The following is a 57,671-nucleotide window of genomic DNA, read 5'->3' as shown; positions in this document are numbered from 1 at the left end:
GGAACGGAATAACGGTTTGACTTATAACGGATTGTGTTGTCCTTACTTACACTTCTTGTTATACTTTGATTATTGGTACTTTCATATGAAAGTAATGAAGAGACTGGCTGTAAGTGTTGCTTTTCGAGGAGAAACACTTCTGCTGGTCTTTTTTTCGTTGTTTGATGAACCTGATGGTTCCCAGTTCGCTGGAGCCATTGTAATGCCCGATGATTCCAATCCCCTATGTCGCTAAACACTCGACTGTCTGCGAAATTACCTTTTATGTACTTCACCACATTTTCAATCATGCCCTTAGATTCCGGGTCAGCTCTTCTGCATAGGTGAATTTTAAACTTACGTTCATTCACATAACTTTGAAACTCAGCTGTTAAAAGCAGCTGGCCTGCATTCTCGCTGACTGTGATTAGATGATCCTGATCATATACGATTTCTTCGGTGCGTCCTCCATAAAATTGAAAAGCATTTTCATGACACCGGATTGCGTCTCTAGTAGTGAAAGGACGTGTCTGCCACTCCATGTATTTGTACCTTGAATGAGCCATGACAAACGCAATGAAGTACAGCTTAATCTCTTTGTTGTCAGTAGTCTTCTGCTTTGTTTCACCCCAATCTACCTGAAGTTGTTTGCCCATCGGTTGTTCGGGAACAGCTTCGTATTGACGAACAATTACTTTCTTCTCAATCTGATAAATTTCCCTGACTTCTTTTACATAAGATCTCACCGTACTTCCCCCGACTATCAGATCGGGGTATCTTTCAAGGAGCCAATCATGAATTTGTGCACCGCTCAGGTGCGGGTATTCTTCTAACCAAGCAAGTATCCAGTCTTTATGGCTATCTAATTTCTTTTGCCTCCCATGTGGGCGTTCAGTGTAAGCTTTTGCTTCCTCCAATGTCATATCTAAATATTTATAGACAGTTGGCCTTGAAATCTTAAGCTCCTTGGCTATTTGTGCTACTTTAAATTTCCGTTTGTGTAATTCCTGAATCTTTACATACAACACTAATTTCTCCTCCAAAATCCTAACCTCCAGTAAAATAACATCACAAACTATTTTACTAAAGTTTTAGGGTGATAGAGCAAAAGTGTAAAATCTAATCAAGCGAAAACTGTCAACTTTATTCTAGCGTTTACAACGGTAGTATTGTCCTTCGATTAACTGAGATTCACACAGAAATAACTTATTTAAACAAACCCATTATTGAAGAAGGAATTTTATTTAAAAATATCTCTGGTCGTTATGCAATTAGTGAAGAATTTAGTTTTACCTGTGGCAGCTTAATTGAGGTATTAATTAATGATGACTGGGACAAAAAGAAAAAGTGGGTTCTAACCAGATTAGAACACACTAATGGAGACTATTATTTGTACGATTATAAAAACATCAAATTGCGGGGCTTGCCAGCAAGGCGAAGAGGATAAGGACATAATTTAATATGAAATAATGCACTGATAATTTTTCACCTCTGACTTTCCCTCTTTTAGTTGCTATCATAAATGACATTTTACATAAAGAAGCGTAATAATTATGTTACGCTTCTTTATTGATATATAATTATTACTTGCTTAAAAAGTTTAAATTAATTGGTCCAATCATCCCATTATTTTCTTGAATAATTTTCTCAAATTCTTTTTTCGTTTCATAATCAATTTCTTCCTCAGTCTCATTTTTATCCGGTACAGCGACCTCATAATTCTTAGCAATGAGACTATTGTTATCTGTATTTTGATTTTGTGAAAGTATTGAGATGATATTCAAAAGTTGTTCCTTATCTATAAATTCAATTTCTCTCTCTTTTATTTCTTTTTGAATAAGTAGTCTCAGTGCTTTCTTTACGTTCTTTGTTATTTTATTCCTCTCAAGATATTCAATGATATCTTTATCTTCTTCCTTATGTAGTGTAAAAGTATGTACCTTACGATCACTCAAGATTATTCCTCCCCTGTATATTTCTTGTTTTCTATTCTATGTTATTTCTACTTAATACATTTAATCCGAATCGTAAATAACCAATTGCATTACTTTCTTGTGCATTATTTAAGAATCTAAAACGATCACGTAAAGAATTATGGGAGTATGTTTCATTAATAACAGCTAATAAATATTTTTCAAGACCAATAGATCCGCCACCACAGATGATTATTTCATTATAAGATCTGTCCTCCAACTCTTTTGAAAGGTGCTCAATTACCTTTTTAGCATAATTGTTAAGTTCTTTATTCCTGTCTTTTTCAACATCTACTGTAATGTTATTAAAAGTTATTTTTCCTGTCTTCTGAAGTTGACCTTCAATGCCAAGAATAAGTGGATTTGTGGCTTTAAAATCTTCATCCTTTTCAGCAGACTTTTTAATCTTTGCCCAAACAGATTTCATTCCAGGAATTTGTGCTTTTTCACCAACTACTAACCGTTGTACCTGGCAATAATCCGTTGTTCCGTGACCAATATCAATATACATAAGGTTTTTTTCACTAGCTTCGACAGCAAACTTAGGGTTTGCCGCTCCTCTTTCATTAAGTAACTCAGAATAATATGTACTATCACATTGTCCAATAATCGCAACTTCACTAATAGTGAAATTCCTTCCATTTATGCAATGTGTACCTATTAATTGTTTTTTTATCGATTCCGACTGTATTTGATAATTTAATATTGAGCCACTTTTGAAGGGTTCGATCACATAAAAAATGAGCCACATGATTTCCAATTTTGATAACCTCTCTTATGATTGAAAGTGACCAAACTATCACTTTTAGAGAGAGGCACAAAGGATGATCGATATGGCTCAATTTTATAATATCAAATTCTTACATGAGGTAGAAGGACTATCACAAAGACAAATAGCTAAAAAGCTTGGTATTTCAAGGAATACAGTAAGTAAGTATTTAAAAGAACAGGAAGCTCCAACAACCATACAACGCCAAAGAATCTATGGTGGTACTAAAGATTATTCTGAAGAAACAAAACGGGTATTACCAATAATTGACCAATGGTTAGAGGATGACCTCAACCGATGGGGTAAGCAGAAACATACGGCTACCAATATATATAACAGATTAGTTAATGAATATGACTTTGAAGGTTCGGAATCTAATATACGAAAAATAGTAAGGAAACGCAGAAAAAAGCTTCAGGAAGTCTTCATTCCTCTTGATTTTCAACTCGGCCACCAATTCCAATTCGACTGGGGAGAGGCGGACATCATTCTACAGGGTCGAAAGAAACGTATTTACCTCTTTTGCATTCAGCTTTCCGCAAGTCGTGTAAGGTTTGTGAGAGCTTATCTTCATGAAAAACAGGAAGCTTTCCTTGATGGATTTGTTCATGCGTTTGAATTTTTTGGAGGAGTTCCAACTGAAGGTCTATTTGATAATTTAAAAACAGCTGTGGTAAAAATCCTTCAAGGTAGAGACCGATTGGAACAGGAATCATTTCTTGCCTTACAAACACATTATCTATTCAAATCTGAGTTCTGCAATGTCAGATCTGGAAATGAAAAAGGACGTGTAGAGGGATTGGTAGGCTATGTAAGAAGAAATGCCTTTGTACCTGAGCCGGAGGTTCAGACACTAGATGAATTGAATGATTATTTACAAGATTGGTGTTTTAACGAGGCAGAACGCAAAACCGTTCCTTATACCAAAGAAACAATCGCTGATATGTGGGCTAAAGAAAAGGAATATCTTCACCCACTTCCTGAACAACGGTTTGAAGCCTGTAAGCTAGTCTCTTGTCAGGTAAACAAGACTTCACTAATCTCAATCGAAACCAATCAGTATTCTGTCCCATGTGGTTATGTCGGCCAAGCTGTATGGGCAAAAATTTTTGTCGACCGAGTGATCGTTGTGGCTCAAAACCAAGTGATCGCAGAACATTTACGTTCAAATGAACGAAATCAAATGATTACTGTATTGGACCATTATCTAGAAGCGTTGATAAAAAAGCCTCGTGCGATACGTGATGCACATGCTTTCCAAGCTTCTGACATTCCAGCTGTGTTCAGGCGTTTTCATCGGAAGATGAGAGAACAAGAAGGAGCCATTGGAGATCGAAAGTTCATACGACTTCTCCTCCTTCATCGTGAAATTGGAATGGAAAAGTTAACACAGGCCTTGAGTGAGGCTGAGGAAGCACAAGTTTTTCGTTATGAAGTTGTGCATGAAATCATCCAAAGGCTAACGAATAACCATTTGAAGTCTCACGAGCTCTCTAAAGAGAAGACACCTACAAATCTGCTAGACTATAAAGTTAAAAAGTCAAATGTAGCTCAATATGAACAACTAACTGGAGGTCAGACAAAATGAATGCAGAAATCATGCTAGATCATATTGTAAAGCAACTTAGAATGCCGACAATCGGAAGACAGTATCGCTCTCTCGCTAGAGAAGCGGAGGAAAGAAACCTAAGTTATGAAGAATACCTATTGGCATTACTAGAAACAGAATTAGAAACAAGAGAAGAAAATCAGAGACAGAGGAGACTTAAGCAAGCTGCGTTCCCTGTCCAGAAAACATTAGATACCTATGATTTCAGCTTAATGCCAAGCTTGAATCGAAACCGCTTTATCACCATGGCTAAGGGTGAATTCGTAGACAAAAAGGAAAATCTAATATTTTTGGGGAATAGTGGTACTGGTAAAACTCACTTGGCAATCGCTCTTGGGGTAGAAATGATTCAAAATGGTTATAAAACTAAGTTTATTACAGCATCGGCGTTAGTAGAAGAATTACTTATGGCCAACGAGGAGCATAAGCTTGGGGCATTTGAGAAGAAGTGGCTCAAATTTGATTTGATCATTGTTGATGAGTTAGGGTATGTCCCCTTCTCCAAAATTGGAGCAGAGTTATTGTTCCAATTCTTTTCAAGTCGTTATGAACGCGCGAGCGTTATTGTTACAACTAATCTAGAATTCTCGGAATGGACAAACATATTTGGCGACGATAAAATGACCGCTGCATTACTTGATCGCCTTACGCACCGATCGCACATCCACCTACTTAACGGAGAATCCTATAGATTCCGTCAAAGTATGCAACATCGGGAAGTTGTCGAAGGGTAACAACGGCGGGCGAGGTGTTTGGGTGTCTTGCCCCTCTCCGGGGCAAGGCACCCAAACACCCAACTACTCCCAAATATGGGAGTTAACAGACACTAAGTGGCTCACTTTTAAAGTGATCGCTCTGGCTCAATATAATATTGACAAAAACACCGACACGGATTTATTCCCATAATGTTTTGTAGGAACTCCAGTCGTCACATATAATAGCTCCCGATTATTTGTCGCCTGTGAAATTTGCCGATATATAGAGATTAGACACTCAATCTTATATTCTATCTTCTTATATCTAGATGGATCATCCATACTAGATGACCCTTGATTCAAAGATTGTAGTGGCAACCCTACTCTGTAATAAAGTTTTTCTCCATTAATCTCTACTTCATATACATCTTCATATTTTTTACCATTAAACGGACTGAACGCCTGATCCTCTTCAACAGAGGTTAAAGTATTCAAGTAAACATCAGGCTTACTCCATTGAATTGAACTAACACTTTTAACATAAGAATTTCCTGATTCAAAACCAATAAAAATAGTCATTAAAAAATCTCCCCTTTTTAAATCAAAATTTATAGTTTTTATAGTAAGAAAACTATATTTGTAATGACTATTTCTTTTATTAGTGTAAAATTTTAAGAACCCTTTGATTATTTTGAAGTTATTTTATAGATTTTATAGTTTTTAAATAATTATTAGATTAACAGACCGTTTGTTTATAACAATAGTATTAATAAAGAAAACCCGCCAATTTTAAACAGGCGAGTTTTCTTTATTATGTTTTTTATTCCTTCTTCAAACTAAATGACTTTTATTTAATTAACTATTATCGCTTTTTTTACTTATTATACTTCCTTTGTTGCATTGCAAAGGACGTTTGGGGAAGCTTAATCTCTGACTCAAAATCTCTTTCTCCATACTGTATTTCATTTATTATTGGTTCTATTCCTAATAGTTTCTCATAATCAGATAACATTGACTTGTAAACCTCTTCATATAGTGATAGATTTCCTACACATTGTTCATACAAACTAATTAACCACTTACCTTGATATTTCTTAAAATATGGAACACCTACTGGATTAAATTTTGTTAAGAACTCCTGAAGTTCTTTTTTATCCCATATCTCCTTAATGTTTTCTATTTGGGCATGTAATAATGATTCAGGCATGTGTAAAGCCCAATTACGACTAACATTGACTGTTGAAAGGTTACTTTCCATCTCTTCTGATAATGTACCCAAATCATTTTTAACTTCAATATTCCTTTTTAAGAGCATTTTTCTAAATTTATAATAAGAAATTGAATCCGTTTGAAGATCCCCTACAATGTTTAATAATCTATGCTCAACATTACCAATCTTGTCATTAAACTCCTCATAGATTTCTGTATCAAAAAGGGCATTAGGTTTATTACGAAGATTTAGTTCATCTATTTTATGGTTAAGTTCATCGGAATACTTGTTCAATCTTTTCAGTAATTTGTGACTTTGAACAATTATCATCCTCAAATAAACGATATAATCACTCCTACTATCAATGACAAACTTTTTATAATTAGTTTTATTACTCATTAATTACACCTACTATCTCCTATATTATCGAGCAATTCTTAATACATTCTTTTTACTTAGTATTGTATGAATTAATTGTACATAGCCCCAATCGCAAAATAATTAAAGCTTTTTAAATGACACCGTAAAAAAATAAATGTCAGCATGATAATCGTACCCGAATATCTTGACTTGAATTACACTTGATTCACTAAGAACTTAAAGATTAGGTTCTTCTTAGTACTACAGAGCTAATATTTATTGTCCCTATGTTTAAAATTCCCTTTCTTCAATTTCCCCATCACTAGTGTTAATTGATAAAAACTTATTTGAAGAATTATACAGATCAGATTGTCGGCTAATTAAAAACCGCCCCTCATATGTATCAAATAATCGAATATAGCACCAGATATTGTTATTTTCATCATTATACAATGCCCCTAAATGAAAATACCCCAGATAACCATCCTCAAAAATACTTTCTTGGCAAGGTAAAGATATTGGATAAATTGCACCATTGATTTCTTGTATATCAAAGTCAATTTCAGGATTGTTGAGAGAATTACGAATTAAAATTGCATTCTGATCATCTAAATACCTATCGCCCAACCAATACCATCCTAATTCATAAGCTATTTTTAAGAGCCCCTTTTCTATCTTAAACTTATCCAATTCTGCCTCGTTAAATTTAACTTTTATTTTACCAAAATCAATATCGACAGTCTTCAATCCTTCGTATATTTCCTCCTCACTGATTGGGTAATACTTCTTTCTTTTTGCATATAGATTTACCATTTCTACTATTTTTTCTTTATCCTCTTGTTTGGCTATAAAATTGTGTAATACTGTTTCTTTATTGATTACACTGTCCTCATTAACTGCAAATTCTATTCTCTTTTCTTTAACTACTAACACAGTTTTGTTATCGACAGTACTAAAGTAAATAGGTAAGTCTGGAAAATCTTCGTAGTAGATTGAAACAGCTTTAGTAGTAGGATTAGGTATCTTTCCATTTCTATCTTTTATTCCGAGTATATGTCTCTTTGCTAAGATTGCTGGGTGATCAGTAATGTGGTAATCATTAAAATTCCCTAGTTTTGAATTACAGTCCTTACAAACCCTATGTATCTTTAACTTGCGGCTTCCAATTGCATATGGATATATATGCTCTTCTGATCCCTCTTTCACTTCTGTACAAATAATACAGTTCATTGTCTCTCCTCCAATTATTAAATTTATAGGATAATCTTACCAGTTAAAGTCAACCGAAACCATAGGTTAATTTTATCCTTCACCTGTTGACTAACTCCCTTTGGTTTTAATTCTTCATAAATCATATAATTAGTAAAAAGACTATATTCAACATTTTCATGCTTCATTTGTCCTTCTATAAAAATTTTTCCAAAAAAATATTAGTATCCTCTTGTTTTTCTTAAATAAATAGAATTTAATTCATACACCTTGACCAACTAAGGAAACCTTAAAGAATGGGGATATAAAAATGACTTTTAATAAAACAGAAAAAAATTTGAAGTTAATAAACGGTGATGTCTTTAAAGAAATTAAAATGATTCCTAGTAATTCAATTCATTTAATTTGTACTGATCCACCGTACTTTATATCTAGGAAGACTAACTTTAAAAATGGTGGCGGTGCCCAACAAAAATACGGTTCCATTTCAATGGAATTCGGGGAATGGGATTTAGATGCGAACAAGTTTGATTGGTTTTCCCTTTTAAAAGAATTTAAACGAGTCCTAGTTCCAGGTGGTACAATGGTGATATTTTACGATATTTTCAAAATTAGCGATATATCATCTGAAGCAAAAAAACTAAAATTAGACCAGCCTAGAATTGGATTCTGGGATAAAACAAATCCCGTTCCTATTAATGCTAAAGTAAATTATCTATCAAATTCCCGTGAATTTTTCATTTCCTATACTAAAGGGACCAAAAGGACGTTTAATAGCTACTATGATAAAGCTTCTTATGAAGCACCTATAGTTAATGGAAAGGTCAGAATTCACCCTTGCCAAAAACCAATTTCAATTCTTAAAAAAATTATTGCAACTCATACCAATGAGGGGGAAACAGTCTTGGATTGTTTTATGGGTTCAGGATCAACTGGTCAAGCAGCAATAAATCTTAATCGGAATTTTATTGGTTTTGAATTAGATAATACCCATTTCAATAAAGCTTCTAATCTTTTATATAACGCTAATGCAAGCTGAATTCATAAAAAGAGTTTTTATCTATTTGTTTATATATTTTGTAGAGCTGACTATACAAATCTGTATAGTCATTTTTCCCGCAATTAGAATCGGGTTAGCACTACAAACATTATATAATCACCTTTTAATTTATAGAGGTAAAAAATAAATAAAGTAAGAGAAAAATAGAAAATTCCTTTATAATCCCCTCTGTTTTTATAAAAAGAAAGTGACTTTCTATTAAATAACTTATAAAAAACTAAAAATAACAGTAATTATTCTTAAAAATTCATTAAAAGCCTTGAAAAAGGAAAAAGAAAGAAAATATAATTCGAAGGAATTTAAAAGGAACATTCAGATGAAAGGATTTATACCCTATGAATAATAAAAAATCTATTATCATTGACCCGTCAAAATATTATGAAAGTATCATCTTTAAAGAGAGAGATTCAAAAAAGATACTTGCTAATGATTTTATTAATGAACTTATAGATCTTGCTCTTAATTTCCACTACCAGAAGTTACAATCCGGAGAGGAGTACAAAAATGCAGAATGACAATGAAATTGCGGTAGCATACCTACGTGTGAGTACTGAAGATCAAACTCTAAACTTTTCCCTAGAATATCAAGAGGAACACATTAGATCTTATTGTAAGGTAAATAACATTGAATTGAAGAAAGTATATAATGAAGGTTACGGTTCAGGAACTAGTGTAGAAGATAGAGAAGTATTTTGTACTATGATGGCTGATTGTTTACAGAGCAAGGAAATAGATTATGTAATTGTATTAGCAGATCACCGATTTGCACGTAATCATGCTGACTCTGTTAACCTTGTTGACCGATTAATTAAAAGTGGGACACATCTTATATGTGTTGCAGATAGGATAAATACATCTAACAGATCTGATTATGACTACTTTAAAAATAAATCAATCTATTCTGAACGACATCGTGAAGAGATTCTTTTTAATTGCATATATGGAATGAGACAAAGAGCAAAGAATGGATTGCATAATGGTGGTAGAATTACTGGCTATGTTACAACCTCTGAAGGGTTGAAAATTGATCCGGATAGTTCAAAAATTATAAAGTTAATTTTTGATAAGTGTGTTAATGATCAGTGGGGATTTCGTAAAATAGCACAATATTTAAATAAACATCATTATAAAACAATCAATGGTAACGAATTCGATATAAATGCAGTAAAAACTATTCTAACAAACCCTACCTATATAGGATATATAAGATTTGAAGAACAATTACATATAGGTACACATGAATCAATTATCGATAAAGAAACCTGGGATAAAGCTCAACAGATGCTAAAAATAAGAAGTTATTTACCCGAGAAAGTTCATCATGGTTCTTACTTTCTGACCGGTTTTCTTAAATGTCCAAAATGTAATGCTTCAATGGTACACCATGTAAGTAGTTGTGGAAAATACAGATACTATAAATGCCTTAATAATAAAAATGGAAAAAGTTGCAAAGCAAATTCAATAAAAAAAGCTTATGCCGAGGAGTACATCTTATCACTCCTCCCCTCAATTATCGGTTCTCCTAAAATCTACAATCTATTACAAGAAAAAATGAAAAATAGAATATCTAATGATTATCAGGAGATTAGTAAAACATTAAATCGGTTACATAAAGATATATCAATAATTGATAATAAAATTAATAAAACCTATGAACTTTATTACAAAACAAACAATAATTCTCATTTAATCCAAATTGAGAGACTCCGTACACAACATGAGGCATTGTCTGAACGTTTAAATTACACAGAAGAACGATACAATAGTTTAAAACATACTGATTCAGTAAAAATAGTTGATAATTTTATTTCAAACTTTGAATCTATTTTCCTGGCCATTGATGATATTGATAAGAGACGATTTCTTAAAACCCTATTTCAAGAAATACATATTAATAGTGGTGATAGAATTAGTATGAGGACAATTAAGAGTATAATTTATAATTTAGATATTAACGAAATTCCGAAATTAATTACAGCATAATATAATGCAAAAAAAGAACATTTTTAACAGGTTTGTTTTAAGTGAAAAAGGTTATTCCCAACATCTATTACATATAAAAATTCAGCCCTTTTACTCTTTAAATTGAATTAGATCAAAGGGCGAGTTTTTATTTGTTCAATCATTAAAACCCATTGGTGTCCTTTAACCTTGCTTACCATCTATATTTTCTTTTTCTTTTGGAAATCAATATATCGTTCAAGGGCTAGGACATAGTGATTTTTTGACTTTGGATATTTTTTCTCAACAGCTGCTTTTAAAGAAGAAGTCATCTCCCTTTCTCCCTTATATATACCACTATTGACAATTCCTTTAAAACGACCGTCATAATCCTTAGCTGAACCTTCACTCAAACCATATTCCTTCATTAAAAAATCCTTATATTCCATTTTTCCTTTCCATTCCTTTCTCTAGTAAACAAGCAATATTTAAAAATTAATTATTAGGAATTTCTATTATTTCACCAGTAGCTCTTAAAATTAATAAATCTATAAAATTCTTGAATGAATTATCATTAAAATTGTATGCAGCTATATCTTCTTCATATAGTCTAATATCTACTGTGTCAAACACAGAATCATCCCAACTAGCTCTATGCACTTTTAAGCATGTAAAATTAGTCCTTTTTTTTCGTGGAAAAACCTCAGTAAATCCCATTGATTTCATAATAAACTCATCAGAAAATTCACCTTTTGGAAGATCGAGTCTAATACTCATATGGTTTTTATCCAAGTCATCGTTAATTTTTCCAATCCTAAACTTTCCCTCCCCAATAGGTTTATAAGTAACTCGATTTAAAGTATTAATAAAGTCGCATTTTCCTACACTTCCTGTATCTTTCAAGCCACGACTTCTATAATTTGATAATAAGTCCCTAAATTCCTTTGACTTACTTTTAATTTGTTTATGAAAAGCCATAAAGCTACCTCCTTTGTTTTTGTATAATTACAAAATTCTACATTCTTATATGATTTCCTTCTTGTACAATTTGTTCTAAACTACGCTAATAAATATTAATAAACTATCAGCTAGTTCAGTAGGAAAATCCCCCTTCCAAAATGCTACATCAAATGGTGTTATTATTAACAGTTAAATAGGTCTTTTTCAAGGAAATACCTATCTATGTAAATTAACATTCTTTCCCTTTTTTATTTTTTCATATTAAAATACTTAGGAAGGGAGGATTTATATGAATGAAATTAGACGTGTAGCTATTTACTGTCGTGTGTCAACCGAAGAACAAGCAAATGAAGGTTATAGTATTGCTGCTCAATTGGATACTCTACGCCAGTATGCCAAACTCTATGGGTGGGAAATTGCTAGAGAATATGTTGATGAAGGAATCAGTGGGAAGAATATAAAGGGTCGCCCTGCTATGCAACAACTTATTGTTGATGTTGAAGCTGACAAATTCGAAGCTGTACTCGTATGGAAGATTTCTCGACTATCTCGAAATATGTTAGATACCCTAATACTCTTAGACAAGTTTGAAGATTTCGGAGTAAAATTTATTTCCTATTCAGAAAACTTCGATACCGGTAGTCCTATTGGTCGTTTAGTTGTGCAATTAATGGCCTCAATTGCTGAAATGGAGAGGAATACACTATCTGAAAATGTTAAATTAGGTATGAAACAGAGAGCGTTAGAAGGATCTTGGAACGGCGGTGTAGTCTTTGGCTATGATAACATCGAAAAGGAACTTATTATCAATAAGGATGAAGCTGAAGTAGTACAATTAATTTTTCAACTGTATGCCAATGGAAAAGGGTTAAAGGCAATTACAAATCAATTAAATAAAGCAGGATATCGAACCAAACGGAATCGTCACTTTTCTATTAACGGTGTTGCAACTATATTAGATAATGTTGTTTATATCGGTAAAATCAGCTGGCTAAAAGTTGAAAATTGGGATACCAAGCGTAGAAAGGGTAAAAATTCTAATCCAATTCTAGTAGATGGCCAACACGAAGCCATTATTTCAAATGAATTATGGAGTGTAGTACAAGCAAGAAGAATGAGCAAATCGTTTAAACAACGTCAATCAAATGAACCATTTTTACTAAGTAGTCTTTTACGTTGTCCTGACTGTGGACAAGGTATGGTTCCTTCTATAACAACATATACACGAAAAGATGGTACCAAACGTAAACATCGTTACTATGTATGTGGTAGTTTTCATAATAAAGGGACTTCTGCCTGTAAAGCTAATTCAATTAAAGCTTATGAAGCAGAAAATGATGTGGTTAATAAAATTGAAAGATTTCTAAGTAATAAAAATATGTTTTTAAAATCAATACAGGAAATAAACTTTCAATCTGTTGAATCCCTTAATAAGCATCATAAAGATTTAGAACAGATTGAAGTAAGACTATCTGAAATACAAAAGGTACAAGAACGATATATAGAGGCTTTTGAAAGCAATACCTTACCTATCACAATTCTACAGGAACGCTTACAAAGAGTTGCTAATGAAAAGGTAGATTTGGAAAAAAGAAAAAATGATCTTACTGTAATTTTAACCTCTTCAGAATCAAAGATTATTCAACCTGAGTTAATTCAGATACTCTTAGAACAATTTCTCTCTAAGTATCAACAGGCATCTAGGGAGGCTAAAAAGCATTTGCTTCAACTACTGCTCTCTAAGATTGAAATCAAACATCTTAGTGGTCATTCAAGATCAGTAAATAAAGTCGTGCTTGAATTTGACTTTACAGAGGTCAATATATCTAAGACCTTTAATCTTATTCACACATTGTATCGAGAAACGGATAGTGCTGATTATATACAGCCAGTACCCGCTTCCGATAATAAAATTCCACCATATTTACAACAATTTTTGCCTCTATTTATGGTACGGTTCTCCCCGATTAATCCGAAATGCCCGGTAAATCTGCTCGACAAGAATCAGCCTCATGAGCTGATGGGGGAAGGTCATGCGGGAGAAGGACAGGGCTTCGTCGGCGCGCTGCATGACTTCTTGGCTCAGTCCGAGGGAGCCGCCGATAATGAAGGCGATTTTACTCTTGCCGTAGGTGGCCAGTTTGTCGATGGTGCCGGCCAGTTCTTCAGAGGATTTGAGCTTGCCTTCAATAGCCAGAGCGATGACATGGGCGTCGGGGCTAATTTTAGACAGGATTCGCTCGCCTTCTTTGTCTTTAATCTGGATCATTTCGACATCGCTCAGTGTTTCGGGGGCTTTTTCGTCGGGCAGCTCGATGATTTCGACCTTGGCATAGGCAGACAGCCGTTTGAGATATTCCTCGATTCCCTGCTTCAGGTATTTTTCCTTCAATTTGCCGACCGTGACTATTGTAATGTTCATGATTTCTCCTCTCGGTAGTTGCTCCGCCTGATTTTAGTTTCTTAGTATAGCTTTTATTTCCGTTATATTTCAATATCCCTTCAACGCAGATAAGAAAATGCTTTTTCAGCATACAAAAAAGCGGATGAAACCCTTCTGTTTTATCCACAACGCAGCCTATATGTAAGTTTTAAAATAAGGAGAAACTCTATGTCATTTGTTGGATAAAATTTTATCCTCATTTTACAAACAGTTTACAAACAAGTTATACACAGGGTTTATCCACATATCCACATTTACTATCCACATCTTGTATGGGAATATTAGTTCCCTACAATATATATAGCGTCATTTCGACAATATTCACACCTTGTTGATAACTCATTATCGTCAGAAATGCTGTTGAGTGTCGGGTAGGTTTCATACTCATGGACGACCTCATCCATTGCCATTTCTACATGTTCCTGACAGCAGTATATTTTTTTCATCGTTCTTACTCCTTTACCACATTATTTTATCCACAAATCCATTTTTCCTATTATTTTCACTTTTATCCACAAGTAATCGTACCAAATTTTCACTAAAGCGCAAGTATCCTGTCGAATGACAGAAAAAAAGCAGGAAAGCGGCTGCCTTCCTGCTCGTTTATTCTTGTTTTTCTTACAATCCTTCACTGTTTGACAGCGTAAGTTCTGCCGTCTCTTTCTTGCCGTTTCGGTAATACGTAATCTTTACTTTATCGCCGACGTCTTTTTCATTGTACAGATACTTCCGCAGTCCGGCCATATCTTTAATCTCTTCATCGTCCATGCCAACAATGACATCGAATTCCTTCAGGCCTGCCCTGTCAGCAGGTGAACCGGTTTGAACACCTGTTATGGCAACACCTGTTTTCACATCCTTCGGTAGCTTCAATGTGTTTTCTTGGTGGTATTGAGAGATTTCTTCTACTGAAGCAAGGTTCACACCGAGATACGGACGTTTCACTTCCCCGTGTTCTTCAATATCGGTGATGATTGGAATCACCGAATCGATTGGAATGGAAAGCCCGATTCCTTCAACGGCGCTTTCGGCGATCTTCATGGAGTTGATGCCGATAACCTGGCCTGCCATATTAACAAGGGCCCCGCCGCTGTTCCCAGGGTTAATGGCTGCGTCAGTCTGGATGACTTCCGCATTCCAGTCCGTCTGTCCGTCTTCATTGATATCCACTTCAATCGAACGCTCTAAGCCGGAAATGACTCCTTGTGTAACAGAGCCGGAGAATTGCTGGCCGAGCGGATTTCCGATTGCGATGACCGGCTCACCCGGTGTCAGGGATCCCGATTTGCCAAACTCTGCGACGGTCTTCACTTTGTCCCCGTCTACTTCTACAACAGCCAAGTCTGTCCATGGATCCGCACCGACTAATTTAGCAGGAATTTTAGTTCCGTCATTCAATGTGACTTCCAGTTCATTGGCATTCTCGATGACATGGTTATTCGTGACAATTAAGGCTTTGCCGTTTGCCTTTTTGTAGACCACTCCAGACCCGGATCCGGCTTCGGCGGATCCGCTGCCTTCTCCATTAGCTCCGGCGCTCCCCCAAAAGTTGGTTTCTTGAATATTGGTGATGCCCACTACCGCATCGCCGGCCTTTTTGACAGCATCCGTAACGGCCGTAGAGACATTAAGAGAAACCTGCTGCTTTGTGGCAGATTGCTCGCTTTGGGTGGAAAGGCTGCCTGTTGATCCTTGATTGTCATCGTCATTCAATGCAGGAAATACGATGCCTGTCACCAAGGCTCCCCCCAGGATGGCCCCTCCCAACCCGGATAAAAAATAGCCGCTTTTGCGCGTTTTTTTTTGCGAACTCCGGTTTTCAAAACCCTCATCATAATATCCCAAGACTGCTCAACCCTCTCTTTTTATGATCAATTTACCTACTGTGAGGTTTATACCCTTAATTATACTCCTCCAACTATAATTTACTAAAAAAATGAATTGCATTCTTTTTTTCCTGGATTTGCTAATGTTCCCTAAAAAAAAGGCCATAAAAAAAGAGGGGGAAGCTCCCTCGACATGTATCGGTTCATCACTTACTGGGCCGGGAGCATTTTATAAAAGCACAAGCTCCGTCGGCTTCTTCGGATCTGTATCGTAAAGAGCGAATTGCTCTCCGACAGCTGCTCCTTTGGCTTTCAGTGTCTGTTCCACCGACATCCTCGCCAAATCCTTCATATTGTTATCGAGGCTCAAATGGGCCAGGTAAATTCGCTTCGTACGGTCTCCTGTCACCTCATGCATCGCAAGGGCAGCATCTTCATTAGAAACGTGTCCGACATCGCTCAAAATCCGCCTTTTAACGCTCCATGGGTACCTTCCCATCCGCAGCATGCCGACATCATGGTTGCTTTCAAAAATATAGGCATCCGCATTCGAGATAATCCCTTTCATGCGATCGCTGACATAGCCTGTGTCTGTAATTTGGACAAGCTTTTTGCCTTCATGGTGAAACACATAGAACATCGGCTCCGCCGCATCATGGGAGACCCCGAATGATTCAATATCCAGGCCTCCGAATGATTTGACTTCTTCCATCCCGAACGTGAACTTTTGCTCGGTTGGGATTTCGCCGATGGAGCGCTCCATGGCCTGCCAGGTTTTTTCATTCGCATAAATCGGCAGCTTGTACTTTCTGGCGACGACGCCAAGTCCCTTAATATGATCACTGTGTTCATGGGTCACAAGGATTCCCGACAGGCTGGACATATCCTTGCCGATTTCCTTGAATAATCCGTCCATTGCCTTCCCGCTCAAACCTGCATCGACAAGAAAGGCGTGCTCGTCCGTCTCGACATATAAGGCATTTCCCGTACTCCCGCTTGCGAGAACACTAAAATGCATGGTCATGTATACTCACTCCAGTATTTTTTCTTCTGTATTCAACTCAATGACTTCCCCGTCGAACGCATTCACGAACAGGTCATCCTTGCCCTCTACAGCCACTCTCCAGGCCGGAACAAACAGATGAGACTGAGACGGTGTCTGCAGCGAATTATAAAAGCCTAATTCCACCTTCGTGATATTGCTCTTCGGCATCAGGTCCCCTTCCCTGTACAAGACCTCGATGGCCTTGATCGGAAGGACCAGTTCCTTCTGCTTATTATATTTTTCAATATTCTCGAGGTAGGTCTGTTCATACGAGTCTATTTCGCCTTTGCTATTCAAAAACAGCGTGATTTTCCCTTTGCTGTTATTATAGAACATTTTTTTATCATACACCTGATAAAACGTAATGGTCTTGAGGGTCTCGTCATATTTATAGAATTTATACTCATCGCCGGCCATCATCTGCTCCTTCACGAGCGTTTCCAGCTCTGAGGACTGGATGTTCTGGCTGATGGTCAAAGGTTTTTTGAAGGTTCCGGACAATGTTGTGCCGTCCATCACCTTCAATTCCTGATTATCCATTTTCGGCAATTCTTTTTCTTTGAAGGTTTTGCTTTTTGCCATCAAAAACTGCTCCTGCACCTTTTGCTTCGGAAGCGGAACATATTTGATGTCTTCTTCCTTCAGCAGTTCCTCAATCGATGTTTCTGTAATCAGCTGGAACCGATTTTCATTGATTTTATCCAGGAGCTGATAGAGCAGAAAGACATTCAATATGAAAAACACCAGTATGAAAATGGATTTCGTCCTATTCCAATCCATCTTGATCGCCTCCCGGTGTTTCAAATGGAACTTGCAGCCAAGTATCTCCGGTTCGGTAATACCAAGCCGGCTCCAGGATCACAAGCTTCTTCGGATCCATGGAAGAATTTGATAGGCGGTAGCCGATCGTCACATCTTTCAGGTTGTTAAAGTCGACATTCCTTGCTTTCTCCAGCTGATCGAGGACATCCTGGCCGCTCGGCAGGGTCTTCTCCACCACATCCGGCACAACAACATCCAGGGTGAAATACGGACGTTTATATTGATAGATATCATCCTTGCCCCAGACCTGTTCAATCTCTGTCATTCCCTGCTCGTTGAAGACAGGATAGCCGTCCATATAGAGCCTGAACCTGACACTTTGCTCATTCACATCCATATTGGTAAAACGGTAATTTCCATTTTTCCATCCGGCATGATCATTCACAAAGTTAATGCTTTTCTCCAAAAGTTCACTATTGCTTCCGAATAATTTGCTTCGTTGGGCGGGGTTGATGAAATCAATCATGAAATTCTGCCTGTTCACTGACATCAGCCTGCTTCCGTCCGTAAACTCCTGTCCGTTATTGACAACTTCGCTCCGGACAAATTTAGGGTTAAACAGAGCCGATTTGAAGTTATTGATGCTGATGAAATCCACATAGTATCTGTAGGTATTCACCTTGACAGGGTTCGCCGGCAGATACACCAGGTTGTCATCGTTGGCTTCATGGACGAAGTATGGCGGGTAGCTCGTTGCTTTATCGAAGAAATCATGCTGGAATTCTTCCAGATTTCTTGTCGCAACTGAGGCTTCCATAATCGCACCGTCCTCCTTAGAGACAAAGTACAGCTTACTGTTGGCCCCCCGAATGTCTTTCTCTTTAATAAAGATCCGGTCAAAAGAGAAGCTCGGCACTTCTTTGTCCTCGATGGTCAGGATATTTTTATAAGACTGAAACGGCACTTCTGCCGCATAATTGATTTCCGCCGTGTCCTCATCATCCATAAAACTTTTCATCTGAGCCGCTGTCATATCCGAATGGCTGACTTGCAGATTATATAACGACCATTTTCTCAGCCTTTGTTCAAATAGCTGAACCCTGTCCCGGTCGTAGGTAAGATAGATGCCGCCGCCGCGGGATATACGGATGCGGTCGGGCTTCACAACATCCTCAACCGTTTGTTTATCACTCGGCAGCTTAATGTATCCAGAGGAATCGATTTGTTCATACTTAGGCGTAAAGGTCCATATTTCCCATGTCAAAAAGGCACTGATGCCAATCAGAATCACTAAAATAATGCTTTTTGCATTTTCTACATTCATGCCCACTCATCCTCTTCCTCCTGCTCATATGGAAGGGTGAAAAATACGGTCGTTCCTTTGCCTTCCGTACTCTCGGCCCAAATCTTTCCGCCATGAGCAACTACCATTTCCTTCGCGATGGCCAGCCCCAGGCCGGTACCGCCCAGTTTCCTTGTCCTCGCTTTATCTACACGGTAAAAACGTTCGAAGATCTTATCAATCAGATTGTGCGGGATTCCCATTCCCTCATCCGAAATACTGATGACAATGAAGCCTTCAGACGGACGGACACGGAATGTGACCTGGCCCCCTTCAGGAGAATATTTCAAGGAATTAGAAATCACATTATAAAGAACCTGAGTGATTTTATCCTCATCCACATCCACATAATAGTTCTCCTCTGGAATATCCCGTTTGAACGTGATGTCCTCATTCTTTGTCATTTCAAAACGGTCGATAATATGGTGAAAAAACTTATTAAAATTCACCCAGCCCGTTGTCAAAAGGTAATCTTTGCTGTCCATCTTTGATAATTGAAGCAAATCATTCACCAGACGGATCATTCGCTCGGTTTCATTTTGGGTCACACTTAAGAAAGCAGGAGCGATCTCTTCATCCTTCCAGGCGCCGTCCGCTAATGCTTCCAAGTAGCTTCTCATCGTTGTGAGCGGCGTCCTCAATTCGTGTGAAACATTGGCAACGAACTCCCTGCGGTCCGCTTCAATCTTCTCCTGCTCCGTAATATCATGCAGAACCGTAATAAGACCATTAACAAACCCTGTCTCCTTCTGGATGACAGAAAAATTGGCACGGAGGACGAAGGCTTCATTTTTTTTGCTGTAATCGAGGATGACAGATTCCCGCTCCTCCAGCAAATCATCAAATGAGTACTCATCCTCCAGGCCGAGCACTTGAATGATGGGCTGATTCAATACCGTTTCACGTGAAACGTTCAGAAGCTTGGCTGCCGGCTCATTGATCAAGTTGACGCGTCCTCTGCGGTCTGTCGAGATGACGCCGTCTGTCATATTTGTCAGGACAGATGAAAGCTTTCTTCGCTCCCCTTCCGTGCTGGATTGGGATTCCTGAAGCTTTTTCGTCAGGTTGTTGAAGGTGACAGCTAGCTGCCCGATTTCATCATCGCCATATACCCGAACCTTTCGGGAAAAATTCCCCTTGGCCATGGCAAGCGCCTGTTTTCGCATATCTGACATCGGTCTTGTAATCGTTCTGGCCAGCAATATTCCTAAGATAGCGGTAATCCCTAAGGCAATCGCCGTGCCGGTAATGAAAATGCTGTTGATCTCATCCATCTGTTCAAAAACATTCTCCATATCAGCGATCAAATAGATTGCCCCGAGTACCTCACCGTTCGGATCGATCGGCATCGAGAGAATCCACATCCGTTTACCCGTAGACTGATCACGGTAAATGTCGGAATCCTTCAGGCCATAGGCAAGTGTCCGCTTAACCAGGCCCTCTGTCGTCTTTTGGCCGACAATTCCCTGATTGCCGGGATCGGAAGTTCCAATGACCCGCTTGCTTCGCATTTCAATCACTCGGACTTCCGAAATGTTGCTTGATTGCTTATCTTTATCTTCTAGGATCGTTGAAATGGCTTCTGTAAGAGTCGGATCATCCTCCGTCCGCTCCTTCATCATTTCTTCCCCTATACTGTAGCTCAGAAGGTTGACATGGCCTTCGATGGATTCCTGGAAATTTTCACGCAGGTTATTTTCCAATTCCTTCACAAAGTACACACCGATGATCTGCATAGCCACGAAAATCAGCAGTACATAAATCAACACAAACTTAAAATGTATCGAACGAAAAAAACCGACCTTTTTCATGGACCTTACTCCTGTTCAGGGTTACGAAGGTAATAACCTACTCCTCTTCGCGTTACAATCCAGCCAGGATGGCTTGGATTATCCTCAATTTTCTCGCGCAGCCTTCTGACTGTTACATCCACTGTTCTGACGTCACCAAAGTAATCATAGCCCCAAACAGTCTGAAGCAAGTGCTCGCGCGTCATCACCTGGCCGATATGCTTTGCCAGATAGTGAAGCAATTCGAATTCACGGTGGGTTAATTCAATCGTCTCCCCGCGCTTTGACACCACATAGGCATCTGGATGGATCACGAGTGAACCAACTGCGATTTCTTTTGGCTCATCGACATTTTCCTGAACAGGGGCAACCTGCTGCCTTCTCAAGTTGGCCTTTACCCTTGCAATTATTTCCCGGGTACTAAAAGGCTTTGTTACATAATCATCCGCTCCAAGCTCCAGGCCCAGCACTTTATCAATCTCGGAATCTTTTGCCGTCAGCATGATAATCGGTGTTTCATATTTTTTGCGGACTTCCCGGCATACTTCCATCCCGTCCCGCTGAGGCAGCATAATATCCAGCAGGATTAAATCCGGCTGCAGATCTTCTACCATTTTCAGTGCTTCATTGCCGTCATAGGCACAAAAGACATCATAGCCCTCTTTCTTTAAATTAAACTGCAGAATATCTGCAATTGGCTTTTCATCATCAACGACCAAAACCTTCTTATCCATCAATTCTATCCCCTTCCAAACTGCTTTTTTCATCTATAAATAACTGCTTCCCAGTGAAGCAGCAAAGCTTGGCTTCCTTTTATTCAGGTGCTTTAAATCTCCAGTTTCTCACTATTCTACTTTATCATTTTCTCCGCTTTAAATCACCTTTTACCTATCATTGCTAGAATCCCGCTATCGCCGTTCCTATTAAAAAAGAAGCCTTCGAAAATAGTATTCGAAGACTTCCTTCTTTATTTGGCTATATAATCTAAAGGATTGGCAAGTGTGCCGTTTTTATAGACTTCAAAATGCAGGTGAATTCCGGTTGAATGGCCGGTCGTGCCCATTTGGCCGATGACCGTGCCCTTCTCAACTTTTTGCCCCTGCTTCACAGCGATGGAGTTCAAATGAGCATAAACCGTTTTATACCCATTATGATGGTCAATCATGACTTTATTGCCATAGCCTCCGGCAGCACCGGCAAACTCAATAGTCCCATGGTCAGCTGCCTTGATGGTTTTGGTTGTCGGCCTTGCGATGTCGATCCCTTTATGGAGCTTGCCCCATCTCTGTCCCTGCTTGCTGGATATATATCCGCCATCCGCCGGCCAGATGAAGGATCCGCTGCCCTGAGAAGGGATGACCTTCGTGCCTTCTTTAATCTTTTCTTTCACGGGCTTCTTCGTAACTTCCTTGCTTTCCATTGTTTCCAATGAAATCTCACCATTCGTTTCAATCACCGAGTAGGCGGATTGCTCTGTGCCCGTCTCACCTTGCTGCTCAATGGATGTTTCGCCCTTCAGCATCTCTTTATCTTTGATAACTTCCTTTTTGTACGGAATCTCTTTCTCTTTCAGCTTAACTTTTTCCACAATAACACTGACATAAGGCGTCGTTTTCATGACATGTACCTTATCGCCTTTCTGAAGCTCTTTCTTTTCCAACTTAGGGTTGAGCTCTTTTGCTTCTTTCAGGCTCATCTCATAGGCTTCCGCAATTGCTTCCAGATTTTCACCCTTTTTAGCAATATGGACGGACGGTTCACGCTGTCCTTCTTCAATGAACTTCACTGCGTCTTTGACAGCTAAAACATCCTCAGGATCAGCCGAGATCTCTTCCATCCCGACTGGGACAGAATAATGGATATCGACAATTCGGCTGCCTGGCTCAGTCAGCGGCTCTTTCTTGTCCTTTTGATCCGCATCCTGGAATTTTTCAAATGCTTCTAATTCATTATCCGTCATAAATTGAAGCTTGATTTCTTTCATGACTTCTTCTGCGTCTTCTTTAGACGCGACCGTAACAACCGGTTTTCCATCAAGCATAATGTCATAAGCAGAAGCTTTTACCTCAAGGGAATCCTTAAGCTTTTCTATCGTCTTCTCATCTTCTGTTTTCGAATGAAAAACGATTTCTTCTACTTGGCTGACCTGTTCATCCTCCGTAAAGGTAAGATTCGGATAGTCTTCTTTGGCTGCTTCCAGTTTCTCATGAAGCGCCTTCTTCATTTCTTCCTCATCCTGCACACTTCCGATAAACTGGTCTTTTATATAGATATGGTTGACCTTCATCACCTCTGCAGCCGAAACCTTGCCTGTAAACAAGCTCCCTGCTGCCAGGATCAAAACGCCCAACTTTAAAAAGTAACGTTCTTTCCTTTTAAACATTTCATTAATCCTCCAGATTGATCGTTCACGGCTTTCATGTTTTGAACTCATCGTGACGAAATTTCCCTTCATCACTCTAACATACTAAGAAACCGAATCCGGACCCGATACAGGATTGTAATATAACTGTATAAAAGCTGCCAGCCAGTGCCAATGAAGCATTTACACCTAATGGAAATATTAACAGACTATCATTCTCTGAATCCCCATATGAACAGCACTCTGGCTTACGGAAAACATTACATCTTCTTTTCTTTCAATTCAGAAAGATTACGGAATGGTAACAACAAAACTTCCTCAAACACAAACAAAAAACGCCCCTAAGGACGTTTAAAGGATGGCTCAGGACGGAATCGAACCGCCGACACAAGGATTTTCAGTCCTTTGCTCTACCGACTGAGCTACTGAGCCACATATAAAGTTTTATCTTTTAAAAATATATATGAACAACCAATTGGTTATAATTTTAAAGAATAAAATGGCGGTCCCGACGGGAATCGAACCCGCGATCTCCTGCGTGACAGGCAGGCATGTTAACCGCTACACCACGGGACCAAAAAATAAAATATAAAAATGACCCCTACGGGATTCGAACCCGTGTTACCGCCGTGAAAGGGCGGTGTCTTAACCGCTTGACCAAGGGGCCATATCAATGGTGAGCCATGCAGGATTCGAACCTGCGACCCTCTGATTAAAAGTCAGATGCTCTACCAACTGAGCTAATGGCTCTCTATACTACTGTTTCTGTTATCTGTTTGCCATCCTTTTGTGACGACGCTTTTGATAATATCATATATTATCTTATTAAGGCAATACTATTTTTGAAAAAATATTTATTTTTCTTATTGTATCCGATTCTAGTCTCTATCAAACCCTTTTGTCTTTAAAAAATCCTCTTTGTTTGTATACAAAAAAAGACCAGAAAAACGGAAACCGTCTCTCTGGTCTCTTTTAAAGCAGTTCTTTCTCTTATCCTTCCATGCGCCAAGGGCTTCTGACCACGTTTGTTTGCGTACGGTCTGGACCGACTGAAAAAGTCGTCAGCGGCACACCGACAAGCTGAGATACCCGTTCTACATAGTGGCGGGCATTTGCCGGAAGCTCATCCAGTGATCTGCAGCCTGTAATGTCTTCAGACCAGCCTGGAAGCTCTTCATAGACAGGCTCACATTCTGCAATCATTTTCAGATTAGCCGGGAATTCCTGAATTACTTCTCCGCGATATTTGTACGCCACACAGATTTTCACTGTTTCAATTCCTGTTAAAACATCGATTGAGTTCAGGGATAAATCTGTAATTCCGCTTACACGGCGGGCATGGCGGACAACAACAGAGTCAAACCAGCCGACACGGCGGGGTCTTCCAGTTGTTGTACCGTACTCACGGCCGACCTCACGGATTTGATGGCCGATTTCGTCATTTAGCTCGGTTGGGAACGGACCGTCGCCGACACGGCTTGTATACGCCTTACAAACACCAACAACATGGTTGATTTTAGTAGGGCCTACACCAGAACCGATCGTTACGCCGCCCGCTACTGGGTTTGAAGAAGTAACAAACGGATACGTACCTTGGTCAATATCCAGCATAACTCCCTGTGCTCCTTCAAATAGAACACGCTTGCCTTCATCCAGTGCATCGTTCAGAACAACAGATGTATCACAGACGTACTGCTTGACCTGCTGGCCGTACTCATAATATTCATTAAGGATATCCTCAATTTTGAATCCTTCTGTTTCATAGAATCGCTCAAACATGCGGTTCTTTTCTTCAAGGTTCTGTGCAAGCTTCTCTTCGAAGATCTCACGGTCCAATAGATCAGCCATGCGGATACCGATACGCGCCGCTTTATCCATGTAAGCAGGACCGATTCCTTTTTTCGTTGTTCCGATTTTATTCGCACCCTTGCGTTCCTCTTCCACTCCATCCAATTTGATGTGGTAAGGAAGAATGACGTGCGCACGATTGGAAATACGCAGGTTGTCTGTTGTGATTCCGCGCTCATGCAAGTAAGCAAGCTCCTCAACAAGTGCTTTTGGATCCACAACCATTCCGTTTCCAATAACACAAATCTTGTCGCTAAAGAAAATTCCTGATGGAATTAAGTGAAGTTTATATGTCTCTCCGTTGAATTTAATTGTATGTCCAGCGTTATTTCCGCCTTGATATCTAGCAATTGCTTCTGCATTTTGAGAGAGGAAATCCGTGATTTTTCCTTTTCCTTCATCTCCCCATTGTGTACCTACTACTACTACTGATGACATAATTTGCACCTCCAAAGGTTGAACCGTATGTATGGTCAAGAAAATAGCCGGTTCTTATCAAACAACCCTATTCTATCAAGAAAGAGGAAGACAAGTCAATACAAAATCCGAACATTTAAGAATTAATCTTTTGTATTTGTTCGTATATTTATCGTTGCAGTCAACGAATAAACCTGCCCGTGTAAGTGTTTATCCCTATCCTGCCCTTTTCGAAAGAAAAAAACAGACAGATCCTCATTTCACCGGTTTATTGCCATCGTTCATTGATAAAAATAAAAAAGTACCGAGACAGTTCTCGATACTTTTTTAAGTCAGGCACCCGGCGGCATTCCCGAGTCGTCAAAACGCCGTTCAAGATTGACGAACTTATTATATTCTTTTACAAACGCGAGCGAGACCGTTCCTACCGGGCCGTTACGCTGCTTGGCAATAATGATTTCAATAATGTTCTTGTTTTCTGTTTCTTTATCATAGTAATCATCACGATATAAGAAGGCTACAATATCCGCATCCTGCTCGATACTTCCAGATTCTCGGATATCGGACATCATCGGCCGTTTGTCCTGTCGCTGCTCTACTCCCCGGGAAAGCTGGGAAAGAGCGATGACCGGCACTTCAAGTTCACGGGCAAGTGCCTTTAAAGAACGAGAGATTTCCGATACTTCCTGCTGACGGTTCTCTCCGGAACGGCCATTTCCCTGAATCAGCTGCAAGTAATCGATCAAGATCATTCCCAACCCATGCTCCTGCTTAAGACGACGGCATTTAGAGCGGATATCCCCAATACGCACGCCGGGGGTATCATCAATATAAATCCCGGCATTCGATAAGCTTCCCATAGCCATTGTCAGCTTGCGCCAGTCTTCATCGGTCAATGCACCTGTCCTGAGGTTCTGGGCGTTGATATTGCCCTCCGCACAAAGCATACGCATAACGAGCTGCTCAGAGCCCATCTCTAGACTGAAGATGGCTACGTTCTCTTCTGTTTTCGTCGCTACGTTCTGAGCAATATTTAAAGCAAAGGCGGTCTTACCGACAGAAGGACGGGCCGCTACGATAATCAGGTCGTTGCGCTGAAAACCGGCCGTCATCCGGTCCAGCTCTGCAAATCCGGTTGGAATTCCAGTTACATCGCCTTTCCGGTTCGTCAGCTCCTCAATATTATCGTAGGCACGGACTAAGACATCTTTAATATTTTGAAAGGCGCCGGTGTTCTTTCGCTGGGCCACTTCCATTATATTCTTTTCGGCTTCCCCGAGCAGGTCCTCGACCTCATCTTCCCTGCTGTACCCTTCCTGAGCAATATTCGTTGCTGTCCGGATCAAACGGCGAAGGAGGGATTTCTCTTCGACAATACGGGCATAATACTCCACATTGGCTGCCGTAGGGACCGATCCGGCGAGTTCGCTCAAATACGTAACGCCGCCCACTTCTTCCAGATTCTTCGTTGCAGCCAGGTCTTCCGTCACCGTTATCAGATCGACAGCCTTTCCCTCATCATTCAGCTTCAGCATTACGTTGAAGATTTTCTGATGAGAACTGCGGTAAAAGTCTTCCGGTATCAGGATTTCCGATGTGACGGTCAGTGAGGATGGTTCGAGGAAGATTGCTCCGAGAACTGCCTGCTCCGCCTCAATATTTTGGGGCGGAATCCGGTCTTGAAACACTTCATTCATATATAATATCCTCCTATCTAAGAGGTACAAGTATTCTCTGAAAATCACAAACAAGGGACACTTTTACAAAGAAAAAAAGTGATAGGACGTGCCGTCCGATCACATTTTTTCATCTGACTCTATTCTATCAAGTTTTCTTAAATAAAAGAACCTACTAAAATTTAGTTAATCTCTGCTACATGAACAGTCAGCGTAGCTGTAACTTCAGGATGAAGCTTCACAGGCAGCTTCGTATGGCCTAAAGAACGGATTCCTTCAGAAAGTTCCATTTTCCGTTTGTCGATTTTAATGCTGTGCTTCTTTTGAAGCTGTTCAGCAATTTGCTTGGTTGTGATAGAACCAAATAAACGTCCGCCTTCACCGGCTTTTGCAGACAGCTCTACAGTGATTTTCTCCAGTTGGTCTTTCAGCTCTTTCGCATGCTGCAATTCTTCTTGCGCAAGGACGTTTTCTTTTTTCTTTTGGGCTTCCAGGCTTTTCACATTCGCATTATTGGCCTCAACTGCCAGTCCTTGCTTCAGAAGGAAGTTATGTGCGTAACCGTCCGCCACATTTTTCACTTCCCCTTTTTTCCCTTTGCCTTTTACATCTTTCAGGAATATGACTTTCATTCTTTTTGTCCTCCTTCTAAATATTCATCGATCACTGCTTTCAGCTTTTCCTCCGCTTCATCTAGCGTACAGGTCTGCTGTGTAGCGGCATTGGTTAAATGTCCGCCTCCATCCATCATTTCCATGATGACCTGGACATTGACATCTCCTAATGAGCGGGCACTGATGCCCACCATGTCTTCAGAGCGTTTTGCCAGGACAAAGGAAGCAGCCACGCCCTCCATCGTCAGCAGCGTATCAGCTGCCTGGGCAATGACGACTTGATTATAAATTTCATCGTCTGTTGACTTTGAAATGGCAATGCCTTCTTTATAAAAAGAGACCTGTTCGATTAGTTTTGACCTCTTCAGATACGTATCGACGTCTTCCTTCAGGAATTTTTGGACGAGAACCGTATCGGCCCCATGCGCCCGTAAGTAAGAGGCGGCATCAAAAGTCCGGGATCCTGTCCGGAGTGTGAAGCTTTTTGTATCTACAATAATACCTGCAAGCAAGGCTGTAGACTCCAGCATATCAATTTTACTGCGTTTCGGCTGATATTCAAGTAATTCGGTCACCAGTTCTGCTGTAGACGAAGCATACGGCTCCATATAGACGAGCAGAGCATTAGAGATGAAATCCTCCCCGCGGCGGTGATGGTCAATGACCACGACCTTATCCATCCGGTTAAGGAGCCTCTCATCGATCACCATGGCAGGTTTGTGCGTATCGACCACCACAAGCAGCGACTCATCGGTAATCATCTCGTGGGCATCTTCAGGCGTAATGAAGCGCGAATATAATTCAGGCTTCAGTTTAATCGCATCCATCAGACGCCGGACACTGTTGTCCATCTCGTTCGCATTCAAAATGATATAGCCTTCCCGTTCATTCATCTGAGCGACCTTCAGAATCCCAATAGCTGCCCCAATGGCATCCATATCAGGGTTTTTATGCCCCATAACAATAACCTTGTCACTGTCCAGCACAATATCCTTCAATGCATGGGAAATGACCCGGGCACGGACTCTTGTCCGTTTTTCCATTGGATTTGTTTTGCCGCCGTAGAATTTCACCTTTCCATGCGCCTGCTTGATGGCCACCTGATCGCCGCCGCGGCCAAGGGCTAAATCCAGGCTGGACTGGGCCAGCGCCCCAAGTTCAGGCAGCGAGGATACGCCTGAGCCGACACCAATACTTAAGGTTAATGGCACATTTTGCTTTGTCGTCGATTCCCTGATTTCATCAAGAATGGTGAACTTCCCTTTTTCGAGCTGGAGCAGGATGCTCTCATTAAAGACCGCGATAAAGCGGTCGGATGAAATTCTCTTCAGGAAAACGCCGTACTCGCGCGCCCACTTATCAAGAAGCGAGGTCACCAGGCTGTTCAGGCTGCTTTGACGCTGATCATCCATCCCCTGTGTCAGATCGTCATAATTATCGAGCAGGATAATGCCGATTGCAGTCCGTTCATCTTCATACAGCTTTTCAATTTCCACCTGCTCCGTCACATCAAAGAAATAGAGCAGGCGTTCTTCACGCTTATGCACGATGCGAAACTTGCGGTCGTATAAGGTGACCGTCTCGGTGTCCACTTCCTGTTTAATGAACGGGACAATCGACTCAGCGACATCATACAGCGACCTTCCGGCCAGTGAATCCTCATTGAAGCAGGAAGCCAGAAAGGGGTTCGTCCACTCAATATAATAATCATCATTAATCAGCATGATCCCGATTGGCATCTCAAGCAGAGCCTCTTCTCCTACCTTTTTCAGCCGGTAGGAAAGCGTGGAGATATATTCCTCGGTTTCCCGAAGCTTTTTTGCTTCAAGCCTGAATGAGGCATAAGCAAGACCGGTCAGGATCAATAACCCGACAAGAAACAAAATCCAATTATAATAAGCAATAACTCCTAAAAAAAGCAAAGCGGCAATAATCAGCCCGTATAAAGGGGCTAAATTCGTCCACTCTTTAAATTTAAATGGCATAATGTCAGCTCCTAAAAGCATCTGTTTAACAACCCTTACTTTTCCCCCTTGATTCTTTCACGAAACGGAAACCCTAAGTCAATTATACCTAATAACCTGATAAAGAAGCTGAAAAAAGGTATAAGCAGAGTGACCGCTAAAATGATATAAGGGACAGGCTTAGCCCAGCCCTTCACATGCGCGAAGAAGAATACAAAAGAATATCCTTGAATGATAATAAAAAATTGCAGGATATATAGAAGATTGAGCACAGCAGAATATCCAAAATGACTGCTTTCTTCCGTAATGAAAAGGGAGAAAAGCATAGTAATTAAATAATACCATAAAATGCTTTTGGGCAATCTCAAATTTCTAAAAGGAGGCCATTCGACCATTCGGCTGCTAAACCTTTTAATAAAAGGCTGAGCGGCAAGAATCATGAGAAAAACAATTCCCATGGATGAGATGACAAGCATAGTCGGCAGCAATGTATTGATGAGCTCCGGCAATTCCTTCAGCTGTGCGAGCTGTGCTTCGGAACCTTCGAGTCCCATCCCTTGAATCATGCTGGATGACTGATCAAATGATTTTTTCATTACCGAAGTAAATTCCTGAATAAAATTGACTCCGAAGATAACAGATGACCCAGCCAGCATGACAATGAGACTGCCGAGAAAAACAAGAACACTCGTTATGTACATGGAAAGCATGGATCTGCCCTGCTTTAGAAAGTGGCCGACAGTCAGGCCGACCAGTCCTGCAGTCAGCGGGAGTATAACTGAAAAGAGGGATCCCAGAATAACCGATAAAACACAGGCAATAAACAGAAAGCCGAAGCACCAGGACAGTTCCTGCTTCACTGCAAATAAGATAAAGGGAATGGGAACAAAGAAGAAAACAATCCCTCCCAAAAGAGGCAAATAAAGCGTCATCAAAAACAATATACAATAAATAGCTAAAAGGACACCGCCTTCCGCTACTTTCCTGCCATTATTCAAACATTCACAACCTTTCTTTTCCAAGCTAACTAAGGGATAAAATATTCCTATCTTTCTCTATTGTAGCGGGGAATGCCTTCTATTTTCAAATATCAGGTTCAGCCTGCTCTTTTTGAATAGCTTCTCCTAAATAAAAAAAAGCACACTAAGGAAAAATCCTTAATGTGCTTTTTACCTGTCATTATTCACCAGCTACATATGGTAGCAATGCCATAGTACGTGAGCGCTTGATAGCAATCGTTAATTTACGTTGATATTTAGCACTTGTGCCAGTTACACGACGAGGTAAGATTTTACCGCGTTCTGAAATGAATTTTTTAAGCAAATCAACATCTTTGTAATCGATATGTGTAATTCCGTTTGCTGTGAAATAACAAACTTTCCGACGTTTTGCACGTCCGCCTTTACGTCCACCTGCCATTGTCAATTTCCCTCCTTATTAAATCAATGATTTAAACGTACCGAACGTTTAAAATGGTAGATCATCATCTGAAATGTCGATTGTTTTTCCGTCATTTGCAAATGGATCATCATCTACACGAGTGTAGTTATTGTTATTGCTCCGTTGATTCTGATTCGAATTTTGTCCGAACGGGGTTTCAAAGTTGTTATTATTGTTGTTATAACTTCTTTGTCCGCCGCCGTAAGAACCGCCTTCATTCCTGTCGCCAGACGAACTGTTTCGCGGCTCAAGGAATTGAACACTTTCTGCCAGAATCTCTGTCACATATACGCGTTTGCCGTCTTGTCCTTCATAATTACGTGTTTGGACACGTCCATCCACGCCGGCCAGGCTGCCTTTTTTCAGGTAGTTGGCCACATTTTCTGCAGGTTTACGCCAAACAACACAATTAATGAAATCCGCTTCCCGCTCACCCTGCTGATTCGAAAAAGGCCGATTCACTGCAAGAGTAAAAGTGGAAACCGGGACTCCATTTGGTGTATATCGCAATTCAGGATCTTTTGTTAAGCGTCCTACTAAAACTACGCGATTCATCATCAGAATCAACCCCTAGGTTCCCTTCCCGTTTCATGAGAAACAGGCCGGAAGATTTATATTTACGATTGAATTATGCTTCGATTTTAGTTGCCATGTGGCGGATAATGTCTTCGTTGATCTTAGCAAGACGATCGAATTCTTGGATCGCAGCTGCTTCAGATTCAACTTTAAGAAGCATGTAGTAACCATCGCGGAAATCATTGATTTCGTATGCAAGACGGCGTTTACCCCATTCTTTAGCTTCTAAAGATTCCGCACCATTGTCAGTAAGGATTGTGTTGAAACGTTCAACTAAAGCTTTTTTAGCTTCTTCCTCAATGTTTGGACGGATGATGTACATAATTTCGTACTTTTTCATCACTGTCACCTCCTTTTGGTCTAAGCGGCCCGATTGGGCAAGGAGCAATTTTTTTATAATTACTCACAAGAAAAGATTATATCACAGGTTTACACGCTTGGCAATGTTTGCTCCTAAATGCATCGGGCAAGCCATGGAGCTCCTTCTTTCAACGTGAATGCAGAAAAAAGACACCGAAAGGGAGAAATCCCCGATGTCTTTTTCCGGCAGCCTGAAGCGGTCTTACTGTCCGCTGAGCTGCTTTTATTCTTCTTTATACATTAAATCGGAAATGGATGACATCCCCGTCCTGTACAACATACTCTTTCCCTTCAAGACGTACTTTTCCTGCTTCTTTTGCCGCATTATGGCTTCCGGCAGCCAGCAGGTCATCATAGGAAACAATTTCTGCGCGGATAAAGCCGCGTTCAAAGTCTGTATGAATGATTCCTGCACACTGAGGAGCTTTCATGCCTTTTCGGAATGTCCAAGCGCGGACTTCCTGGACACCGGCTGTAAAGTACGTAGCCAGGCCAAGCAAATTGTAAGAAGCGCGGATCAGCTGGTCAAGGCCCGATTCTTCAATTCCAAGCTCTTCAAGGAACATTTCTTTTTCTTCGCCTTCAAGCTCAGCAATTTCCTCTTCAATCTTGGCACAGATCACAATTACCTCTGCCTTTTCCTTTGCAGCATATTCACGGACTTGCTGCACATACTCGTTGCTGTCCGCATTCGCTACTTCATCTTCACTGACATTCGCTACATAAAGGATCGGCTTGGCGGTCAGAAGATGCATACCCTTGACCACTTTCATCTGCTCATCCGAGAATTCCACGGATCTGGCCGGCTTTTCTGCTTCCAGGGCCTCTTTTAACGCCGTAAGGATTTCATGCTCAACCATCGCATCCTTATCTTTTTGCTTAGCCATTTTGCCGACACGGTCAATACGCTTATCCACTGATTCTAAATCAGCAAGGATCAATTCCAGGTTAATAACCTCAATGTCATCAATCGGATTCACTTTTCCGGAAACATGGGTAATATTATCGTCCGCAAAGCAGCGAACCACCTGACAGATGGCATCAACCTGACGGATATGAGACAGGAATTTATTTCCAAGTCCTTCTCCTTTACTTGCCCCTTTTACAATACCGGCAATATCTGTAAATTCAAAAGCGGTCGGAACTGTTTTTTTCGGCTGAACTAGTTCCGTAAGCTTTTGCAAACGATGATCCGGTACTTCGACAATCCCGACATTCGGGTCAATTGTACAAAAAGGATAGTTTGCCGATTCCGCCCCAGCCTGTGTAATTGCATTAAATAAAGTGGATTTACCTACGTTCGGCAAGCCCACAATCCCTGCTGTTAATGCCATTTATCTTCACTCCTCAAATATTCGAACTTAATGAACCTTTTCCAATTATAGATTTCAGGCTATTAAAAGACAAGTAAATCCTTACGCGTCATGCTGCTCCAGTACCTTTTTCATTTTCTTGGCGAATTCCCGGCGCGGCAGCATAACACTGTGGCCGCATCCTTCACATTTAATGCGGATATCCATTCCCAGACGGATGATTTTCCACTTATTTACTCCGCAGGGATGAGCCTTTTTCATTTCCACGATATCATATAATCCATATTCTTTTTCTTCCATCTGAACAAAACCTCCCTCTTTATGCCCCGCTGACAGCTTTGGAAGTCGCCTGGATTCCAGCACGGTCTAAAATAATTTTTAATTCTTTCTGCAAAAGACGGTCAATTTCCCGGCTCATTCTCGGTTTTGTCTCAGCCGCTATCCGAAGAATAATCTCATCCGCATTTACCTCCTGGATTCCAAGCACTTTCGGTGAATGCACCAGCCCTTCAATTCGCTCTTCCATCCCTTCAAGTTCTTCATTCAAAACTTTTTCTGCCTGATCTACACTGCCATCATTCGGAATGGATAAATCAATCAGTGCCATGCTGTTCAAAATGGAATAATTCGTTACTTGGGCAATCGTTCCGTTAGGGAGAATATGTATCTCACCCGTATCACATTTAATTTTTGTCGTTCTGAGTCCTATTTCAATGACTTCCCCTTCATAGGTCGCAATTTTGACATAATCCCCGACAGAAAACTGATCCTCGAACACAATGAAAAACCCGGTGATAATATCCTTAACAAGACTCTGGGCTCCAAAACCGATGGCAAGCCCAATGACTCCTGCTCCAGCAAGGAGGGCTTTGACCTCTATTCCGCAAACCTCGAGAATCGTGATCAAGGCAATAAAATAAACGACATAAGTCAAAATGTTCTCTAACAGCCTTACTAGTGTGGCTTCCCTGCGTTCTGAAACCCGGATAGGACTTTTTAAACGAACAAGGAAAAATTTCGATATCATTTTCTTTCCTAAACTGATGATCAAACGAGAGATCAGCAGAATTAAAATAATTTTAATAATCCCTTCGCCAAGCGCCAGCCACATTCCCTCATTAAGAAGCCTCTCACTGTACCCGTTCAGATTTTCATTTCCAAAATCCAATTATCTCACCAACCTATCAACAAGTTTTCTCCTAAAGTTCATTTTAACAACAAATAGAGGTTTTTGTACAAAAAAACAAGGGGTATATAGGTAAAAACACTAGAAAATATTTACCAGTTGATACTGCATTCCGATACGGATTTAAACAGATAGATTGTCTTTCCCCTTCGCCCCCTCATTTTTGTCGTATTATAAGCAACTTTGTCTAACGTTAACAAGGATTCGTTATGTATATTTCTACCAGTTTTTCCGTATACTGATTATAAAATCTAGCAAAGGAGTGGAACCGATGAATCTAAACTTTCAAAATACCAATAGACCGAATCGGATCCTTCATGAGGAAATGGATGCTTCCGATAAAATTTCCCAGGAAATAATCCGTTTGCTTCCCTCAGGAAAGTTTCGGCCCATTGTCATCGTTTGTATAGGTACTGATCGTTCTACAGGAGACTCTCTCGGTCCACTTGTAGGCACTCTATTAAAAGAAAAGGATCCTATCCCGTCCTTCTTTGTATATGGTACACTGGATGACCCGATTCACGCCGTCAATCTTGAAGAAAAACTGGCACAGATTAAGACGATGCACGGAGATCCCTTTATTGTTGGGGTAGATGCCTGTCTTGGAAAACTAAAAAGCGTGGGCGTTGTACAGATCGGCGATGGCCCTGTCAAACCGGGAGCAGGCGTCAATAAGGAACTGCCTGATGTCGGGGATGCCCATATTACGGGAATTGTGAATGTATGCGGCTTTATGGAATTCATGGTCCTACAGAATACCCGTCTCAGCCTGGTCATGAAGATGGCTAAAACGATATCCGAGGGAATCTATCATGCCGGCCTGCAGCTGAAGCCAAAGCCAAACATCTCTCCGTTCAAATGGACGTTTGAAAAAGAAAAAACGTTATAAAGTGATAGAAGAAGCCGCCTCCATTTGGAAGCGGCTTTTATTCTTTTTATGCTTACATGCTTAAGGCCAATAATACACAATGGACGTGATCAAGGCAGTAACAGCAATGCCAGGGAGCAGGTTAGCCACCCTGATTTTTGTGATTCCAAGGATATTCAAGCCAATAGCCATGATCATCACCCCGCCCGCAGCTGTCATCTCTAAAATAAAACTATCCATTAAGCCGCCAGGCACCCATTTATTGATTTGAGTCGCAAACAGAGCAATAGCTCCTTCATAAATCATGACCGGGACAGCCGAGAAAATGACTCCGATTCCTAATGTACTCGATAAAACAAGGGCAGTAAACCCATCTATAATAGCTTTGGTCAAAAGAATCTGATGGTCATTCCGAATGCCGCTGTCCAAGGCTCCGAGAACTGACATCGCACCAATGCAAAAAATCAGTGTTCCTGTTACGAATCCCTGGGCAATGGAGGATCCCTCCGTCGGCTTCATCCTTCTTTCAATGGACTTGCCTGCAGCATTCAGCAGCTTCTCTAAATCAATCCACTCACCGATAGCTGCCCCGCCGACAAGACTCAAAATAACAATGAGAAAATTACCGCTTTTAAAGCCCATTTGCAGGCCGAGGACAATGACAGCCAGTCCTATCCCGCAGAGAACAGTTTCCTTCATTCTCGACGGAATGTTCTGGAGAAACCTTCCGAGTATAGCGCCCCCCGCTATGCACAATCCATTCACTAACGTCCCTAACAATACCATTTTTCATTCACCTTATTCAGGAAGAAACATGTTCTTGATCGATGATCTCCAAGATCCTTTCTAAATCTTCATTTGAGAAAAATTCAATTTCAATTTTGCCCTTTTTCTTTGTTTGTTTTATCGTTACCGTCGTACCCAGTCTTTCACGCAGGCTCGTTTCGCGCTGACGGATAAAAACGTCCTTCTTTCCGGCTGAAGGTTTCGTTTCACGTGGAACACCTTCGTTTAGCTTTTGAATGTATTGCTCGAGCTGACGCACATTCATCCCTTCTTTGATCATCTTCTCGGCCACTGCGGAAAGCTGATTCTTCTTTTTGAGACCCAGAAGCGTTCTTCCATGACCCATGGAAATCTTCCCTGCTGAGATATACTCCTGAATCTCATCCGGCAGGGAAAGAAGGCGGATATGATTGGCTATATGCGGTCTGCTTTTTCCAAGCCTTTTGGCAAGCTCTTCCTGTGTCAAATTCAGCTTTTCCAGCAGGGTCTGGTAGGCGAGGCCCTCTTCAATCGGATTCAGGTCTTCACGCTGCAGGTTCTCAAGGATGGCAAACTCCATCATTTGCTGTTCCTTCAGCTTTCTGGCTACAGCCGGAATCTTATCTAATCCCGCTTCTTTAGCTGCCCGGTACCTTCTTTCGCCGACTACGATTTCATAGCCTTTAATGCTTTTCCGAACAATGATCGGCTGCAGAATTCCATGCTTCAGAATCGAGTTTTTCAGTTCTTCTATAGCAGCCGGGTCAAAAACCTTTCGCGGCTGATACGGGTTGGGACGCAGTTCCTCCAGCTTGATTTCCAAGATGGCTTCATCCTCTGTATTCGTAAAAATGGCGTGGATTCCTTTTCCAAGTCCTTTAGCCATTAGCAATCACTTCCTTTGCCAATTCTAGATATAATTCCGCACCCCTTGACCTTTGATCATACATGATAATAGGCTCTCCATGGCTTGGCGCCTCACTCAGCCGGACATTGCGGGGAATGATGCTTTTATACACCTTATCCTGAAAATACTTCTTCACTTCGTCCATAACCTGATTGCCAAGATTGGTTCGCGCATCGAGCATGGTCAGCAGCACCCCTTCAATTCTGAGGTCATGGTTCAGATGTTTCTGAACGAGCCGAACGGTATTCAAAAGCTGACTCAATCCTTCCAGGGCATAGTACTCACATTGAACCGGAATCAAAACAGCATGGGAAGCCGTCAGCGCATTGAGCGTAAGAAGCCCGAGTGAAGGAGGACAGTCAATAAGAACGTAATCAAAGTGATCCTGAATCTCCGCAAGCGCCCTTTTCAGCCTCACTTCACGTGAAATAGTCGGAACAAGCTCAATTTCTGCCCCGGCAAGCTGAATGGTCGCCGGGATGACAAAAAAATTCGGAACCTTGGTTTCTTTTATGACAGACTTCGCCTCAACATCGTCAACAAGCACATCATAAATACATTGTTCTACATCCGCTTTTTCAATCCCTGCGCCGCTTGTAGAATTGCCTTGCGGATCAATATCTACTAATAAAACCTTTTTCCCCAAATGCGCCAGACAAGCTCCGAGATTTACGGATGTCGTTGTTTTTCCCACGCCGCCCTTTTGATTGGCAATGGCCAGGATCTTTCCCATGAAGTCACCTACTTTCTCCATTATGAGACTAAAGCCGCGGATACGTATCAGGCGGCTGGAGCCTCGCTTTATCTATATGTACCTGATCAAGACAGAAAACTAGCAGATTATTAAAAACTATTTTATCACGAAAGCGAGAAGAAATAATGAGTTTTCCAAAAAAGCAGCCGCTGAACTCATCCTCTGCCCGTCCTGCAGACGGATCAGGCTAAACCGCACTCACTTTCTATTAAGTCTCCAAAAAAAGAGTCAAAAAAAGCCTGGCATCGACGTGACTACCAAGCTGGATAAATAGGCATATTATGATTTCTTTTTCGGTATTTTAATCGTGAATTGATAGTATTCCTCAAATTCCTCTTCTTCGGAATCCAGATTAATGCCATTATCGGAAACCATTGTGAGCGATTGTCGAATGGTGTTGACCGCTATTCGCATATCTTTACTAAAAGCCTTTCTTCTTGGCTTTGGCTTCCGATCTGCAGTCGTAAGCATCTTCACAACTCGTTCTTCCGTCTGCTTCACATTCAGGTTCTTCTCTATGACTTCCGCAAGCAGACTGACCTGCTTCTCCGGATTTTTCAAAGGAATGAGTGAGCGGGCATGCCGTTCAGTAATCTGCTTTGCCAGAAGAGCATCCTGCACCTCCTGGGGAAGCTTGAGAAGCCGGAGCTTATTCGCCACAGTAGACTGGCCGATTCCTAACCGCTGAGCCAGTGCCTCCTGTGTCAGACTGTGCAGTTCCAAAAGCTTGCCATACGCAATGGCTTCCTCAATTGGTGTTAGCTCTTCACGCTGAAGGTTTTCAATCAAGGCGACTGAAGCCGTTTCAGTGTCATTGAAATTCTTTATAATAACCGGAGCTGTATCCCAGCCAAGCTTTTGCATGGCCCTGAATCGCCGCTCCCCAGCAATAATCTCATACTTTCCCTGCTCATACTCTCTTACGACAATTGGCTGAATAATTCCGTGCGTATGAATGGTTTGAGCGAGCTCTGCGATTTTTTCATCATTAAAAACGGTTCGGGGCTGATACCGATTGGGAACAATATCAGAAATGGCTATCTTCCTGATTTCTTCATTTTCGCTTGGGGACTCTTCCATTTCGATTTCCTCTTGCTCTTTTTCGCCAAACCCAAAAAACCGCGAAAAAGGATGCTTCATCACCATACACCACCTTTTAAAACTCCCAAATTACATATTCCATATCCAACGGATAAGTCCTGCTGATACGTCAGGCATGAATAAATTAAGTGCAAATATTATTTCCCTACTTCAATAGTAAGACATTATAAGTGGTTCTGCTAGGAAAATTTCCGATTGCGGCTCATTCAACCGGTGCTTTATTGGGCATTCCCGGCTTCCGCGGGTATTTCTTTGGCGTTCCTTTCACTTTGCGCACTTTCACAATGGTCCGTTCGCTCTGTTCCTCAGGCAGCAGGAAGCGATGCACTTCCTCTAATTTCCCGCCCATGGCTGTAATGGCCTTTTTGCCTGTTTCCAGTTCTTCATCTGCACTTGCAGCCTTCATGGCAAGGAATGTTCCGCCTTCTTTTACAAGCGGAAGACAAAGCTCACTTAACACGGACATCCGGGCAACCGCCCGGGCCATGACAGTATCATAGACTTCCCTGTGTTCAGGATTCTTTCCAAAGGTTTCGGCACGGTCATGATAAAACGAAACACCGCTGAGCTGCAGCTCGTCTGCCAAATGATTCAGGAAGGAAATCCGCTTATTTAATGAATCGACGATTGAAACCTGAATCTCCGGAAAACAAATTTTTAACGGAAGACTCGGGAAACCTGCGCCAGCTCCTACATCACAAAGGCTGAGCGGCTGATTGAAATCAAAATAGAAAGCTGCACTGATTGAATCATAAAAATGCTTCAGATACACTTCTTCCTTTTCTGTGATTGCTGTCAGGTTCATCTTTTCATTCCATTCAACCAGCAGTCTGTAATAGGTTTCAAATTGGCCAAGCTGCTTCTCGGAGAGGCTGATTCCTTTCTCCTGAAGCGCTTGTTGAAATTGTTCAATGTTCATATCTTCAATCCTTTTCGAGTAATTCCTTTACTGAGAAACACGGGCGATTTTTCCCTGTTCAAGGTAGACAAGTAAAATGGAGACATCTGCAGGATTGACACCTGAGATCCGTGAGGCTTGAGCAACTGAAAGAGGGCGGACCTGTTTCAGCTTTTGGCGCGCTTCCGTCGCAATGCCTGTGATCGCCTCATAGTCGATATCCTCAGGGATTTTTTTATTTTCCATTTTCTTAAGCCGCTCAACTTGCTGAAGGGATTTCTCAATATACCCTTCATATTTAATTTGGATCTCTACCTGCTCAGTGATTTCCTCATCAAGTTCTGTTTCGCTTGGCGCAAGCAGCTGGATATGGGAATAATCCATTTCAGGCCGTTTTAAGAGGTCGGACGCACGGATTCCATCCTTTAATTCACTTCCGCCATTCGCCACGATTAATTCCTGAACCTGTTTTGTCGGTTTAATGAAGATGGATTTCAGTCTTGCTTTTTCTGCTTCCACCGCTTCTCTTTTCGCCTTAAACCGTTCATATCGTTCCTCGCTGATCATTCCAATCCGGTAGCCAATATCGGTCAGGCGTAAATCAGCATTATCATGGCGAAGAAGAAGGCGATATTCCGCACGTGATGTCAATAATCGATAAGGCTCATTCGTCCCCTTCGTTACCAAATCATCAATCAGGACACCGATATAGGCATCAGAACGGCTAAGAATCACTTCTTCCTTGCCAACTGCCTTTAAACCAGCATTCATACCGGCCATTAACCCTTGTCCGGCCGCTTCCTCATAGCCTGAAGTTCCATTAATTTGTCCGGCTGTATAGAGGTTTTTCACTTTCTTTGTTTCCAGTGTCGGCCAAAGCTGTGTCGGAACGATGGCATCATATTCAATCGCATAGCCGGCACGCATCATTTCAACTTTTTCAAGTCCTGGTATCGAAGCCAGCATTTTACGCTGAACATCTTCCGGAAGGCTGGTTGATAATCCCTGAACATATACTTCCTGAGTGTTTCTTCCTTCTGGCTCAAGGAAAATCTGATGGCGCGGTTTATCACTAAAGCGGACCACTTTATCTTCAATGGACGGACAATATCGGGGACCTGTCCCTTTGATCATCCCAGAGTACATCGGGGAGCGGTGAAGATTCGCATCAATAATCTGATGGGTTTCTTCACTTGTATACGTCAGCCAGCATGGAAGCTGATCGGTAATGAATTTGGTTGTTTCATAAGAGAAGGCACGCGGAACATCGTCCCCAGGCTGAATCTCCGTTTTGCTGTAATCAATGGATGAACTGTTCACCCTTGGCGGTGTTCCCGTTTTAAACCGCACTAAGTCAAACCCAAGCTCTTCCAAGTGCTCTGAAAGACGTATGGAGGGCTGCTGATTATTCGGGCCGCTTGAATATTTCAATTCGCCGAGAATAATTTCGCCCCTCAGGAACGTACCTGTCGTAATGACGACGGTTTTCGCCCTGTAAACGGCACCGGTCTGTGTGATGACTCCGGTACAGACGTCATCCTCTATAATCAGTCTTTCAACCATTCCCTGCCTTAATGTCAAGTTGGGCTGGTTCTCAATCGTTTTCTTCATTTCCTGCTGATACAGGAATTTATCGGCCTGGGCTCGAAGCGCCCTTACTGCCGGGCCTTTCGCTGTGTTAAGCATCCGCATCTGAATATGCGTCTTGTCAATATTTCTTCCCATTTCGCCGCCAAGCGCATCAATCTCCCGAACAACAATCCCTTTTGCCGGTCCCCCGACGGACGGGTTGCACGGCATGAAGGCAACCATATCCAGATTAATGGTCAGCATTAATGTTTTCGCACCGACTCTGGCAGCCGCAAGGCCCGCCTCACTTCCTGCATGACCGGCTCCTATGACAATGACATCATAGCTTCCTGCTTCATATTGCATTGCTGTTTCCTCCTAAATGTTTTCAATATCCGAAGACCTTCCTGCCCGTCTCAAGTTAATAGGAAGCGGGCGTTCATCAGCCTATCAGCAATCGTTTATTTCCCAAGACAAAATTGAGAGAATAACTGATTAATCAAGTTATCCTGTACGCTCTCGCCGATGATTTCCCCAAGCTGTTCCCATGCCTTCGTAAAGTCAATTTGGACCAAATCTACAGGCGTCCCCATCTCAATGGCCTCCAGAGCATCCTCTATAGATTGAAGCGCCTGCCCCAACAGGGCAATATGTCTTGCATTTGATACATAGGTTAAATCCCCTGCTTCAAGAGAACCTGCAAAGAACAAAGCTGCAATGGCTTCTTCCAGCTCATCGACGCCCTGTTCTTCCAGTAAGGAAGTAGTCACAACCTTATGTCGGCCGGCAATCTCATACACCCTGTTCAAATCGATTTTCCTTGGAAGATCAGTCTTATTGACAATGACAATCACATCCATGCCTGCCACCGCTTCAAACAGTTTTTCATCCTCCGGTGTAAGCTCTTCCGAGTAATTTAAGACCAATAAAATCAAATCCGCTTCCTTCAGGACAGCTCTTGAACGCTCTACACCTATCCGTTCTACAATATCCTCTGTCTCACGAATGCCAGCCGTATCGACCAGCTTCAGCGGTACGCCTCTGACATTGACATATTCCTCGATGATATCCCGCGTTGTCCCTGCTACATCCGTTACGATAGCTTTGTTTTCCTGTACTAAGCTGTTCAATAAGGAAGATTTTCCAACGTTCGGACGGCCGATGATGACGGTTGATAAACCATCTCTCAGAATTTTTCCCTGCTGGGAAGTCCGGAGCAGCTTTTCGATTTCCTTCTTCACATAGCTTCCCTTTTCCAAAAATAAACGATGAGTCATTTCTTCGACATCATCATATTCCGGGTAATCTATATTAACCTCGACTTGTGCGAGCGTTTCTAATATTTCCTGTCTCAGCTTCCGAATCAGTTTCGAAAGCCGGCCTTCCATCTGGCCTAAGGCGACATTCATGGCTTTATCCGTTTTGGCACGGATCAAATCCATGACCGCTTCAGCCTGAGATAAATCAATTCTGCCATTCAAAAAAGCCCGTTTTGTAAATTCGCCTGGCTCTGCTAAGCGCGCTCCCTGGGAAAGAACCAGCTGAAGCACCCGGTTGACTGAAACAATTCCGCCGTGACAGTTAATTTCCACAACATCTTCCCTTGTGAAAGTTTTCGGACCTTTCATAATAGAAACCATTACTTCCTCGACGACCTCGCCTGTTTTCGGCTGTATTAGATGTCCATAATGAATCGTATGGGAGTGAGCTTGTGAAAGTTTCTTTTCGGACGGTCCCTGAAAAATCCTGTCGGCTATTTCTATGGCATGATCACCGCTTATGCGGACGATAGCAATCGCCCCTTCCCCCATTGGAGTCGATATGGCGGTGATTGTATCAAATTCCATGTTTTCACCTCTTATTTCTATTTCCTGCTTTATCTATAAAGTGTTCCTTATTTATAAATCCCTAATTTATAACAATACCATACAATAGAATCGAACAAAAGCAGAGACACTTGCAAAGGGACCTCTTTATCCACAGCTTATTTTCTCTTATTATACTCATTTTAACTTATCCACATGTGAATAACAACAATCCCAGCCATACAGCTTCCTTTTATCTCTGCCTCATTTTTTCCAATCTTAAGCCGGGGCACAAAAAAAGACCTTATGCTTTTGACATAAGGTCCATTTCTTCTACTTAATCGGCATGATCACAAGATGCCGATACGGTTCTGTTCCTTGAGAAACCGTCTTGATTTTATCTTTTCTCAGCAGAGCTGTATGAATGATCTTTCTTTCATATGAAGGCATTGGTTCTAAAGAAACGGCTTTCCCAGTTTTCAGTGCTTTCTGGGCCGTCCTTTCAGCAAGCTGCACCAACGCCTCTTTTCTCTTGATCCGGTAGTTCCCGGCGTCTACCCACACATTCAAATAGTGTTTCGAATACCGGTTTGCTACAAGCTGAGCCAAATATTGAAGGGAATTCAAGGTTTGGCCGCGTTTTCCGATTAAAAGGGCCATCTTCTCTCCAGAAAGGCAAAAGGTCACATTCTTCCCTTCCTGCCTTACTTCAATATCTGCATGGATTCCCATTTTCTCACTGACATTTTTCAAAAATTCCTTGGTTTTTTCGACAGCATCCGGCTTAAGGACTGCTTCAATGACAGCATTCCTTTTCCCAAAAACGCCGAAAAAACCTTTTTTGCCTTCATCAATAATGGCTACTTCGATGCGGTCTCTTGTGGTATTAAGCTGAGTTAAAGCTGATTGTACTGCTTCTTCGACAGTTCGTCCTGCAGCAGTGATCTTCTTCACTTCTTCTTAGCTCCTCCCGCGTTTTCCGCAGCTGCCTTCTTCATATCCGGGCCTTTAATAAAATACGTCTGAACAATTCCGAAAAGGTTACCAACTACCCAGTATAGTGAAAGAGCAGCAGGAAAATTAATCGCAAAAATAACGATCATGACAGGCATAATATACAACATCATGGTCATTTGCGCCGCCATAGTAGGATTCGAATTCATTCCCACCATTGAGAGCTTTTGCTGGATAAATGTCGTTATACCGGCCACAACCGGAAGAATATAGTAAGGGTCCGGTGAACCCAGGTCAAACCATAAGAAGCTGTGACGGGAAATTTCCTCCGTACGGCTGATTGCGTGGTACACACCGATCAGAATCGGCATTTGAACAAGAATCGGCAGACAGCCCGCCAAAGGATTGACATTATACTTTTGGAATAACGCCATCGTTTCTTGCTGCAGCTTCTGCTGTGTCGCAGCATCCTTAGAACTGTATTTCGCCTGAAGCTCTTTCATCTCAGGCTGGATTGCCTGCATGGCTTTCGAGCTTTTCACTTGCTTGATCATCAATGGAAGCATAATCAGGCGAAGCAAAAGGGTCACGACAATCAGTCCAAAACCGTAGCTTCCATTCAAAAATTCAGAGATGGCAATAATCAGTTTAGAAAGCGGATACACAATATACGAATTCCATATTCCAGTACTTTCTGCTGTAATAGGCTTATTGATTTCAGTACATCCGGCTAGCAGCATCATTATTGAAGCCAGTCCAATAACGAGTAATATTCGTTTTTTCAACCAATTTTTCCTCCTAACTGCTCTCTATAAATCATGATATGTTGTTACTCTTTTTAACAGCATTTTCTGTTTTTCGCCATTATTTGCGGTAGCGCAGTGACTTTGCACGCTTCAGCACATGGATCAGGCTGCTCTTCACCTGGGCAAAATCCATGTCGACAGCCGGCTTCCGGGCGATGATCACATAATCCTTCCCCGTGTCTATCTGCTCTTTTAATTCCAGAAAGGCCTGTCGTATGTATCTTTTTATCTGATTCCGAACGACCGCATTCCCAAGTTTCTTACTTACTGAAAGGCCGATCCGGAAATAATCCTGTTCCGGCTGGTCAAGGACATAGACGACAAATTGCCGATTGGCAAAAGATTCTCCTTTTTTAAATACCAATTGAAATTCATCGTCTTTTTTTATCCTTAATTTTTTCTTCATTCATTAACACCTACAATACGAATTGGATGTTCGCACAGGTCCCGTTTTAGAAAAAAGACCACTGAGACTTTTCAGTGGTCTATGCAGATAATACTTTTCTGCCCTTGCGGCGACGTGCAGCTAAAACTCTACGTCCGTTTTTCGTGCTCATTCTCGCACGGAATCCGTGAACTTTGCTATGTTTACGTGTATTCGGTTGATAAGTTCTTTTCATATATGACACCTCCCTGAGGAATAACAGTTAAAGACAGTCTTTATGATTATATAAATGTGTACCACTAAATGTCAACCTTATTCCCGATTTTTTTACTTCTTGTATCTTTTGTTCTTATAGATAATGCCGTTTATCCTGAATAGATCTGCTTTAAAGAAAAAACAGCAAACTTTGTTAAAAAGGTCTAATTGGTATCTCAGTGCATCTTTTTCTTTTTCCTACATAATTGTAAAGGATTTTTCATATATTCGGTATAGGTATTTTTCTCCTTCGTAAAAAAAGAGGATATCTTTTCTATGTTTTTTGCCGTTATCATCTTACAATTCCCGCAAATCCTTTTGTATAGGAAAATCTTTTATTCTAAAAAATCAAGCTGTCTTCCAAACGGATTTATTGTCGCAGCAATTTCCTTTTCTCCTCATCAGGACCATTCTTCAATTGTTGGCCTTTTCTTATTCATCCCCTTGCTGTGGATAAAATTCGACAGGTTTTTCCTCTATCCACATGCTTATTCAACCACTTCTACACATACTTTCCCCTGTGGAAAAGTTTTTCTCAACAGCTTTAGGGTATTGTGGATAATCTTTATAATTCCATTGCAACCCATACGAATATCTGATATTATATTTGTGTTTTCACTCTTGATAACTTTATCAACAGGGTGCGTTTATCCACAGACTGTTGATAACTTGTGGATAGTTTATTCAGCTTGTGAATATGAATTTGTCCACAATACGTGGATATTGTCGAAAACCCATATTTATTCCTTATTATATATTTTTCTAGGATAGCTGTTGATGAAAATAAGCCGCCTGTATGCGGAGTTATACAAAATTTCTACAAATAAATACTGATCATAAATCTTACATGTTTGGACTCACCGAACTATTGCTGGACATTGTAAAAAAACAGCAATCCGATGGGTTTCTTTGTGTCTTTATCCGGTTTTATGAAATCTTGCGAAAAGGAGGGATCCGCTTGGAAAATATCGAGGGACTCTGGAAACAGGCCTTATCGAAAATGGAGAAAAAAGTGAGTAAGCCCAGCTTCGAAACCTGGCTGAAATCAACAAAAGCTTATCTTCTTCAGGGAGACACCCTGACCGTTACAGCTCCCAATGAGTTTGCACGCGACTGGCTTGAAGAAAGATATTCTCATCTTGTTGCTGAGGTTCTGCTTGAATTGACTGGCGAGGAGCTGGAAGCCAAATTCATCATACCTCCCAATCAGGACAATGACGGCTTAAATCCGCCGCCTCCAGTCAAAAAACCGAAAAAACAGGAACAAAATGAATTTCAGCAAAATGTATTAAACACAAAAAACACCTTTGATACATTTGTTATCGGTTCTGGAAACCGGTTTGCCCATGCAGCTTCTTTAGCTGTTGCTGAGGCTCCGGCCAAAGCCTACAATCCTCTATTTATTTATGGGGGCGTCGGTCTTGGAAAGACCCATCTTATGCATGCAATCGGACACTATGTACTTGAGCATAACCCTCAGGCAAAGGTCGTATATCTGTCTTCCGAAAAGTTTACGAATGAATTTATTAATTCTATCCGCGATAACAAAACGGGAGAATTCAGAGATAAATACCGAAGTATCGATGTTTTATTAATAGATGATATTCAGTTTTTAGCCGGAAAAGAATCGACACAGGAAGAATTTTTCCATACTTTTAATGCTCTTCATGAAGAAAGCAAGCAAATCGTCATTTCCAGCGATCGGCCGCCAAAAGAAATTCCGACACTGGAAGACCGGCTGCGTTCGCGCTTTGAATGGGGGCTTATAACGGATATCACTCCGCCTGACTTAGAAACCAGGATTGCCATCCTTCGTAAAAAAGCAAAAGCAGAAGGGCTTGATATTCCTAATGAGGTTATGCTCTATATTGCAAATCAGATTGATTCTAATATCCGCGAATTAGAAGGGGCGCTCATAAGAATCGTTGCTTATTCCTCTTTGATTAATAAGGATATTAATGCTGATCTTGCAGCAGAAGCCTTAAAAGATATTATTCCGAACTCCAGTCCTAAAATGATTACTATATTGGAAATTCAGAAGACGGTCGGTGAACATTTCAGCGTCAAGCTGGAAGATTTTAAGGCAAAGAAGCGCACCAAGTCTGTTGCCTTTCCGCGGCAGATTGCGATGTATTTATCGCGGGAAATGACCGACTCCTCTCTTCCGAAGATTGGCGATGAGTTTGGCGGACGGGATCATACAACAGTCATCCATGCACATGAAAAAATATCAAAACTCATCCAAACGGATGCTCTGCTGCAAAGGCAGATCAAAGAAATTCAAGAACAATTGAAAATGTAATAGCTCTGAATTATGTGAATAACTTATTCATACTTACGCACAGTCTATCCACATGTGGATAGACTGTTTTTCCTTACGTTTCATATGGTTATCCACATACTCACAAGCCCTATTACTATTACTACTGTTTTTTTAAAATAATAATATATATATTCATTCATTCATCAAACGTTAATTGGAGGCATGAACATGAAATTTACCATTCAGCGTGATAAATTGGTCCATAGTGTACAAGAAGTCTTAAAAGCCATAACATCCAGAACAACGATTCCTATTTTGACCGGGATTAAAATCAATGTAACAACTGAAGGAATCACATTAACAGGAAGCGATTCAGATATCTCGATTCAATCCTTCATACCCGCTGAAGAAGAAGGAGAAGAAATTGCAGAAATTCAATCAACGGGAGATATTGTATTAAATGCTCGTTTTTTCAGTGAAATTGTAAAAAAATTGCCGATGGACACCGTTGAAATTGATGTTCAGAGCAATTTTCAAACCATTATTCGTTCAGGAAAAGCTGAATTCAACTTAAATGGGTTAGATCCTGAAGAATATCCTCATCTCCCTATCATTGAAGAAGAAAATATTTTTAAACTGCCGACGGATTTATTGAAAACCTTGATCAGACAAACGGTTTTTGCAGTGTCCGCCTCAGAAACACGCCCTATCTTGACAGGTGTAAACTTGAAGGTCGAAAATGATGAATTGACCTGTATTGCAACAGACAGCCATCGGCTTGCGATGAGAAAGGCGAAGATTGAAACAAGGATCGATGGAACATACAGTGTGGTCATCCCAGGGAAAAGTCTTAATGAATTAAGCAAAATTTTGGATGACACAACGGATTTAATTGAAATGGTCATTACAGATAATCAAGTGTTGTTTAAAGCGAAAAATCTTTTGTTCTATTCCCGTTTGCTCGAAGGGAATTATCCGGATACTTCCCGTCTTATTCCAGCCGACAGTAAAACAGATATAACCGTCCACACTAAAGATTTTCTTCAGGCAATTGACCGGGCTTCGTTATTAGCAAGGGAAGGACGGAATAATGTCGTGAAACTTTCTACTTTGGAGAGCGGAGTAGTCGAAGTATCTTCCAATACACCTGAGATTGGGAAAGTAATTGAAGAAGTTCAAGCTGAATCAGTTGAAGGGGAAGACTTGAAAATTTCCTTCAGTGCTAAGTTTGTAATGGATGCTTTGAAAGCTCTTGAAGGGACAGATATCCATATCAGTTTTACAGGGGCTATGCGTCCGTTTGTCATCAGACCGCTGAATGACAGTTCCATGCTCCAATTGATTCTTCCTGTAAGAACATATTAAAGAAAAAAAGATAGATGCAGACAAGGTCTTCTGTTTTGAAGGCCTTGTTTTTTTCATTCCTCCATCCCTCTTTGACAAAAACCCCTTGGAAAATGTTCGTTTTTAGCGATATTGAAGCAATACTTTGTATTAAAGAGAAATATTTAGTAAAATAAAGTATTAGAGATTACTTAGAAATGAGTGAAGAACGGATGACTGAAGTAAAAATAAGCACTGAATATATTACGCTTGGCCAATTTTTAAAATTGGCTGATATTATTCAAAGCGGCGGCATGGCCAAATGGTTTTTGAGTGAACATGAAATTTTTATAAATGGTGAGCTCGATGTTCGACGAGGAAGAAAGCTGAGAATTGGTGACAAAATCGAGATACCGGGATTCGGGTCTTACATGATTACTGGCTGACGCCAAAGGATGCGGCCAAACTATGCATATTGAACAGATCAAGTTAAAAAACTACCGCAATTATGAAGAGCTGGACATGACCTTTGAAAACAAGGTAAATGTCATTTTAGGTGAGAATGCCCAAGGGAAAACCAATGTTATGGAATCAATCTTTGTTTTGGCAATGGCTAAATCGCACCGCACCTCCAACGATAAAGAACTTATTCGCTGGGATGAGGAGTATGCTAAAATAGAGGGAAGGGTTCAAAAAAGAAATACGTCAATCCCTTTGGAATTAGTGATTTCCAAAAAAGGAAAAAAGGCCAAGAGCAATCATATTGAACAGCAGAAATTGAGTCAGTATGTCGGCAATATGAATGTGGTCATGTTTGCCCCGGAGGATCTGAATCTGGTTAAGGGCAGCCCGCAAGTGAGACGGCGGTTTATCGACATGGAAATTGGCCAGGTTTCTGCCGTCTATCTTTATGACATGAGCCAATACCAGAAAATCCTTCAGCAAAGAAATCATTATCTTAAACTTCTGCAGACGAAAAAACAATCGGATACGACCATGCTTGATGTCTTAACGGAGCAATTTATTCAATATGCAGCGAAAATTGTCGAAAGAAGGTATCATTTTCTTTCCATGCTTCAAGGCTGGGCTGAACCGATCCATCATGGGATCTCCCGGGGCCTGGAATCATTAAAAATAGAATATAAACCTTCTCTGGATGTATCAGAATCCATGGCTTTGACGAAAATGATAGAAGTATTCACGGAAAAATTTGATAAAATAAAAGCAAGAGAAATCGAACGGGGCGTCACGTTAGCCGGACCGCACAGAGATGATCTAGTCTTTTTAGTAAACGGCCGCGATGTTCAGCATTTTGGTTCACAGGGACAGCAGCGGACAACCGCTTTATCCCTGAAGCTTGCCGAAATTGAATTAATTCAGTCTGAGGTAGGAGAGTATCCCATTTTATTATTGGATGATGTCCTTTCAGAATTGGATGATTTCAGGCAGTCTCATTTGCTCAATACGATTCAAGGCAAGGTGCAGACCTTTGTCACAACGACTTCTGTGGATGGGATTGATCATCAGACACTGAAAGAAGCATCAACGTTTCACGTGACACAGGGCTCAATAATCAAGGTGAAATGATGAGGTGAATGTATGTATCTGCATATTGGCGACGATATCCTGGTCAATACCAAGGAAATCATCGCGATTCTTGATAAAAAGCTGCTTCTGTCCTCTCCAATCATGGATGAATACCTGCAGAAAAAGGGAGACTTCATCTCCAGTCTTACGAAGAAATCGGTTAAATCCATCGTGGTGACGGAGAAGCAAATTTATTATTCACCTTTCGCCACGGCTACCCTGAATAAACGATCACAGCAGCAGGCTGTTATGATCGATGAATAGATGAAGGATGAAATCAGCAGTCAGCTGTACGACTTATTACAGAATGGAATGACATTAGAAAAGTGTAGGTGATTTTTGTGACAATGGAACAAAGAGAAGATCAGATTCAGTCCTATGATGCGGATCAGATTCAGGTGCTTGAAGGTCTTGAAGCAGTTCGTAAACGCCCGGGAATGTATATTGGCAGTACCGCAGCAAAGGGTCTTCATCATTTGGTGTGGGAAATTGTCGATAACAGTATAGATGAGGCTCTTGCCGGTTTTTGTGATGAAATCAATGTCATCATCGAAGAAGATAACAGCATCACTGTCAAAGATAATGGCCGGGGCATACCGGTTGGGATTCAAGAAAAAATGGGCCGCCCTGCAGTTGAGGTCATCTTGACCGTCCTTCATGCAGGCGGAAAGTTCGGCGGCGGAGGGTATAAAGTCTCCGGCGGTCTGCATGGTGTAGGTGCCTCCGTAGTAAACGCGCTGTCCACACTTTTAGAAGTATATGTCCACCTTGATGGGAATATACATTATCAGAAATATCATCGGGGAGTTCCGGCTGAGGACCTTAAGGTGATCGGAGAAACGGATCGCACAGGAACTACGATCCATTTCGTTCCGGACGGGGAAATCTTTAAAGAGACCCTCGAATACGATTATGACACGCTAGCAACAAGAATCCGTGAACTGGCGTTTTTAAACAAAGGCCTGAAAATCACGATTGAAGATAAACGGGAAAACGGCAAAAAGAACGAATATCATTATGAAGGCGGTATTAGCTCGTATGTAGAGCATTTAAACCGCTCGAAAGAAGTTCTGCATGAAGAGCCGATTTTTATGGAAGGCGAAAAAGACGGGATTTCTGTCGAAATGGCTCTCCAGTACAACGATAGCTATGTCAGCAATGTATTTTCATTTGCTAACAATATTCATACCTATGAGGGCGGAACACATGAGTCCGGCTTTAAAACCGGACTGACCCGTGTCATTAACGATTATGCCCGTAAAAGCGGTTTGATCAAAGAAGGAGATTCCAATCTTTCAGGCGAGGATGTCAGGGAAGGATTAACGGCTATCATTTCGATTAAGCATCCAGATCCTCAGTTCGAAGGACAGACAAAAACCAAGCTTGGGAACTCGGAAGTACGATCTGTCACCGACTCGGTTCTTTCGGAAAAACTGGAATCCTTCATGTATGAAAATCCTGCCGTAGCCAGGAAAATTGTCGAAAAGGGATTAATGGCCGCAAGAGCCCGGATGGCTGCCAAGAAAGCCAGAGAATTGACCAGAAGGAAAAGCGCTCTGGAAGTTTCAAGCCTTCCCGGAAAACTTGCTGACTGCTCCTCTAAAGATCCTTCTGAAAGCGAACTGTTTATCGTTGAGGGTGACTCTGCAGGAGGTTCTGCCAAGCAGGGACGTGAGCGGAGATTTCAGGCTATTCTTCCGCTGAGAGGTAAAATCCTGAACGTTGAAAAAGCAAGACTGGATAAAATCCTGTCAAATAATGAAATCCGGACGATTATCACTGCGCTCGGAACAGGTGTGGGGGAAGAATTTGATATTGAAAAAGCCCGTTATCACAAAATCGTCATTATGACAGATGCCGATGTGGACGGAGCCCATATCAGAACCCTTATGCTGACATTCTTTTACAGATACATGAAGAAAATCATTGAACATGGCTATGTCTATATTGCCCAGCCTCCGCTGTACAAAGTCCAGCAGGGTAAAAGGGTAGAGTATGCGTACAATGACCGTGAACTGGATACAATCCTTGCAAATTTCAGCGGTCAAAAGCCTAATATTCAGCGTTATAAAGGTCTTGGAGAAATGAATCCGGAACAATTGTGGGAAACAACCATGGATCCGGAAGTCCGGACACTGCTTCAAGTCACTCTGACAGATGCGATTGAGGCGGATGAAACCTTTGAAATCCTGATGGGAGACAAAGTAGAGCCGCGCCGCAACTTCATTGAGGAAAATGCGCTGTACGTTAAAAATCTTGATATCTAAAAAAGGAAACAGGATAGGCAGTATCCTATCCTGTTCTTTATATCTTAAAGAGACTGTTCTTATACATGTTTTATAAAGGAGGTTGGCTCCATGTCAGAAAGTGAAAGATCCAATATTAAAGAAATTAATATAAGCAAGGAGATGCGTACCTCATTCCTTGATTATTCAATGAGCGTAATAGTTTCAAGGGCGCTTCCCGATGTTCGGGACGGAATGAAACCTGTTCACCGAAGAATTCTCTATGCGATGAACGATTTAGGAATGACATCAGATAAACCGTTTAAAAAATCGGCCCGTATTACAGGGGAGGTTATTGGTAAGTACCATCCGCACGGAGACTCAGCTGTTTATGAAACGATGGTCCGGATGGCTCAGCCTTTCAACTATCGCTACATGCTTGTTGACGGACACGGAAACTTCGGATCAGTCGATGGCGATCCTGCCGCTGCGATGCGTTATACAGAGGCAAGAATGTCTAAAATTTCGATGGAACTCGTCCGTGACCTTAACAAGGATACAATCGATTATCGTGAAAACTATGATGGCTCTGAAAAAGAACCTGTTGTACTTCCAGCCCGCTTTCCTAACCTTTTAGTGAATGGTTCTTCTGGAATTGCGGTCGGCATGGCAACGAATATTCCTCCGCACCAGCTCGGCGAGGTCATTGACGGTGTGCTTGCTCTCAGCAAAAACCCGGATATCACCATTCCTGAACTGATGGAAGTCATTCCGGGCCCGGATTTCCCAACAGCCGGTATGATTCTTGGAAAAAGCGGAATCCGCAAAGCTTATGAAACGGGAAAAGGCTCCATCACACTGCGGGCCAAAGTTGATGTTGAACAGAAGTCTAATGGCAAAGAGGTCCTCATTGTCAGTGAAATTCCTTATCAGGTCAACAAGGCAAGACTGATTGAGAAAATTGCAGAATTGGTTCGTGATAAGCGGATTGAAGGAATTACCGACCTGCGTGATGAATCAGACCGCAGCGGAATGAGGATTGTCATGGAAATCCGCCGCGATGCGAATTCCAGCGTTATTTTGAATAACCTGTATAAGCATACAGCGATGCAGACAAGCTTCGGAATTAACCTGCTTGCTCTTGTAGATGGCCAGCCAAAAGTACTGAATTTGAAGCAAATCCTCTTTCATTACTTAGAACACCAGAAAGTCGTTATTCGCCGACGCACCGAGTTTGAATTAAGAAAAGCGGAAGCGCGTGCTCATATTCTGGAAGGACTGCGAATTGCACTGGACAACCTGGATGCGGTCATCGCACTTATCAGAGGTTCCCAGACAACCGATATTGCACGGGAAGGATTAATGACACAATTTAATCTTTCTGAAAAGCAGGCACAGGCAATCTTGGATATGCGTTTGCAGCGTCTGACCGGACTGGAAAGAGAAAAGATTGAAGAAGAATATAAAAATTTGATGGCTCTGATTGCTGAATTAAAGGCCATTCTTGCAGATGAGGAAAAAGTGTTAGAAATCATCCGTGAGGAACTGACGGAAATCAAGGAACGCTTCAATGACAGCCGCCGTACAGAAATCCTTCTCGGAGGCTTTGAAAATCTGGAGGATGAAGACTTGATTCCGGAAGAAACCATTATCGTGACCCTTACTCATAATGGCTATATTAAGCGTCTGCCTATTTCCACCTACCGCAGCCAAAAACGCGGAGGCCGCGGAATTCAAGGAATGGGAACCAATGAAGATGACTTCGTAGGCCATCTATTGACCACTTCCACCCACGATACGCTCTTATTCTTTACGAATAAAGGCAAGGTGTACCGTGCAAAGGGATATGAAATTCCTGAATATGGCAGGACAGCAAAAGGTCTTCCGCTTATTAACCTTCTTGAAATTGAAAAAGGCGAATTTGTCAATGCTATTATTCCAGTGAAGGAATTTGCAGATGACTGTTTCCTTTTCTTTACAACAAAGCATGGGATCTCTAAACGGACCACGCTATCTTCTTTCGGTTCTATCCGTAATAACGGACTGATTGCCGTAGGTCTGCGTGATGAGGATGAATTAATCTCCGTTCGTCTTACAGATGGAAGCAAAGACATTATCATCGGAACAAAGGCCGGTATGCTCATCCGTTTCCCTGAATCTGATGTACGGACGATGGGCCGGACAGCTGCAGGAGTTAAAGGGATTTCTTTAAGAAATGATGATGAAGTCGTTGGAATGGAAATCTTGGAAGACGATGAGGAAGTTCTGATTGTCACGAAAAATGGATACGGAAAACGGACACCTGCCGCTGAATATAGAGTGCAGAGCAGGGGCGGCGTAGGTATCAAAACGTGTAACGTGACAGAGAAGAACGGCGAACTTGTAGCAGTAAAAACGATTTCTGGCACTGAGCAGGATTTAATGCTGATCACAGCTGCCGGAGTTTTAATCCGTATGGATGCAAATGATATCTCCCGAACAGGACGGAACACACAAGGAGTCAAACTGATCCGTCTTGAAACCTCTGAAAACGAATATGTCTCTACTGTTGCCATTGTAGAGAAAGAAGAGGAAAAAGAGACAGAAACAGAAATTGAAACGGTAACGGTTGAAAAACCTGCTGAAGGCGAAGGATACGAATCTACGGATGCTTCCGAAAGTACAGAAACACAGGATGAATCAGCAGATTCAACTGATGAAGAGTAATCTTCCCGGATTATCGAAAAAAGACATCGAGGAACTTTCCTCGATGTCTTTTTCATTCAAGGCGAGAGAATTGTCCTCTTTTCTATTGCTTTCACATACTTGGGATGGTAATAATTTGAAAGATTTAGTAAAATAGTTCTATAAACATGTCTGGATAGAGGTGAATCAATTGAGGGTGAGCACGCGGGAATTGGTGGATGGCTGTATAATAGCAAAAGAAGTAAAAGGACTATTAAATCGTCCCCTCATGAAGAAGAATACCATTCTTAATCAGGAATTAATTGAGGTACTCCATGCCTTTTTGGTCACTGACGTAAGCGTAGAAAAAGCATTAAAAGATGGGAGTGCCTTCAAACCGAAAGAAATACTGGATTATGAAAATGAGACCGCGGAAAAAGAGGACAAAGATTTTATTCGGCTATATTTAACAGCCGTACAGAAATACAAAAAGCTTTTTCACAATTGGCAGGCAGGCAGCAAAGTCGAAGTTGGCAAAATTCGTGAAATTATTATTCCGCTGTACGAAACGGCGATGAAAAACCCAGCAGATCTATTTACCCTCCATCATTACAGCACAAAGGAGGATTATATCTATCATCATGCGATTTCTCTGGGCCTTTTAAGCGGCTATCTTACCCAGCGGATGAATTATACCTTGGCCGACACCTATCAAATGACTATGGGCGGCTGTGTAGTGGATTGCGGTATGGCAAAAGTCTCTCCCTCTATATTGAAGAAGACAATGCCGCTGAGTATGCAGGAGAACGAAGAAATCAAACAGCATCCCATTTACAGCCTGCAGATGATAAAAGACAGTTTTATCTTGAAGAGCTCCGTGAAAATGGCCATCTTTGAACATCACGAGAGGATGAATGGAACTGGCTATCCGGCTAGGAAAAAAAACGGAGAGCTGAATACATTTTCACAAATTATTGCGGTCGCTGATGTATATCATGCTATGACATCTGAAAGGACGTATCGTAAAAAACAATCGCCGTTCAAAGTAATGGAATTAATTATGCATGACAGCTTCGGGAAATTTGATATCGCTGTCGTCCGTACTCTAGTGAACGGTCTTATGCAATATACAATTGGCAGGAAAGTCAGACTGAATAACGGTCTTGTCGGTGAAATTATGTTTATTGATGCTGCGGCATCGACCAGACCTTTGATTAAAGTGATAGACTCGAATGAGATGATCCATTTAGCTCAAAACAGAGATTTGTATATCGAAGAACTCATCTGACGGAGCAAGAGATGATTTGTTTACGATTCTTTTTATAAAATAAAAGTTTCCTCTTGCTTTTATAGCTTAGATCAGATACAATAACTAAGTCGGCAAGAGGAAAAAATAAAAAGTGTTGACAAGATATATTAGAAATGATATATTAATAAAGTCGCTTCCGAAAGAAACGGCATTGAAAATTGCTCTTTGAAAACTGAACAAAACAAAGCGTAAGCGTACGATATATAGTGAACTAACACTATTCAAAAAAAGTAATGTTGACCATTGACATATGTCAATGCCAGCACTTCTATGAGCAAGTCAAACATTCTTCGGAGAGTTTGATCCTGGCTCAGGACGAACGCTGGCGGCGTGCCTAATACATGCAAGTCGAGCGAATCAAAGGGAGCTTGCTCCCGGAGATTAGCGGCGGACGGGTGAGTAACACGTGGGCAACCTGCCTGTAAGACTGGGATAACTTCGGGAAACCGGAGCTAATACCGGATAGTTTCTTCCCTCTCATGAGGGAAGATGGAAAGACGGTCT

54 protein-coding genes, 4 tRNA genes, 1 rRNA gene and 1 pseudogene (1 of these 60 running past the window's edge) are annotated in these 57,671 nt (G+C 41.2%); 17 read left to right on the top strand and 43 right to left on the bottom strand.

The annotated features are described in order from the left end of the window. Nucleotides 1-1,007, bottom strand: the 5' portion of a protein-coding gene (istA, locus tag BQ4305_RS12260) for an IS21 family transposase (protein ID WP_110928029.1). 538 nt of this gene lie to the left of the window's left edge; the window shows 1,007 of its 1,545 coding nt (coding positions 1-1,007); it begins with the start codon at nt 1,005-1,007; the stop codon falls past the left edge of the window. A gap of 140 nt (nt 1,008-1,147) precedes the next feature. Here istA (BQ4305_RS12260) and BQ4305_RS22275 point away from each other — a divergent pair, with 140 nt between their 5' ends. Then, a complete protein-coding gene (locus tag BQ4305_RS22275; protein ID WP_199880719.1) occupies nt 1,148-1,426 on the top strand; it encodes a DUF5348 domain-containing protein in 279 nt (92 codons plus the stop codon). A 136-nt stretch (nt 1,427-1,562) separates the two neighbouring features. Here BQ4305_RS22275 and BQ4305_RS12255 read toward each other — a convergent pair whose 3' ends face one another. Both BQ4305_RS12255 and BQ4305_RS12250 read right to left on the bottom strand, forming a co-directional pair. Further along, nucleotides 1,563-1,934 carry a hypothetical protein gene (locus tag BQ4305_RS12255; RefSeq protein WP_110928078.1) on the bottom strand — a complete coding sequence of 124 codons (372 nt, stop codon included), beginning with the start codon at nt 1,932-1,934 and terminating at the stop codon, nt 1,563-1,565. A 31-nt stretch (nt 1,935-1,965) separates the two neighbouring features. Then, the gene (locus BQ4305_RS12250; protein WP_324611594.1) at nt 1,966-2,703 is read right to left on the bottom strand and encodes a hypothetical protein; all 738 of its coding nucleotides are present in this window, start codon (nt 2,701-2,703) and stop codon (nt 1,966-1,968) included. 82 nt (nt 2,704-2,785) lie between these two features. On the opposite strand from BQ4305_RS12250, the gene istA (BQ4305_RS12240) reads away from it, so the two are divergent. Together istA (BQ4305_RS12240) and istB are read left to right on the top strand one after the other, a co-directional pair. Next, nucleotides 2,786-4,309 (top strand): IS21 family transposase, encoded by a 1,524-nt coding sequence (gene istA, locus BQ4305_RS12240; RefSeq protein ID WP_234396927.1) that lies wholly within the window; start codon nt 2,786-2,788, stop codon nt 4,307-4,309. Continuing rightward, complete coding sequence (istB, locus tag BQ4305_RS12235; RefSeq protein WP_110927700.1) at nt 4,306-5,064, top strand: IS21-like element helper ATPase IstB; 759 nt, start codon at nt 4,306-4,308, stop codon at nt 5,062-5,064. Before istA (BQ4305_RS12240) ends, istB begins: the two co-directional genes overlap by 4 nt. A gap of 126 nt (nt 5,065-5,190) precedes the next feature. Here istB and BQ4305_RS12230 read toward each other — a convergent pair whose 3' ends face one another. From BQ4305_RS12230 to BQ4305_RS12220, 3 genes are all read right to left on the bottom strand, one after another. Beyond that, complete coding sequence (locus BQ4305_RS12230; RefSeq protein WP_110928076.1) at nt 5,191-5,604, bottom strand: hypothetical protein; 414 nt, start codon at nt 5,602-5,604, stop codon at nt 5,191-5,193. Nucleotides 5,605-5,899: 295 nt separating this feature from the next. After that, complete coding sequence (locus tag BQ4305_RS12225; protein WP_110928075.1) at nt 5,900-6,634, bottom strand: hypothetical protein; 735 nt, start codon at nt 6,632-6,634, stop codon at nt 5,900-5,902. A 252-nt stretch (nt 6,635-6,886) separates the two neighbouring features. Next, entirely contained in the window at nt 6,887-7,825 is a 939-nt protein-coding gene (locus tag BQ4305_RS12220; RefSeq protein WP_110928074.1) for an HNH endonuclease, read from the bottom strand. 289 nt (nt 7,826-8,114) lie between these two features. On the opposite strand from BQ4305_RS12220, the gene BQ4305_RS12215 reads away from it, so the two are divergent. The 3 genes from BQ4305_RS12215 to BQ4305_RS12205 all read left to right on the top strand — a co-directional run bounded on the left by BQ4305_RS12215 (nt 8,115) and on the right by BQ4305_RS12205 (nt 10,847). Continuing rightward, the gene (locus BQ4305_RS12215; protein ID WP_110928073.1) at nt 8,115-8,843 is read left to right on the top strand and encodes a DNA-methyltransferase; all 729 of its coding nucleotides are present in this window, start codon (nt 8,115-8,117) and stop codon (nt 8,841-8,843) included. A 356-nt stretch (nt 8,844-9,199) separates the two neighbouring features. Then, nucleotides 9,200-9,379: a hypothetical protein gene (locus tag BQ4305_RS12210; RefSeq protein ID WP_110928072.1), complete on the top strand. Its 180-nt coding sequence runs from the start codon at nt 9,200-9,202 to the stop codon at nt 9,377-9,379. Next, the gene (locus BQ4305_RS12205) at nt 9,369-10,847 is read left to right on the top strand and encodes a recombinase family protein (protein ID WP_110928071.1); all 1,479 of its coding nucleotides are present in this window, start codon (nt 9,369-9,371) and stop codon (nt 10,845-10,847) included. Before BQ4305_RS12210 ends, BQ4305_RS12205 begins: the two co-directional genes overlap by 11 nt. Nucleotides 10,848-11,026: 179 nt before the next feature. Here the strand turns inward: BQ4305_RS12205 and BQ4305_RS12200 are convergent, their stop codons facing one another. After that, complete coding sequence (locus tag BQ4305_RS12200; protein WP_110928070.1) at nt 11,027-11,254, bottom strand: hypothetical protein; 228 nt, start codon at nt 11,252-11,254, stop codon at nt 11,027-11,029. Nucleotides 11,255-11,300: 46 nt separating this feature from the next. Further along, nucleotides 11,301-11,783 carry a hypothetical protein gene (locus BQ4305_RS12195; protein WP_110928069.1) on the bottom strand — a complete coding sequence of 161 codons (483 nt, stop codon included), beginning with the start codon at nt 11,781-11,783 and terminating at the stop codon, nt 11,301-11,303. Between the two features lie 271 nt (nt 11,784-12,054). On the opposite strand from BQ4305_RS12195, the pseudogene BQ4305_RS12190 reads away from it, so the two are divergent. Beyond that, nucleotides 12,055-13,107 (top strand): annotated as a pseudogene (locus BQ4305_RS12190) (recombinase family protein); the annotation flags it as partial. Between the two features lie 600 nt (nt 13,108-13,707). Here the strand turns inward: BQ4305_RS12190 and rlmH are convergent. From rlmH to BQ4305_RS12065, 24 genes are all read right to left on the bottom strand, one after another. Beyond that, nucleotides 13,708-14,187, bottom strand: coding sequence for a 23S rRNA (pseudouridine(1915)-N(3))-methyltransferase RlmH (gene rlmH / locus BQ4305_RS12185; protein ID WP_110928783.1), 480 nt, complete (start codon nt 14,185-14,187; stop codon nt 13,708-13,710). A 302-nt stretch (nt 14,188-14,489) separates the two neighbouring features. Beyond that, complete coding sequence (locus BQ4305_RS12180; RefSeq protein ID WP_110928068.1) at nt 14,490-14,654, bottom strand: CxxH/CxxC protein; 165 nt, start codon at nt 14,652-14,654, stop codon at nt 14,490-14,492. 172 nt (nt 14,655-14,826) lie between these two features. After that, the gene (locus tag BQ4305_RS12175) at nt 14,827-16,053 is read right to left on the bottom strand and encodes a S1C family serine protease (protein ID WP_110928067.1); all 1,227 of its coding nucleotides are present in this window, start codon (nt 16,051-16,053) and stop codon (nt 14,827-14,829) included. 210 nt (nt 16,054-16,263) lie between these two features. Continuing rightward, the gene (locus BQ4305_RS12170; protein ID WP_110928066.1) at nt 16,264-17,058 is read right to left on the bottom strand and encodes an MBL fold metallo-hydrolase; all 795 of its coding nucleotides are present in this window, start codon (nt 17,056-17,058) and stop codon (nt 16,264-16,266) included. A 6-nt stretch (nt 17,059-17,064) separates the two neighbouring features. Next, nucleotides 17,065-17,859: a two-component system regulatory protein YycI gene (locus tag BQ4305_RS12165; RefSeq protein ID WP_110928065.1), complete on the bottom strand. Its 795-nt coding sequence runs from the start codon at nt 17,857-17,859 to the stop codon at nt 17,065-17,067. Then, on the bottom strand, nt 17,846-19,165 hold the full coding sequence (locus tag BQ4305_RS12160) for a YycH family regulatory protein (protein ID WP_234396979.1): 1,320 nt from the start codon (nt 19,163-19,165) through the stop codon (nt 17,846-17,848). The genes BQ4305_RS12165 and BQ4305_RS12160 overlap by 14 nt, the downstream gene beginning before the upstream one ends. Next, nucleotides 19,162-20,994 carry a cell wall metabolism sensor histidine kinase WalK gene (gene walK / locus BQ4305_RS12155; protein ID WP_110928063.1) on the bottom strand — a complete coding sequence of 611 codons (1,833 nt, stop codon included), beginning with the start codon at nt 20,992-20,994 and terminating at the stop codon, nt 19,162-19,164. The genes BQ4305_RS12160 and walK overlap by 4 nt, the downstream gene beginning before the upstream one ends. A gap of 5 nt (nt 20,995-20,999) precedes the next feature. Then, nucleotides 21,000-21,707, bottom strand: a complete 708-nt coding sequence (gene yycF / locus BQ4305_RS12150; protein ID WP_110928062.1) for a response regulator YycF — start codon at nt 21,705-21,707, stop codon at nt 21,000-21,002. Between the two features lie 233 nt (nt 21,708-21,940). After that, the gene (locus BQ4305_RS12145; protein ID WP_199880674.1) at nt 21,941-23,356 is read right to left on the bottom strand and encodes a peptidoglycan DD-metalloendopeptidase family protein; all 1,416 of its coding nucleotides are present in this window, start codon (nt 23,354-23,356) and stop codon (nt 21,941-21,943) included. Nucleotides 23,357-23,694: 338 nt separating this feature from the next. Then, nucleotides 23,695-23,767: transfer RNA gene (locus tag BQ4305_RS12140), tRNA-Phe, on the bottom strand. Nucleotides 23,768-23,835: 68 nt separating this feature from the next. Beyond that, nucleotides 23,836-23,911: transfer RNA gene (locus tag BQ4305_RS12135), tRNA-Asp, on the bottom strand. Nucleotides 23,912-23,930: 19 nt separating this feature from the next. Continuing rightward, nucleotides 23,931-24,002, bottom strand: a tRNA-Glu gene (locus tag BQ4305_RS12130). A gap of 7 nt (nt 24,003-24,009) precedes the next feature. After that, nucleotides 24,010-24,085: transfer RNA gene (locus BQ4305_RS12125), tRNA-Lys, on the bottom strand. 240 nt (nt 24,086-24,325) lie between these two features. Further along, nucleotides 24,326-25,621, bottom strand: coding sequence for an adenylosuccinate synthase (locus BQ4305_RS12120; protein ID WP_110928060.1), 1,296 nt, complete (start codon nt 25,619-25,621; stop codon nt 24,326-24,328). A 311-nt stretch (nt 25,622-25,932) separates the two neighbouring features. Further along, on the bottom strand, nt 25,933-27,297 hold the full coding sequence (dnaB, locus tag BQ4305_RS12110) for a replicative DNA helicase (RefSeq protein ID WP_110928058.1): 1,365 nt from the start codon (nt 27,295-27,297) through the stop codon (nt 25,933-25,935). 161 nt (nt 27,298-27,458) lie between these two features. After that, on the bottom strand, nt 27,459-27,908 hold the full coding sequence (gene rplI / locus BQ4305_RS12105) for a 50S ribosomal protein L9 (protein ID WP_110928057.1): 450 nt from the start codon (nt 27,906-27,908) through the stop codon (nt 27,459-27,461). Further along, nucleotides 27,905-29,875, bottom strand: coding sequence for a DHH family phosphoesterase (locus BQ4305_RS12100; RefSeq protein ID WP_110928056.1), 1,971 nt, complete (start codon nt 29,873-29,875; stop codon nt 27,905-27,907). Before BQ4305_RS12100 ends, rplI begins: the two co-directional genes overlap by 4 nt. A 35-nt stretch (nt 29,876-29,910) precedes the next feature. After that, on the bottom strand, nt 29,911-30,852 hold the full coding sequence (locus BQ4305_RS12095; protein ID WP_110928055.1) for a YybS family protein: 942 nt from the start codon (nt 30,850-30,852) through the stop codon (nt 29,911-29,913). Between the two features lie 181 nt (nt 30,853-31,033). Beyond that, nucleotides 31,034-31,273 carry a 30S ribosomal protein S18 gene (gene rpsR, locus BQ4305_RS12090; protein ID WP_110928054.1) on the bottom strand — a complete coding sequence of 80 codons (240 nt, stop codon included), beginning with the start codon at nt 31,271-31,273 and terminating at the stop codon, nt 31,034-31,036. A 48-nt stretch (nt 31,274-31,321) separates the two neighbouring features. Continuing rightward, the gene (gene ssb / locus BQ4305_RS12085) at nt 31,322-31,852 is read right to left on the bottom strand and encodes a single-stranded DNA-binding protein (RefSeq protein WP_110928053.1); all 531 of its coding nucleotides are present in this window, start codon (nt 31,850-31,852) and stop codon (nt 31,322-31,324) included. Between the two features lie 70 nt (nt 31,853-31,922). Continuing rightward, a complete protein-coding gene (rpsF, locus tag BQ4305_RS12080; RefSeq protein ID WP_110928052.1) occupies nt 31,923-32,210 on the bottom strand; it encodes a 30S ribosomal protein S6 in 288 nt (95 codons plus the stop codon). Between the two features lie 253 nt (nt 32,211-32,463). Next, the gene (gene ychF / locus BQ4305_RS12075) at nt 32,464-33,564 is read right to left on the bottom strand and encodes a redox-regulated ATPase YchF (RefSeq protein WP_110928051.1); all 1,101 of its coding nucleotides are present in this window, start codon (nt 33,562-33,564) and stop codon (nt 32,464-32,466) included. Nucleotides 33,565-33,645: 81 nt separating this feature from the next. After that, nucleotides 33,646-33,843 carry a DUF951 domain-containing protein gene (locus BQ4305_RS12070; protein WP_110928050.1) on the bottom strand — a complete coding sequence of 66 codons (198 nt, stop codon included), beginning with the start codon at nt 33,841-33,843 and terminating at the stop codon, nt 33,646-33,648. A gap of 19 nt (nt 33,844-33,862) precedes the next feature. After that, on the bottom strand, nt 33,863-34,711 hold the full coding sequence (locus BQ4305_RS12065; protein ID WP_234396943.1) for a mechanosensitive ion channel family protein: 849 nt from the start codon (nt 34,709-34,711) through the stop codon (nt 33,863-33,865). Between the two features lie 289 nt (nt 34,712-35,000). Here BQ4305_RS12065 and yyaC point away from each other — a divergent pair, with 289 nt between their 5' ends. Then, on the top strand, nt 35,001-35,618 hold the full coding sequence (gene yyaC / locus BQ4305_RS12060) for a spore protease YyaC (protein WP_110928049.1): 618 nt from the start codon (nt 35,001-35,003) through the stop codon (nt 35,616-35,618). Between the two features lie 60 nt (nt 35,619-35,678). Here the strand turns inward: yyaC and BQ4305_RS12055 are convergent, their stop codons facing one another. The 11 genes from BQ4305_RS12055 to rpmH form a co-directional block, all read right to left on the bottom strand. After that, nucleotides 35,679-36,383, bottom strand: a complete 705-nt coding sequence (locus BQ4305_RS12055; RefSeq protein ID WP_110928048.1) for a DUF554 domain-containing protein — start codon at nt 36,381-36,383, stop codon at nt 35,679-35,681. A gap of 16 nt (nt 36,384-36,399) precedes the next feature. Further along, the gene (locus tag BQ4305_RS12050) at nt 36,400-37,248 is read right to left on the bottom strand and encodes a ParB/RepB/Spo0J family partition protein (protein ID WP_110928047.1); all 849 of its coding nucleotides are present in this window, start codon (nt 37,246-37,248) and stop codon (nt 36,400-36,402) included. Next, nucleotides 37,241-38,002 (bottom strand): ParA family protein, encoded by a 762-nt coding sequence (locus BQ4305_RS12045; RefSeq protein ID WP_110928046.1) that lies wholly within the window; start codon nt 38,000-38,002, stop codon nt 37,241-37,243. The genes BQ4305_RS12050 and BQ4305_RS12045 overlap by 8 nt, the downstream gene beginning before the upstream one ends. 300 nt (nt 38,003-38,302) lie before the next feature. Further along, nucleotides 38,303-39,163 (bottom strand): nucleoid occlusion protein, encoded by an 861-nt coding sequence (gene noc, locus BQ4305_RS12040; protein ID WP_110928045.1) that lies wholly within the window; start codon nt 39,161-39,163, stop codon nt 38,303-38,305. Nucleotides 39,164-39,326: 163 nt separating this feature from the next. After that, nucleotides 39,327-40,043, bottom strand: a complete 717-nt coding sequence (rsmG, locus tag BQ4305_RS12035; protein ID WP_110928044.1) for a 16S rRNA (guanine(527)-N(7))-methyltransferase RsmG — start codon at nt 40,041-40,043, stop codon at nt 39,327-39,329. Nucleotides 40,044-40,070: 27 nt separating this feature from the next. After that, nucleotides 40,071-41,957: a tRNA uridine-5-carboxymethylaminomethyl(34) synthesis enzyme MnmG gene (mnmG, locus tag BQ4305_RS12030; RefSeq protein WP_110928043.1), complete on the bottom strand. Its 1,887-nt coding sequence runs from the start codon at nt 41,955-41,957 to the stop codon at nt 40,071-40,073. Nucleotides 41,958-42,052: 95 nt separating this feature from the next. Beyond that, on the bottom strand, nt 42,053-43,438 hold the full coding sequence (gene mnmE / locus BQ4305_RS12025; RefSeq protein ID WP_110928042.1) for a tRNA uridine-5-carboxymethylaminomethyl(34) synthesis GTPase MnmE: 1,386 nt from the start codon (nt 43,436-43,438) through the stop codon (nt 42,053-42,055). A 291-nt stretch (nt 43,439-43,729) separates the two neighbouring features. After that, nucleotides 43,730-44,350 carry an RNA-binding cell elongation regulator Jag/EloR gene (gene jag / locus BQ4305_RS12020; protein ID WP_110928041.1) on the bottom strand — a complete coding sequence of 207 codons (621 nt, stop codon included), beginning with the start codon at nt 44,348-44,350 and terminating at the stop codon, nt 43,730-43,732. Continuing rightward, nucleotides 44,347-45,135: a YidC family membrane integrase SpoIIIJ gene (gene spoIIIJ, locus BQ4305_RS12015; RefSeq protein WP_110928040.1), complete on the bottom strand. Its 789-nt coding sequence runs from the start codon at nt 45,133-45,135 to the stop codon at nt 44,347-44,349. Before spoIIIJ ends, jag begins: the two co-directional genes overlap by 4 nt. A 79-nt stretch (nt 45,136-45,214) precedes the next feature. After that, nucleotides 45,215-45,562 (bottom strand): ribonuclease P protein component, encoded by a 348-nt coding sequence (gene rnpA, locus BQ4305_RS12010; protein WP_110928039.1) that lies wholly within the window; start codon nt 45,560-45,562, stop codon nt 45,215-45,217. A gap of 79 nt (nt 45,563-45,641) precedes the next feature. Further along, the gene (gene rpmH / locus BQ4305_RS12005; RefSeq protein ID WP_110928038.1) at nt 45,642-45,776 is read right to left on the bottom strand and encodes a 50S ribosomal protein L34; all 135 of its coding nucleotides are present in this window, start codon (nt 45,774-45,776) and stop codon (nt 45,642-45,644) included. A 978-nt stretch (nt 45,777-46,754) separates the two neighbouring features. Between rpmH and dnaA the strand changes: the two genes are divergently transcribed. From dnaA to BQ4305_RS11960, 9 genes are all read left to right on the top strand, one after another. After that, nucleotides 46,755-48,098: a chromosomal replication initiator protein DnaA gene (dnaA, locus tag BQ4305_RS12000; RefSeq protein ID WP_110928037.1), complete on the top strand. Its 1,344-nt coding sequence runs from the start codon at nt 46,755-46,757 to the stop codon at nt 48,096-48,098. A gap of 189 nt (nt 48,099-48,287) precedes the next feature. Next, a complete protein-coding gene (gene dnaN / locus BQ4305_RS11995; protein ID WP_110928036.1) occupies nt 48,288-49,424 on the top strand; it encodes a DNA polymerase III subunit beta in 1,137 nt (378 codons plus the stop codon). A gap of 191 nt (nt 49,425-49,615) precedes the next feature. Next, on the top strand, nt 49,616-49,828 hold the full coding sequence (gene yaaA, locus BQ4305_RS11990; protein WP_110928781.1) for a S4 domain-containing protein YaaA: 213 nt from the start codon (nt 49,616-49,618) through the stop codon (nt 49,826-49,828). Between the two features lie 22 nt (nt 49,829-49,850). Then, nucleotides 49,851-50,969, top strand: coding sequence for a DNA replication/repair protein RecF (gene recF, locus BQ4305_RS11985; RefSeq protein ID WP_110928035.1), 1,119 nt, complete (start codon nt 49,851-49,853; stop codon nt 50,967-50,969). Nucleotides 50,970-50,981: 12 nt separating this feature from the next. Beyond that, the gene (remB, locus tag BQ4305_RS11980; protein ID WP_110928034.1) at nt 50,982-51,233 is read left to right on the top strand and encodes an extracellular matrix regulator RemB; all 252 of its coding nucleotides are present in this window, start codon (nt 50,982-50,984) and stop codon (nt 51,231-51,233) included. Nucleotides 51,234-51,316: 83 nt separating this feature from the next. Continuing rightward, the gene (gene gyrB / locus BQ4305_RS11975) at nt 51,317-53,236 is read left to right on the top strand and encodes a DNA topoisomerase (ATP-hydrolyzing) subunit B (RefSeq protein WP_110928033.1); all 1,920 of its coding nucleotides are present in this window, start codon (nt 51,317-51,319) and stop codon (nt 53,234-53,236) included. Nucleotides 53,237-53,326: 90 nt separating this feature from the next. Then, on the top strand, nt 53,327-55,900 hold the full coding sequence (gene gyrA / locus BQ4305_RS11970; RefSeq protein WP_110928032.1) for a DNA gyrase subunit A: 2,574 nt from the start codon (nt 53,327-53,329) through the stop codon (nt 55,898-55,900). 175 nt (nt 55,901-56,075) lie between these two features. Beyond that, complete coding sequence (locus tag BQ4305_RS11965; protein WP_234396978.1) at nt 56,076-57,146, top strand: HD-GYP domain-containing protein; 1,071 nt, start codon at nt 56,076-56,078, stop codon at nt 57,144-57,146. A 308-nt stretch (nt 57,147-57,454) separates the two neighbouring features. Then, nucleotides 57,455-57,671: ribosomal RNA gene (locus BQ4305_RS11960) — 16S ribosomal RNA — on the top strand; the annotation flags it as partial.

Origin of the sequence: Bacillus massiliglaciei, assembly GCF_900098925.1 — a bacterium.
GTDB lineage: Bacteria > Bacillota > Bacilli > Bacillales > DSM-1321 > Peribacillus > Peribacillus massiliglaciei.
This window is presented reverse-complemented; position numbering and strand designations above follow the sequence as displayed.

Bases quoted from the DNA above. Each gene is read 5' to 3' on its own strand.
- BQ4305_RS12165 (WP_110928065.1), bottom strand. From the start codon at position 17,859: ATGGATTGGAATAGGACGAAATCCATTTTCATACTGGTGTTTTTCATA.
- rplI (WP_110928057.1), bottom strand. From the start codon at position 27,908: ATGAAAGTCATATTCCTGAAAGATGTAAAAGGCAAAGGGAAAAAAGGG.
- BQ4305_RS12050 (WP_110928047.1), bottom strand. From the start codon at position 37,248: ATGGCTAAAGGACTTGGAAAAGGAATCCACGCCATTTTTACGAATACA.
- rnpA (WP_110928039.1), bottom strand. From the start codon at position 45,562: ATGAAGAAAAAATTAAGGATAAAAAAAGACGATGAATTTCAATTGGTA.
- mnmE (WP_110928042.1), bottom strand. From the start codon at position 43,438: ATGGAATTTGATACAATCACCGCCATATCGACTCCAATGGGGGAAGGG.
- BQ4305_RS12250 (WP_324611594.1), bottom strand. From the start codon at position 2,703: ATGTGGCTCATTTTTTATGTGATCGAACCCTTCAAAAGTGGCTCAATA.
- gyrB (WP_110928033.1), top strand. From the start codon at position 51,317: ATGGAACAAAGAGAAGATCAGATTCAGTCCTATGATGCGGATCAGATT.
- BQ4305_RS12225 (WP_110928075.1), bottom strand. From the start codon at position 6,634: ATGAGTAATAAAACTAATTATAAAAAGTTTGTCATTGATAGTAGGAGT.
- BQ4305_RS12215 (WP_110928073.1), top strand. From the start codon at position 8,115: ATGACTTTTAATAAAACAGAAAAAAATTTGAAGTTAATAAACGGTGAT.
- recF (WP_110928035.1), top strand. From the start codon at position 49,851: ATGCATATTGAACAGATCAAGTTAAAAAACTACCGCAATTATGAAGAG.
- yycF (WP_110928062.1), bottom strand. From the start codon at position 21,707: ATGGATAAGAAGGTTTTGGTCGTTGATGATGAAAAGCCAATTGCAGAT.
- remB (WP_110928034.1), top strand. From the start codon at position 50,982: ATGTATCTGCATATTGGCGACGATATCCTGGTCAATACCAAGGAAATC.
- rsmG (WP_110928044.1), bottom strand. From the start codon at position 40,043: ATGAACATTGAACAATTTCAACAAGCGCTTCAGGAGAAAGGAATCAGC.
- walK (WP_110928063.1), bottom strand. From the start codon at position 20,994: ATGAAAAAGGTCGGTTTTTTTCGTTCGATACATTTTAAGTTTGTGTTG.
- BQ4305_RS12145 (WP_199880674.1), bottom strand. From the start codon at position 23,356: ATGTTTAAAAGGAAAGAACGTTACTTTTTAAAGTTGGGCGTTTTGATC.
- gyrA (WP_110928032.1), top strand. From the start codon at position 53,327: ATGTCAGAAAGTGAAAGATCCAATATTAAAGAAATTAATATAAGCAAG.
- rpmH (WP_110928038.1), bottom strand. From the start codon at position 45,776: ATGAAAAGAACTTATCAACCGAATACACGTAAACATAGCAAAGTTCAC.
- BQ4305_RS12230 (WP_110928076.1), bottom strand. From the start codon at position 5,604: ATGACTATTTTTATTGGTTTTGAATCAGGAAATTCTTATGTTAAAAGT.
- ychF (WP_110928051.1), bottom strand. From the start codon at position 33,564: ATGGCATTAACAGCAGGGATTGTGGGCTTGCCGAACGTAGGTAAATCC.
- BQ4305_RS12100 (WP_110928056.1), bottom strand. From the start codon at position 29,875: ATGCCATTTAAATTTAAAGAGTGGACGAATTTAGCCCCTTTATACGGG.
- BQ4305_RS12055 (WP_110928048.1), bottom strand. From the start codon at position 36,383: ATGGTATTGTTAGGGACGTTAGTGAATGGATTGTGCATAGCGGGGGGC.
- istA (WP_234396927.1), top strand. From the start codon at position 2,786: ATGGCTCAATTTTATAATATCAAATTCTTACATGAGGTAGAAGGACTA.
- BQ4305_RS12200 (WP_110928070.1), bottom strand. From the start codon at position 11,254: ATGGAATATAAGGATTTTTTAATGAAGGAATATGGTTTGAGTGAAGGT.
- BQ4305_RS12210 (WP_110928072.1), top strand. From the start codon at position 9,200: ATGAATAATAAAAAATCTATTATCATTGACCCGTCAAAATATTATGAA.
- BQ4305_RS12195 (WP_110928069.1), bottom strand. From the start codon at position 11,783: ATGGCTTTTCATAAACAAATTAAAAGTAAGTCAAAGGAATTTAGGGAC.
- BQ4305_RS12045 (WP_110928046.1), bottom strand. From the start codon at position 38,002: ATGGGAAAGATCCTGGCCATTGCCAATCAAAAGGGCGGCGTGGGAAAA.
- yaaA (WP_110928781.1), top strand. From the start codon at position 49,616: ATGACTGAAGTAAAAATAAGCACTGAATATATTACGCTTGGCCAATTT.
- BQ4305_RS12220 (WP_110928074.1), bottom strand. From the start codon at position 7,825: ATGAACTGTATTATTTGTACAGAAGTGAAAGAGGGATCAGAAGAGCAT.
- mnmG (WP_110928043.1), bottom strand. From the start codon at position 41,957: ATGCAATATGAAGCAGGAAGCTATGATGTCATTGTCATAGGAGCCGGT.
- rpsR (WP_110928054.1), bottom strand. From the start codon at position 31,273: ATGGCAGGTGGACGTAAAGGCGGACGTGCAAAACGTCGGAAAGTTTGT.
- istB (WP_110927700.1), top strand. From the start codon at position 4,306: ATGAATGCAGAAATCATGCTAGATCATATTGTAAAGCAACTTAGAATG.
- BQ4305_RS12120 (WP_110928060.1), bottom strand. From the start codon at position 25,621: ATGTCATCAGTAGTAGTAGTAGGTACACAATGGGGAGATGAAGGAAAA.
- BQ4305_RS12180 (WP_110928068.1), bottom strand. From the start codon at position 14,654: ATGAAAAAAATATACTGCTGTCAGGAACATGTAGAAATGGCAATGGAT.
- rlmH (WP_110928783.1), bottom strand. From the start codon at position 14,187: ATGAACATTACAATAGTCACGGTCGGCAAATTGAAGGAAAAATACCTG.
- rpsF (WP_110928052.1), bottom strand. From the start codon at position 32,210: ATGAAAAAGTACGAAATTATGTACATCATCCGTCCAAACATTGAGGAA.
- BQ4305_RS12160 (WP_234396979.1), bottom strand. From the start codon at position 19,165: ATGAATGTAGAAAATGCAAAAAGCATTATTTTAGTGATTCTGATTGGC.
- BQ4305_RS12170 (WP_110928066.1), bottom strand. From the start codon at position 17,058: ATGACCATGCATTTTAGTGTTCTCGCAAGCGGGAGTACGGGAAATGCC.
- ssb (WP_110928053.1), bottom strand. From the start codon at position 31,852: ATGATGAATCGCGTAGTTTTAGTAGGACGCTTAACAAAAGATCCTGAA.
- dnaN (WP_110928036.1), top strand. From the start codon at position 48,288: ATGAAATTTACCATTCAGCGTGATAAATTGGTCCATAGTGTACAAGAA.
- BQ4305_RS12205 (WP_110928071.1), top strand. From the start codon at position 9,369: ATGCAGAATGACAATGAAATTGCGGTAGCATACCTACGTGTGAGTACT.
- BQ4305_RS12070 (WP_110928050.1), bottom strand. From the start codon at position 33,843: ATGGAAGAAAAAGAATATGGATTATATGATATCGTGGAAATGAAAAAG.
- yyaC (WP_110928049.1), top strand. From the start codon at position 35,001: ATGAATCTAAACTTTCAAAATACCAATAGACCGAATCGGATCCTTCAT.
- dnaB (WP_110928058.1), bottom strand. From the start codon at position 27,297: ATGAATGAAGTGTTTCAAGACCGGATTCCGCCCCAAAATATTGAGGCG.
- noc (WP_110928045.1), bottom strand. From the start codon at position 39,163: ATGAAGCATCCTTTTTCGCGGTTTTTTGGGTTTGGCGAAAAAGAGCAA.